The organism is Streptomyces sp. NPDC052016 (genome assembly GCF_044548445.1).
GTDB lineage: Bacteria > Actinomycetota > Actinomycetes > Streptomycetales > Streptomycetaceae > Streptomyces.
In genome coordinates, this window is record NZ_JBIUBX010000042.1 from 1 (window position 1) to 56,113 (window position 56,113).

The 56,113-nt window shown below is 68.2% G+C and carries 48 protein-coding genes and 15 pseudogenes (1 of these 63 cut by a window edge); 28 read left to right on the top strand and 35 right to left on the bottom strand.

Annotated elements, in window-relative coordinates; translation table 11 throughout:
• Together ACIHAR_RS37215 and ACIHAR_RS37220 are read right to left on the bottom strand one after the other, a co-directional pair.
• Positions 1-571 (bottom strand): annotated as a pseudogene (locus ACIHAR_RS37215) (hypothetical protein); the annotation flags it as partial.
• A gap of 1 nt (position 572) precedes the next feature.
• Positions 573-1,142, bottom strand: a complete 570-nt coding sequence (locus tag ACIHAR_RS37220; RefSeq protein WP_400023659.1) for a helix-turn-helix transcriptional regulator — start codon at positions 1,140-1,142, stop codon at positions 573-575.
• Between the two features lie 413 nt (positions 1,143-1,555).
• Between ACIHAR_RS37220 and ACIHAR_RS37225 the strand changes: the two genes are divergently transcribed.
• Together ACIHAR_RS37225 and ACIHAR_RS37230 are read left to right on the top strand one after the other, a co-directional pair.
• Complete coding sequence (locus ACIHAR_RS37225; protein WP_400023661.1) at positions 1,556-1,846, top strand: DUF5959 family protein; 291 nt, start codon at positions 1,556-1,558, stop codon at positions 1,844-1,846.
• A 5-nt stretch (positions 1,847-1,851) separates the two neighbouring features.
• Positions 1,852-1,974 carry a DUF5959 family protein gene (locus tag ACIHAR_RS37230; protein WP_400023663.1) on the top strand — a complete coding sequence of 41 codons (123 nt, stop codon included), beginning with the start codon at positions 1,852-1,854 and terminating at the stop codon, positions 1,972-1,974.
• Between the two features lie 34 nt (positions 1,975-2,008).
• Here the strand turns inward: ACIHAR_RS37230 and ACIHAR_RS37235 are convergent.
• A pseudogene (locus ACIHAR_RS37235) lies at positions 2,009-2,098 on the bottom strand (AAA family ATPase); the annotation flags it as partial.
• 548 nt (positions 2,099-2,646) lie between these two features.
• On the opposite strand from ACIHAR_RS37235, the gene ACIHAR_RS37240 reads away from it, so the two are divergent.
• A complete protein-coding gene (locus tag ACIHAR_RS37240) occupies positions 2,647-3,129 on the top strand; it encodes a carboxymuconolactone decarboxylase family protein (protein WP_400023665.1) in 483 nt (160 codons plus the stop codon).
• Between the two features lie 67 nt (positions 3,130-3,196).
• Here the strand turns inward: ACIHAR_RS37240 and ACIHAR_RS37245 are convergent.
• Positions 3,197-3,334: pseudogene (locus ACIHAR_RS37245) on the bottom strand (IS5/IS1182 family transposase); the annotation flags it as partial.
• Positions 3,335-3,516: 182 nt separating this feature from the next.
• On the opposite strand from ACIHAR_RS37245, the gene ACIHAR_RS37250 reads away from it, so the two are divergent.
• The 9 genes from ACIHAR_RS37250 (at position 3,517) to ACIHAR_RS37290 (ending at position 13,573) form a co-directional block, all read left to right on the top strand.
• Positions 3,517-3,996, top strand: coding sequence for a hypothetical protein (locus ACIHAR_RS37250; protein WP_400023667.1), 480 nt, complete (start codon positions 3,517-3,519; stop codon positions 3,994-3,996).
• Between the two features lie 622 nt (positions 3,997-4,618).
• Positions 4,619-5,734, top strand: coding sequence for a hypothetical protein (locus ACIHAR_RS37255; RefSeq protein ID WP_400023669.1), 1,116 nt, complete (start codon positions 4,619-4,621; stop codon positions 5,732-5,734).
• Positions 5,735-5,938: 204 nt separating this feature from the next.
• Positions 5,939-6,433: a hypothetical protein gene (locus tag ACIHAR_RS37260; RefSeq protein ID WP_400023670.1), complete on the top strand. Its 495-nt coding sequence runs from the start codon at positions 5,939-5,941 to the stop codon at positions 6,431-6,433.
• 1,165 nt (positions 6,434-7,598) lie between these two features.
• Positions 7,599-8,054, top strand: a complete 456-nt coding sequence (locus tag ACIHAR_RS37265) for a transposase (RefSeq protein WP_400023723.1) — start codon at positions 7,599-7,601, stop codon at positions 8,052-8,054.
• 828 nt (positions 8,055-8,882) lie between these two features.
• On the top strand, positions 8,883-9,719 hold the full coding sequence (locus tag ACIHAR_RS37270) for an alpha/beta fold hydrolase (protein WP_400023672.1): 837 nt from the start codon (positions 8,883-8,885) through the stop codon (positions 9,717-9,719).
• 44 nt (positions 9,720-9,763) lie between these two features.
• Entirely contained in the window at positions 9,764-10,054 is a 291-nt protein-coding gene (locus tag ACIHAR_RS37275; protein WP_400023674.1) for a hypothetical protein, read from the top strand.
• Positions 10,055-10,881: 827 nt separating this feature from the next.
• On the top strand, positions 10,882-11,325 hold the full coding sequence (locus tag ACIHAR_RS37280) for an SsgA family sporulation/cell division regulator (RefSeq protein ID WP_365468482.1): 444 nt from the start codon (positions 10,882-10,884) through the stop codon (positions 11,323-11,325).
• A 551-nt stretch (positions 11,326-11,876) separates the two neighbouring features.
• Complete coding sequence (locus tag ACIHAR_RS37285) at positions 11,877-12,962, top strand: LLM class flavin-dependent oxidoreductase (protein ID WP_365468479.1); 1,086 nt, start codon at positions 11,877-11,879, stop codon at positions 12,960-12,962.
• On the top strand, positions 12,959-13,573 hold the full coding sequence (locus ACIHAR_RS37290; protein WP_400023676.1) for an FMN reductase: 615 nt from the start codon (positions 12,959-12,961) through the stop codon (positions 13,571-13,573). Before ACIHAR_RS37285 ends, ACIHAR_RS37290 begins: the two co-directional genes overlap by 4 nt.
• A gap of 195 nt (positions 13,574-13,768) precedes the next feature.
• Here ACIHAR_RS37290 and ACIHAR_RS37295 read toward each other — a convergent pair.
• Positions 13,769-15,007: pseudogene (locus ACIHAR_RS37295) on the bottom strand (RNA-guided endonuclease InsQ/TnpB family protein); the annotation flags it as partial.
• A 25-nt stretch (positions 15,008-15,032) separates the two neighbouring features.
• On the opposite strand from ACIHAR_RS37295, the pseudogene tnpA reads away from it, so the two are divergent.
• Positions 15,033-15,356: pseudogene (tnpA, locus tag ACIHAR_RS37300) on the top strand (IS200/IS605 family transposase); the annotation flags it as partial.
• A gap of 204 nt (positions 15,357-15,560) precedes the next feature.
• Here tnpA and ACIHAR_RS37305 read toward each other — a convergent pair.
• The 4 genes and pseudogenes from ACIHAR_RS37305 to ACIHAR_RS37320 all read right to left on the bottom strand — a co-directional run bounded on the left by ACIHAR_RS37305 (position 15,561) and on the right by ACIHAR_RS37320 (position 18,591).
• Positions 15,561-16,758 (bottom strand): annotated as a pseudogene (locus tag ACIHAR_RS37305) (IS110 family transposase).
• A 404-nt stretch (positions 16,759-17,162) separates the two neighbouring features.
• Entirely contained in the window at positions 17,163-17,342 is a 180-nt protein-coding gene (locus ACIHAR_RS37310; RefSeq protein WP_365468471.1) for a hypothetical protein, read from the bottom strand.
• 183 nt (positions 17,343-17,525) lie between these two features.
• Positions 17,526-17,693, bottom strand: coding sequence for a hypothetical protein (locus ACIHAR_RS37315; protein ID WP_400023678.1), 168 nt, complete (start codon positions 17,691-17,693; stop codon positions 17,526-17,528).
• 319 nt (positions 17,694-18,012) lie between these two features.
• On the bottom strand, positions 18,013-18,591 hold the full coding sequence (locus tag ACIHAR_RS37320) for a DNA starvation/stationary phase protection protein (RefSeq protein WP_365468465.1): 579 nt from the start codon (positions 18,589-18,591) through the stop codon (positions 18,013-18,015).
• 268 nt (positions 18,592-18,859) lie between these two features.
• Between ACIHAR_RS37320 and ACIHAR_RS37325 the strand changes: the two genes are divergently transcribed.
• The gene (locus ACIHAR_RS37325; protein WP_365468462.1) at positions 18,860-19,051 is read left to right on the top strand and encodes an FAD-dependent oxidoreductase; all 192 of its coding nucleotides are present in this window, start codon (positions 18,860-18,862) and stop codon (positions 19,049-19,051) included.
• A gap of 444 nt (positions 19,052-19,495) precedes the next feature.
• Here ACIHAR_RS37325 and ACIHAR_RS37330 read toward each other — a convergent pair.
• Positions 19,496-20,021 (bottom strand): annotated as a pseudogene (locus ACIHAR_RS37330) (IS5 family transposase); the annotation flags it as partial.
• A 37-nt stretch (positions 20,022-20,058) separates the two neighbouring features.
• Positions 20,059-21,148, bottom strand: a pseudogene (locus ACIHAR_RS37335) (IS630 family transposase).
• A 58-nt stretch (positions 21,149-21,206) separates the two neighbouring features.
• On the opposite strand from ACIHAR_RS37335, the gene ACIHAR_RS37340 reads away from it, so the two are divergent.
• The 3 genes from ACIHAR_RS37340 (at position 21,207) to ACIHAR_RS37350 (ending at position 22,415) form a co-directional block, all read left to right on the top strand.
• Positions 21,207-21,476 carry an FAD-dependent oxidoreductase gene (locus tag ACIHAR_RS37340; RefSeq protein ID WP_365468531.1) on the top strand — a complete coding sequence of 90 codons (270 nt, stop codon included), beginning with the start codon at positions 21,207-21,209 and terminating at the stop codon, positions 21,474-21,476.
• Positions 21,477-21,750: 274 nt separating this feature from the next.
• Entirely contained in the window at positions 21,751-22,011 is a 261-nt protein-coding gene (locus ACIHAR_RS37345; RefSeq protein ID WP_365468456.1) for a hypothetical protein, read from the top strand.
• Positions 22,012-22,106: 95 nt separating this feature from the next.
• Positions 22,107-22,415 carry a low temperature requirement protein A gene (locus tag ACIHAR_RS37350; protein ID WP_400023725.1) on the top strand — a complete coding sequence of 103 codons (309 nt, stop codon included), beginning with the start codon at positions 22,107-22,109 and terminating at the stop codon, positions 22,413-22,415.
• Here ACIHAR_RS37350 and ACIHAR_RS37355 read toward each other — a convergent pair.
• Together ACIHAR_RS37355 and ACIHAR_RS37360 are read right to left on the bottom strand one after the other, a co-directional pair.
• Positions 22,388-22,705 (bottom strand): hypothetical protein, encoded by a 318-nt coding sequence (locus ACIHAR_RS37355; RefSeq protein WP_400023681.1) that lies wholly within the window; start codon positions 22,703-22,705, stop codon positions 22,388-22,390. The genes ACIHAR_RS37350 and ACIHAR_RS37355 overlap by 28 nt on opposite strands.
• 44 nt (positions 22,706-22,749) lie before the next feature.
• A complete protein-coding gene (locus tag ACIHAR_RS37360) occupies positions 22,750-23,181 on the bottom strand; it encodes a winged helix-turn-helix domain-containing protein (RefSeq protein ID WP_400023682.1) in 432 nt (143 codons plus the stop codon).
• Positions 23,182-23,393: 212 nt separating this feature from the next.
• Between ACIHAR_RS37360 and ACIHAR_RS37365 the strand changes: the two genes are divergently transcribed.
• A complete protein-coding gene (locus ACIHAR_RS37365) occupies positions 23,394-23,930 on the top strand; it encodes a transposase (protein ID WP_400023684.1) in 537 nt (178 codons plus the stop codon).
• Positions 23,931-24,326: 396 nt separating this feature from the next.
• On the opposite strand, the gene ACIHAR_RS37370 is transcribed toward ACIHAR_RS37365, so the two are convergent.
• Positions 24,327-24,593, bottom strand: coding sequence for a hypothetical protein (locus tag ACIHAR_RS37370; protein WP_400023686.1), 267 nt, complete (start codon positions 24,591-24,593; stop codon positions 24,327-24,329).
• A gap of 14 nt (positions 24,594-24,607) precedes the next feature.
• Between ACIHAR_RS37370 and ACIHAR_RS37375 the strand changes: the two are divergent.
• Positions 24,608-25,089 (top strand): annotated as a pseudogene (locus ACIHAR_RS37375) (phosphotransferase); the annotation flags it as partial.
• 212 nt (positions 25,090-25,301) lie between these two features.
• Here the strand turns inward: ACIHAR_RS37375 and ACIHAR_RS37380 are convergent.
• A complete protein-coding gene (locus tag ACIHAR_RS37380; protein ID WP_400023688.1) occupies positions 25,302-26,159 on the bottom strand; it encodes an alpha/beta fold hydrolase in 858 nt (285 codons plus the stop codon).
• Positions 26,160-26,442: 283 nt separating this feature from the next.
• Positions 26,443-27,135, bottom strand: coding sequence for a DUF4232 domain-containing protein (locus ACIHAR_RS37385; protein WP_400023690.1), 693 nt, complete (start codon positions 27,133-27,135; stop codon positions 26,443-26,445).
• Between the two features lie 709 nt (positions 27,136-27,844).
• Here ACIHAR_RS37385 and ACIHAR_RS37390 point away from each other — a divergent pair.
• Positions 27,845-28,509, top strand: a pseudogene (locus tag ACIHAR_RS37390) (DDE-type integrase/transposase/recombinase); the annotation flags it as partial.
• A gap of 86 nt (positions 28,510-28,595) precedes the next feature.
• On the opposite strand, the gene ACIHAR_RS37395 reads toward ACIHAR_RS37390, so the two are convergent.
• The 8 genes and pseudogenes from ACIHAR_RS37395 to ACIHAR_RS37430 all read right to left on the bottom strand — a co-directional run bounded on the left by ACIHAR_RS37395 (position 28,596) and on the right by ACIHAR_RS37430 (position 38,223).
• Complete coding sequence (locus ACIHAR_RS37395; RefSeq protein WP_400023692.1) at positions 28,596-28,988, bottom strand: SsgA family sporulation/cell division regulator; 393 nt, start codon at positions 28,986-28,988, stop codon at positions 28,596-28,598.
• A 588-nt stretch (positions 28,989-29,576) separates the two neighbouring features.
• Positions 29,577-29,714 (bottom strand): annotated as a pseudogene (locus tag ACIHAR_RS37400) (LuxR C-terminal-related transcriptional regulator); the annotation flags it as partial.
• Positions 29,715-29,855: 141 nt separating this feature from the next.
• The gene (locus ACIHAR_RS37405; RefSeq protein ID WP_400023694.1) at positions 29,856-30,830 is read right to left on the bottom strand and encodes a helix-turn-helix domain-containing protein; all 975 of its coding nucleotides are present in this window, start codon (positions 30,828-30,830) and stop codon (positions 29,856-29,858) included.
• A gap of 242 nt (positions 30,831-31,072) precedes the next feature.
• Positions 31,073-31,245: pseudogene (locus ACIHAR_RS37410) on the bottom strand (carbohydrate ABC transporter permease); the annotation flags it as partial.
• Positions 31,245-31,527, bottom strand: a pseudogene (locus tag ACIHAR_RS37415) (transposase); the annotation flags it as partial. The pseudogenes ACIHAR_RS37415 and ACIHAR_RS37410, both read right to left, overlap by 1 nt.
• Positions 31,528-31,641: 114 nt before the next feature.
• Entirely contained in the window at positions 31,642-32,370 is a 729-nt protein-coding gene (locus ACIHAR_RS37420) for an alpha/beta hydrolase (RefSeq protein WP_365468432.1), read from the bottom strand.
• A gap of 116 nt (positions 32,371-32,486) precedes the next feature.
• Complete coding sequence (locus tag ACIHAR_RS37425) at positions 32,487-35,243, bottom strand: AAA family ATPase (protein WP_400023696.1); 2,757 nt, start codon at positions 35,241-35,243, stop codon at positions 32,487-32,489.
• Between the two features lie 181 nt (positions 35,244-35,424).
• Positions 35,425-38,223 (bottom strand): ATP-binding protein, encoded by a 2,799-nt coding sequence (locus ACIHAR_RS37430; protein WP_400023697.1) that lies wholly within the window; start codon positions 38,221-38,223, stop codon positions 35,425-35,427.
• Positions 38,224-39,377: 1,154 nt separating this feature from the next.
• On the opposite strand from ACIHAR_RS37430, the gene ACIHAR_RS37435 reads away from it, so the two are divergent.
• From ACIHAR_RS37435 to ACIHAR_RS37445, 3 genes are read left to right on the top strand one after another with little or no spacing between them, the layout of a single operon-like run.
• Positions 39,378-40,628, top strand: a complete 1,251-nt coding sequence (locus ACIHAR_RS37435; RefSeq protein WP_400023698.1) for an extracellular solute-binding protein — start codon at positions 39,378-39,380, stop codon at positions 40,626-40,628.
• Positions 40,600-41,550 carry a carbohydrate ABC transporter permease gene (locus ACIHAR_RS37440; protein ID WP_400023699.1) on the top strand — a complete coding sequence of 317 codons (951 nt, stop codon included), beginning with the start codon at positions 40,600-40,602 and terminating at the stop codon, positions 41,548-41,550. Before ACIHAR_RS37435 ends, ACIHAR_RS37440 begins: the two co-directional genes overlap by 29 nt.
• Before the next feature lie 11 nt (positions 41,551-41,561).
• Complete coding sequence (locus ACIHAR_RS37445; protein ID WP_400023701.1) at positions 41,562-42,377, top strand: carbohydrate ABC transporter permease; 816 nt, start codon at positions 41,562-41,564, stop codon at positions 42,375-42,377.
• Between the two features lie 35 nt (positions 42,378-42,412).
• Here ACIHAR_RS37445 and ACIHAR_RS37450 read toward each other — a convergent pair whose 3' ends face one another.
• The 8 genes from ACIHAR_RS37450 to ACIHAR_RS37485 form a co-directional block, all read right to left on the bottom strand.
• A complete protein-coding gene (locus ACIHAR_RS37450) occupies positions 42,413-42,751 on the bottom strand; it encodes a GNAT family N-acetyltransferase (protein WP_365468420.1) in 339 nt (112 codons plus the stop codon).
• A 24-nt stretch (positions 42,752-42,775) separates the two neighbouring features.
• On the bottom strand, positions 42,776-43,636 hold the full coding sequence (locus ACIHAR_RS37455; RefSeq protein ID WP_400023727.1) for a pirin family protein: 861 nt from the start codon (positions 43,634-43,636) through the stop codon (positions 42,776-42,778).
• 53 nt (positions 43,637-43,689) lie between these two features.
• Positions 43,690-45,342 (bottom strand): MFS transporter, encoded by a 1,653-nt coding sequence (locus ACIHAR_RS37460; protein ID WP_400023703.1) that lies wholly within the window; start codon positions 45,340-45,342, stop codon positions 43,690-43,692.
• A gap of 166 nt (positions 45,343-45,508) precedes the next feature.
• Positions 45,509-46,246, bottom strand: a complete 738-nt coding sequence (locus ACIHAR_RS37465; protein WP_400023705.1) for a YoaK family protein — start codon at positions 46,244-46,246, stop codon at positions 45,509-45,511.
• Positions 46,227-46,751 (bottom strand): DoxX family protein, encoded by a 525-nt coding sequence (locus ACIHAR_RS37470; protein WP_365468411.1) that lies wholly within the window; start codon positions 46,749-46,751, stop codon positions 46,227-46,229. Before ACIHAR_RS37470 ends, ACIHAR_RS37465 begins: the two co-directional genes overlap by 20 nt.
• 41 nt (positions 46,752-46,792) lie before the next feature.
• The gene (locus ACIHAR_RS37475; RefSeq protein WP_400023707.1) at positions 46,793-47,455 is read right to left on the bottom strand and encodes a hydrolase; all 663 of its coding nucleotides are present in this window, start codon (positions 47,453-47,455) and stop codon (positions 46,793-46,795) included.
• 134 nt (positions 47,456-47,589) lie between these two features.
• Entirely contained in the window at positions 47,590-49,482 is a 1,893-nt protein-coding gene (locus ACIHAR_RS37480) for an amidohydrolase (RefSeq protein ID WP_400023709.1), read from the bottom strand.
• Between the two features lie 367 nt (positions 49,483-49,849).
• A protein-coding gene (locus tag ACIHAR_RS37485) for an IS5 family transposase (protein ID WP_400023729.1) occupies positions 49,850-50,667 on the bottom strand; the annotation gives its coding sequence in 2 pieces (ribosomal slippage) (positions 49,850-50,319 and positions 50,319-50,667; 819 coding nt in all).
• A gap of 81 nt (positions 50,668-50,748) precedes the next feature.
• Here ACIHAR_RS37485 and ACIHAR_RS37490 point away from each other — a divergent pair.
• A protein-coding gene (locus ACIHAR_RS37490) for an IS5 family transposase (protein WP_400023710.1) occupies positions 50,749-51,569 on the top strand; the annotation gives its coding sequence in 2 pieces (ribosomal slippage) (positions 50,749-51,091 and positions 51,091-51,569; 822 coding nt in all).
• On the opposite strand, the gene ACIHAR_RS37495 is transcribed toward ACIHAR_RS37490, so the two are convergent.
• Positions 51,559-51,924 carry a hypothetical protein gene (locus ACIHAR_RS37495; RefSeq protein ID WP_400023712.1) on the bottom strand — a complete coding sequence of 122 codons (366 nt, stop codon included), beginning with the start codon at positions 51,922-51,924 and terminating at the stop codon, positions 51,559-51,561. The two genes, ACIHAR_RS37490 and ACIHAR_RS37495, sit on opposite strands and share 11 nt — an antisense overlap.
• Before the next feature lie 172 nt (positions 51,925-52,096).
• Here ACIHAR_RS37495 and ACIHAR_RS37500 point away from each other — a divergent pair.
• Positions 52,097-52,794: pseudogene (locus ACIHAR_RS37500) on the top strand (alpha/beta hydrolase); the annotation flags it as partial.
• A gap of 237 nt (positions 52,795-53,031) precedes the next feature.
• Here ACIHAR_RS37500 and ACIHAR_RS37505 read toward each other — a convergent pair.
• Positions 53,032-53,193: a hypothetical protein gene (locus ACIHAR_RS37505; RefSeq protein ID WP_365468402.1), complete on the bottom strand. Its 162-nt coding sequence runs from the start codon at positions 53,191-53,193 to the stop codon at positions 53,032-53,034.
• Positions 53,194-53,422: 229 nt separating this feature from the next.
• On the opposite strand from ACIHAR_RS37505, the gene ACIHAR_RS37510 reads away from it, so the two are divergent.
• The 3 genes and pseudogenes from ACIHAR_RS37510 to ACIHAR_RS37520 all read left to right on the top strand — a co-directional run.
• The gene (locus ACIHAR_RS37510; RefSeq protein ID WP_400023714.1) at positions 53,423-53,998 is read left to right on the top strand and encodes a Dps family protein; all 576 of its coding nucleotides are present in this window, start codon (positions 53,423-53,425) and stop codon (positions 53,996-53,998) included.
• A gap of 354 nt (positions 53,999-54,352) precedes the next feature.
• Positions 54,353-55,069 (top strand): acetate uptake transporter family protein, encoded by a 717-nt coding sequence (locus tag ACIHAR_RS37515; RefSeq protein WP_400023716.1) that lies wholly within the window; start codon positions 54,353-54,355, stop codon positions 55,067-55,069.
• An 87-nt stretch (positions 55,070-55,156) separates the two neighbouring features.
• Positions 55,157-55,843, top strand: a pseudogene (locus tag ACIHAR_RS37520) (IS5 family transposase); the annotation flags it as partial.
• Positions 55,844-55,885: 42 nt separating this feature from the next.
• On the opposite strand, the gene ACIHAR_RS37525 reads toward ACIHAR_RS37520, so the two are convergent.
• A protein-coding gene (locus ACIHAR_RS37525) for a contact-dependent growth inhibition system immunity protein (RefSeq protein WP_400023717.1) crosses the window boundary here: on the bottom strand, positions 55,886-56,113 show its 3' portion. It continues 168 nt past the right edge of the window; the window shows 228 of its 396 coding nt (coding positions 169-396); its start codon lies beyond the right edge, outside the window — the gene reads right to left on this strand; its stop codon occupies positions 55,886-55,888.

The following is a 56,113-nucleotide window of genomic DNA, read 5'->3' on the forward strand; positions in this document are numbered from 1 at the left end:
CCGCTCGAACAGCTCCCACAACTCGTCCGGCACCATGCGCTCGACCATCACCACACGAGCAGACTACCCAGTACTCCAAATGAGACGACGTCTTACACCCACCTACACCCCGGCGGTGTAAGGAGATTGCACCCTGGCGGGTCACTGTAGATCGCCGCCGTGCACGCGGGTCTCTGCTCTCCGGTTCTCTCGGCACGACACGGGAGAAGAACTCCTGCGCGGCCTGCTCGTCGAGTTCCCCGTTCGTGGTCGCGGACCGCCGCAGCGCTTCGCCCGTCACCTGGGCGGGGATGTGGAGCTGCTTGTCCACCTCGCTCATGATCTTGCCGACGTACCACTGGGCCGAGGTCGGGAAGTGCTGGATGGACCAGCTGAGCATCTTCGCCAGGGGCACCGGCAGGATGAGGTCGAAGGCCTTGAGCTGGCTGTCCCGGCGTTCGGCGACGCGCAGCGAGGGGGCGAAGTCGTCCAGGACGGCGTGGCGGATGGTCGGTCCCAGTGCGTCGGTCTGGATGATTCGCCTGAGGCTGTCGGCGACCTCGAAAGCCAGCTGGTCGGCTACTTCTCGCACGCTAGGCTCGTTGCGCTGGCGAAGGACCCAGCGCTTTCGGATGTCCAGGCGCTTCCACAGAAAGCTGAAGAAGGTCTCGCTGAACCGGTCGCGGACCTGGGCCCCCGGGGGCGAGACAGTGCCGGGCGCCGGCCGACATGACCTCCCGCAGTCCCTCGGAGGAACGGCGCCTGGCTTCCGCCCAGTCCTCGGCCACCGGACGAGGCCACTGGGCCCGGCCGCCGACAGTGGCCTGCGGCAGCGGGACGTCGTTCTCGCCCCGGGAGATGTAGCCGCGCAGCGTGGAGGCCGTGATGCCGACCCGGGCGGCCATCTCCGGCACGCCGAGCAGCCGGTCCCCGGCGAGTTCGGGACTGGCCAGATCGACGACACACCTGTCCAGCGGCAGGGGATCGTCCCGCTTCTGGTGGTGCTGCGCCCACAGCGTCAGGTCATCGAGCCAGTCCTCCGAGCCTGCGGCGGACGCATCGAAGGTGGCGACCTTGTACGTGCGCGCGGTCCGGGCGGGCGCGGCCGTCGAACATGTCGGCGGCGTGGACGGTGGCCGTCGCGCGTGCGGTGTGGCGGGCATCGTCCTCGGTGACCGGGTCCCATATCTGTCCGGCCCGGTACCAGGCCTCGCCGTCCCACCAGTAGCCGCCGGCCCGGAACAGCAGCGGGGTTGAGCAGATCGTCACAGCGATTTCGAGACACGTTTTAAGGCGACAGTGGAAGCGGCCACCGCGTCCAGCCGAAGCGCGATGCGCCCGTCGGCAGGGCCCGATGCTGGCCGGGGAGCCACCCCGCGCGAGCCGGCACCGCCGCACAAGGCCGTGCTGGCTTCATAGGTGACGACGAAGAACGATCGTCGCGGGATTTCGGCAGCAGAGGGTGATCAACTGGCTGCGGAATGTGGTGAGAATCAGTAACACCCACCTCGGCGCTGCGCGTGTCGGCGGGCTTAGGAATGATGCTTCCGTTCGAGGCCGGTGGAGAGGGGCTGTGGTGGAAGACGAGCTGGGCGAGCTGATTCATCTGGCCGATCCGCCGGGGACCAGCGGCCACGTTGTCTCTCTGCGTGTGCTGAAGCTTCCATCCCCTGGCAGTGACATCTTGGACTGCGAGTTCGTCGTGGAGACCGAGACCGTCACGGGCAGCTTCCCCGTCTATGTCACGTCCGATGACCTCGATGACTGGGAGGAGGTCCTGGGGGTGCTCGCCGAGAATCGGTTCGTGTCGTGGTTTAACTCGGGTGGACGGTTCAGCTCAAGATCAAGCCGCTGCGCCCTGGTGTGATCGCGGTGTCGGTTCATGACGGCCCGTCGTCGCAGGTGACGCTCAACTTGCCCCTCTTCCGGGCGGCTGGCTGGATCGATGATCAGCGTGCGCGTCTTGAGAAGGTGCGGCGGGCGTTTGCGGGCTGACCGTCCTGGTGCGCTGCTGCTCAGCGCGCTTGTCGCTAGCTGCTTGCTGTTCGGCGCGGGCTCGGGTGGTGGCGAGGCGGTAGGAGTCGGTGCCGGTTTCGATGATGCTGCCGCTGAGCGACAGGCATTCTCGAAACTCACCTGCAGAGCCAGCCGTGCTCCGGATGGCACGCTGCCCTCGCCGCGCAGCGCGCCAGAGCCACGGCCCTGGACTCCGGAGGGCGGCGTGCAGATCGAGAAGAAGCCCGTCGGCGACGTGGTCGCCGGCGCGGGCGGCCAGGCGTACCTCGGGATCGACGAGGACTGACCGCCGCCGCCTTCCGGCCCCCGCCCCACCCGGCGGGGACCGCCGTCGTTCCCGGACCTGTAACAGCCACTCCCCCGCCCGCCGTTCCCCCCAGGCATGCCCGACCAGACCACGCGCTGGGCCGACGCCTCCCGCCGGAACGCGGAGGCCGCCGTTTCGCTTGCGCGTGTCGGAAACGACATATCGAGACGGCACCGGAGCGACAATCCGTTCACAGGCGCCCTGATCGCGTTCGCCGAGCCGCCCGACGCCGCCAGCGCGTCCCCTCGATCGCCGGAACAGGGTTTCGTCATAAATGACCGAGCGGCTCGGGGCGGGAACCCGGAAGCGCGGGCAGGGGAACGACGAGTACCGAAAGGACCGAGATGACTGACGATGTTCAGATCGTGAACCGCCGGCTCGACGCGAGCGGGAACGAGGCGCTGATCGGCATGGCTCGGATGGGCGCGGAAGCGTTCGGATACACAGCGGAGCTGCGGATCGACAGCGGCCTTGCCCAGCTCCTGCGTCTGCGGGTCTCGCAGCTCAACAACTGCACCTACTGCCTCAACCTGCACCACCAGGCAGCGCGCGAGGCGGGCATCCCCCGGGCCAAGATCGACACCCTGACCGCGTGGTGGGAGACCGAACTTCACTCCGAGGCCGAGCAGGCGGCACTTCGCTACGCCGAGGCGCTCACCCGCGCCGCCGACACCGACCGCGGCACGGCGTTCCAGCGCTTCCACGACGCGCTCGCTGCGCACTTCAGCCCCGAGGAGATGCTCGAGATCGTCGCCGTCGTCGTCAACATGAACGTCTGGACCCGCATCAAGCTTGCCGAGGGTGCGATGCCGGGCCCGGCGGATTGAGCGGCTTCCGCAGCTCCGTTCATCGGGGGAGGCGATGCCCTGCCCGCCGTCCCACGACTGAGCAACACAGCCAACCGGACCTGTGACGGCCGGAGCCATGGGTGGTGCCCTTGCGAGCAATCTTCGGTGTGATGCCACGAGCGCGGAGGAGGCGACGGTACTTGCCGTAGTCGTAGCCGCGGTCGGCGAACAGCCGCCACGATCGGAATGCGGTAGGCGTGACCTGGTTCAGTCCTGTGCCCCAGCGACAGCGCAACACACAAGATCATCAAGCATCAGTTGTCGCTTCGTAGGCTGGCCGCCCATGCCCTACGCTCCCTGGGGGGGTGGGACGTGGAGTTCAGGGCGAAGTTGCCGCGGTACGGGCGGCGGCCGGGGGTGCGGCGGTTGCCGTCTCAGCCGCGTCAAAAGAGACGGCAGTCCCTGCGCTCGCTCTTCTTCCTCCGTTTCCTGCTCGCGCTGCCCGAGGACCCCCTCGAGGCGTTCTCCGCGCTGTTCGAGCCGGCTCGGAAGGCTCTCCGCCTCCTGCTGCGGCTGCTGAACGGGCCGGGCATGCGCGGCGCCTGGGACAGCGACGCCGGACGGCTCGTCCTCGCCGTCCACACCGCCTACTGGACCAGGGACGCACTCCGCACGGAGGAAGCGGAGTGCCTGCTCGTGGTGGCGGACGGCAGGATCGCCGTGCGGGCAGTATGGCAGGACCCCTCGCAGGCCGTGTCGTGCCCACACGCGGGCGTACGCATCACCCCGTGGCCGCGACGACTGCGGCGCCGTGTGGACATCGCCTGCACCGACGGCTCCTGGCTGACAGTCCGCGCCTCCCACACCCGCTCTGCCGAACAGATCCGCGCCCATCTAGCACCTTGAGGTTTGGGTCCGCCGCCGCGAACGACAAAACCAGAGCCCCCGCCTCACAGACCGGCAATTAGACGGCGCCCGAACGTATCGAGTAGCTCTCCTGGCGATGTGCCCGGCGCCCGGCGGCAGGAGGTGCGGGACATCAGGTCGTCCACGGCGTGCCGGATGCCGTGCGCTCGGGACCTTCGGGCGGGCACGGCGGGCGGTGTGCAGGGCCCGCGTGTGCCGGCCGACGGCACCCAGGCCTGCCCGGCCTGCACCCCGGATACCGCGCTCGGCTTCGTCAAGGAATGAGTCAGGCGCTGCGTGCACGCCGCCCCGACGTCTTCTTGGCGACGGTCTTCTTGGCCGGCTGCTTCTTCACGGTCGGCTCGCCGCGGGACGCCTTCGTTTTCTCACCGACTCCGTGAGGGCCGCCATGAGCACGAGGACCAGCCCGGCTGCTCCGGCCCGGGGGGGCCTGCGGCACAGCCTCCGCGTGTGCAACCTCCGCGTCTGCCGGTCCACTCGATGACGGGCACCGGTCCACGAGCCCGACCCGGGCTGTGGCCCTGTGCCTCCGCTCCGACCTCGCCTTATCGTTGGCCTGGACTGTTGCCGAGGGTGACTGGTTCGGGAATGATCTTCCGCTGTGACCGTCTTCCTCGCCGTCGTGCTCGGTGTGTTCGTCGTCGTGCGCTGCAGCCTCTTCGTCACCCACCGCCGTGTCAACGCATGGGTAGGAGAGCAATTCGTGGCGTCCGCCTACGGCCTTCCGCCCCGTGAGCAGCTCGACCCGCGGCGCCCCGGCCCGCCTCCGCCGGCACACCGGAAGGAGGAGCGGCAGGCCGTCGCCGACGCTGCGTGGGAAGGAGACTGGAAGCCCGCCGAGCGCTACGTCCGGGCGGCGGGCGACGACTGGGACGAGCGCTGGGCCCGGCTGGAGCTCCTGCTACATGTCGCCCGGGAGGACGACGCCTGGCTCGACGCCTGGCGCGCGGCCGAGCCTGGCAACTGCGACGCGGCCACCCTCCACGCGAGCATCATGGTCCACCGCGCCTGGGAGATCCGGGGCATCGGATACGCCCACGAGGTCACGACCTCGAACATGAACCGCTTCCGCGCCATGCTCCCGGCCGCGATCGAGGAGGCACGGCAGGCGGCGCTGCTCGATCCCGCGAACCCGGGCCCCTGGGTCGTCATGGTCACGGCGGCGCGCGGAGCCCAGTACCGCCACGCGCAGTTCGAGCAGCTCTGGGAAGAACTTGTCGCCCGCGCGCCCCACCACTACGAGGGGCACTGGCAAGCCCTCCAGTACTGGTGCGCAAAGTGGCACGGCAGCAACCGGCGGATGATGTGGTTCGCCCGCAAAGCGGTCCGCAAGGCCCCGCCCGGCAGCCCACTCGCCGGGATCTATCTGCACGCGCTGGACGAGCTCACCGAGCGGTCCGCCACTGCCGCGCTGGCCGCCATGCCCATGGCGCGGAGCGTGATGAAGCAGATTGCCGCCTCATTCGACCAGGTCGCACCCGACGACGAGCGCCTGCCGGCCCTGCGCCATCTGCTGGCGCACTACATGCTCCGGTCGATGATGTACGCGCCCGCCCTGAAACAGTTCCGCCTGATCGGACCGTGGTGCGGCGCCCAGCCCTGGCGCAAGGACGGGAGGAACCCGGTCATCGCCTTCGAAACGGCCCGCGGCACGGCCGCGAAGCTGTCCCGGACCCGTCCCGCTCCGCCGCCGCAGGTCTACGGGATGGGCCGTTAGATGAACATTCTCAGAATCGACCCGACCGCGTCGCTCGTGCCCGTGACCCACAACCGCCGTACGTCTCGGGGATGAGTGCCTGTTTCTCGGCCCGCTTACTGGATTTGAAGGGGTCTAGTCGGACACGACCGACACGGCCCGTCCGCACGGCCGTAAGTTTCACCTTCGGCGCGTGTTGACCGCGTCGAACCACTTCAGTGGAGGGTGAACCAGATGAACGGCCCTGCCAGCCCCCTTGCCCCAAGCAGTGCGGGTGGCGCCGCCTCGACCTTCCGGCTGGGGGTGGTGCAGACCGCCGCGCCCGTGCTGGGCGGCGGTCTGGTGGGCACCGTGCTGACGTACGTGCTCGTGGCGGCCACCGGTGGGCGCATGGCGGCGGGGGAGTTGTGGACGTGGGTCTCGGCAGCCATGCTCGCGAGCGTGGTCGTGCTTGTCCTGTCCCCTCACTACCGTGTCGAGCTCAGCGACAACTTCCTCATCCTCCGCGGCGGCAGGCGCCGCGATATCGCGTGGCGGGACATCATCGGCATAGAGGTCCGGAAGACCGCTGGGGTCCGGACGGTGGTCGTGCACGTGTCGGATGGACGTCGGATACCGCTGCGCGCTCCAATGTCCCTTCTGGACCGCCGCTTCGACGACAAGGCCCAGGTCCTCGTGGACTGGTGGACCGCGCGCCGGGGCAGCCCCGACCGCGTGTAGCGACCAAGTCCGGGCGGCATACCCTCTGTGCCCCGATCGAAGCCGCCGTCAGCCCCCGCTCCCCGAACAACTGAGGCTGCGCCACCCCTCCGCCACCGGCATCGCCGGTGCGCAGCCCGGCGTGCATCTGGTGGCCCACTCATCCCGCGGGCGGCTCTCACGCCCTTACCGGGACCACAGCACCACAGGCAGCCAAGCCGCAAGCACCCCTCCCCCGGCCTGAGCACTCAGGCAAGCCGCCCGCAGCATCTGCCGCCCAGGCCGACAGCCATGCCCTCAGAGGCCCGCCACAGTCGCCTTCCCGCCCCAGCCTCACACCCCGCCCCCGTCCCGCCCCACCTGCTACCCAGGCAGGACGCAGCCTGCCCAAAACCCACCCAGGCTTCACCCCGCCAGACCGCACTGCCAGCCGACAGCCAGCGCAGCCATACAAAGCACCCGGGGAGCCCTTCGCCGAGCCCGCCCCAACTGCCCGCTCCCTGTCGCTGCAGGAAGCGGGCATTCGAACAACGAGCAGACACGCGCAGGAAGGCGCCGAGGGCTGTTTGCGGGACCCGCCCCGCACGAACCCCCTCCCAGCCCGGGCACCCATCCGCCAGGCCCAGCACTCAGCAAACGTCTCCCCACACAGGAAGCACAGACAGCAACCAGAAGAAGCCCCAGGTTTTTTCACGGACTGAACCGGCCCGACAAGGCGGAACGCCGCAGGATCGGCAAGTTCGACCCGATCGACGCCTACGCCGCAGCCCGAGCCGTTGTCTCCGGAGGGGCGACGAGCGCTCCGAAGGACGGGGCCATCGCCGGGGCTACAAACCGCGGCGCGCTCCGCGAACAAGGCCCGCACCGCCACGCTGAACCAGGTCGTGCACCTGCTGGTCACCGCACCCGACGCCATCCGCGCCAAGTACTGTGCTCTGCCCGGTGACAGCGCGTCGCCGCATGGCCAGGCTCCGACCAGCCGCCGATCCCGCGCACGCCCCGCTCTTGACGGCCCTGCGCACGCTGGCCAGGCGCGTCCAGAACCTGACCGAGGAGCACATAGCCCTGACCACGGAGCTGGACCAAATGGTCTCACCGTCCTCAACCCCGGCCTGCGCGCCGCTTACGGAGTGGGTCCGGACACCGCCGCCCGAATGCTGGCCACCGCCGGTGCGAACCCGGCCGGCTGCGCACTGAATCTTCCTTCGCCGCTCTGTGCGGCGCGGCCCCCGTCCCCGCGTCGAGCGGGAAGACGAACCGGCACCGGCTCTCCCGCGGCGGCGACCGGGCGGCCAACGCGGCCCTCTACCGCATCACGCTCGTCCGGATGGCCCGCTGTCAGCGCACACGCGAGTTCGTCGCCAGGCAGGCCGACGCCGGACACACGAAGAAGGAGATCATCCGGTTACTCAAGCGCGCCATTGCCCGTAAGGTCTTCCGGCTGTTGACCACCTTGGCCGAGGTACCCGACATCGCGGACCTCCGGCCGGCCCGGCAGGCGAAAAACATCACTCTTACCGCCGCAGCGAACCACTTCGGTGTCTGGCCCGCCGGCATCTCCAACATCGACGCGGCCTCCGCCGAGACGATGTCTTCGCCGATACCTACCGCCAGTGGCTCGCTACGGCTTGACCGACAATAGGAGCATCAAAGACCTCTTCTCGTCCGAATCCGCCAACCCCCGCCATCGTACGTACGACCGACCCAGAACCCGGACGACGGCACCCGGCCGCCGAGTCCTGAGTGTGCTCCGTCGCAGGTGGGCCCGTGTGCGGGCTGCCATGAGCCGACGCACCGGTGGTGGGCATGTTCGATCGGGCGGTGCGCAGGGAGGAGATGCCGGGTCGGGCGGTGCGGGCTTCTCGTCCCAGCGGGACTCTGGGTGGTCACCGAGCTCGCCGACCGACGAGCCGACGACGATCCCCTCAAGAGCCTGGGCATCACCGCGCCCGACGTCGAGCTCCTCACCTCGCGCTGGTCCAGCGTGACGGCCGTCGACCTCGACCGCCGGCCTACTTCGCCCTACGCCCGTGACACCGCACCCCCGATCGAAGAAGACGCCTTTGAGCAGCGAAGAGACCAACCGCACGGCATGGACGGCGTACGGACGGCATCACATCCACCGTGGCACCGAGATCCGCGATGCCGCCCGCATTTGCTGGGGCTTCTGGCCGAATGGCCCGGGCACCGAGGTCTTCGGCGATCTATCCGGCAAGCTGGTCCTCAACCTGGGTTCCGGGATGGGCAAGTACGCCGCCCACCTGGTGCGGGTTGCAAGCCCATCACGGAAGGCATCGTCACCTCCACGTCTTCCAGGAGCGACACGACGGCTCTCCTGGCCTGCCCCGTCCGTGCTCTCTGCGTCTGCAGGCAAGGAGCGGTGCACTGCCCGACAACCGGCGGCGCAGCGTCCGACCTAGCGTGACCGAGTTCCCTTTGCGTCAGTCACTCGGAATCGAGGAAGCAACTCATGCCGTACATCACCGTGGGCCAGGAGAACTCCACCACCATCGACCTCTACTACGAGGACCACGGAACTGGTCGGCCGGTCGTCCTCATCCACGGCTTCCCGCTCGACGGCCACTCCTGGGAGCGGCAGAGTGCCGTGCTGCTCGACGCTGGCTACCGCGTGATCACCTACGACCGCCGCGGTTTCGGGCAGTCCAGCCAGCCGACGACCGGCTACGACTATGACACCTTCGCGGCCGACCTGAACACCGTGATGGAGACCCTCGACCTGACCGACGCCGTCCTGGTCGGGTTCTCGATGGGCACCGGCGAGGTCGCCCGGTTCATGTCCCGCTACGGCTCCGCCCGGGTCGCCAAGGTCGCCTTCCTGGCCTCGCTGGAGCCCTGCCTGCTCAAGAGCGACGACAACCCGGACGGGGTGGCCCCGAAGGAGTTCTTCGACGGGGTCGTCGCGGCCGTCAAGGCGGACCGCTACGCGTACTACACCAACTTCTACAAGGACTTCTACAACCTCGACGAGAACCTCGGCACCAGGATCAGCGAGGAGGCCGTCCGCAACAGCTGGAACGTCGCCGCGGGCGGCGGCTTCTACGCGGCGGCTGCGGCACCGTCGACCTGGTACACCGACTTCCGTGCCGACATCCCGGCCATCGATGTTCCGGCTCTGATTCTGCACGGCACGGGTGACCGCATCCTGCCCGTCGAGGGGACGGCGCGGCCGTTCCGCAAGGCGCTCCCGTCCGCCGACTACGTGGAGATCGAGGGTGCCCCGCACGGCCTGCTGTGGACCCACGCGGAGGAGGTCAACGCGGCGCTCCTCACGTTCCTGGGGAAGTGACTGAACGGGAGCCGGGTCGTCTTCGAAGGCGAACCGGCTCCCGCATGTCTGCGGCGACTGTCTACACCGTCACCAACGCCATGTGGGCCGGCGCGCAGGGCATCGAGCTCAAGAGCGTGGCTCTGGAACTTGAAGGCGACGTCGACCTGCGCGGATTCCTCGGTTCGACGCCACAATCAGTCGGGGCGTGGACCAGGTGCGCGTCCATGTACACGCCGAAGCACCTGCGGCAGCCCGTGAAGCAGTTGGAGGGGCTCGTCGCCCTCGTCGAGAGCCGCTCACCCATCCGCGACACCCTCGCCAGCCCGGTCGGCGTCGTCACGACGCTTGCCTGATCAGAGCCGACCAGGTACGACAAGCCCATTGATCCCCGGGGCCGGATCAGTCATCAGCGGCGGACACGGCCTCGGCGGCTGCCACCCCGCCTCCGGCTGTGTCGAGTGACGGAGCGAGAGCACAAACTGCCCCATATCCCGTCCATGCGCGCCGTCGTATTCGGCGGCGGCTGCTTCAGCCAGGACTGATGCAGCGGTCGAACGGACAAGGCGAGTGGACGGGTGTGAAATCAGCCGGTGCCATCACAGCACCGAGATACTCGCCGCGCTTCCTCCCCCGAACGCACGACGCCGTAGCGTTGGCCCGCATTCGTCTGGTTGACGCCGTACACCGTGGACGAGGGGTCCAGTCAGCTCGCCAGAGCGACTCGTCCGGAAGCGGTGCCGGCACTACAGGGAGACGCCGAGGCTGATCGGGGGAGACGGAAAACGGCCACGCCGACAGGTATGGCACTGAACAGTTGGCTGCGCTACTGGACTGTTTCCTGCGCCACTGGACTATTCAGTCCTGTTCAACACGACACCCCAGGACCAGACAGCAAGAGGGGATGAAACAATGGGGAAAGTGCCTCTGTTCACCAAAGGTGAATTCCCCTTGCTGTTACATACTATCTATTGCCAGCATAAAGCCTCATGACTTCCGCTGCGGCTCACGCCTGCGGTCCGTTTCCTGATCTTCTGTCAGGTGTCAACGAGGCGAAGCGTCCCATGATGCTCTTCTTCCCGAGGCAACATCTCGTGCGCTCTTCGACAAGGCACCTGTATCGCCCGTTCTAGGCTGTTTCGCAAAGAAACCACCCCCCGAGGAACCAACGAGCGGGACACGAATGAGCGAGCCGTTTTCCCATGCCGCTGACGAGATCACGATCACCCACGAGATAGTGGTGCACGTTGCCGTCGCGGACCATCCGTCTATACCGCTGCCTGCACAGCTGCGCTACGACAGGACAGACCCCTACGCGGTGTGCCTCTCCATCGGAGGGACGACGACCGGAACGGTCGACTGGGTGTTCGCCCGCACGCTCCTGTCGGAGGGGCTGCGCAAACCGGTGGGCGTAGGAGATGTGCTGGTGATACCCCAGCATCGCTGCCATCGGCACACGGTGCGCGTCGTCGTCAGATCCACTGCGGGGTTTGCCCTGCTCGACATCGCGGCTACGGCGGTTCGCGCATTCCTGAAGCAGACTGATCTACTCGTACCAGCGGGCGCGGAGGAGCGCCATATCGACCTGGACCGTCTCATTGCTGAGCTCATGGCGGGGAGTGAGTGAGGGGAGACTGCCCGTCCGGAGAGCAGGCCGGGCATCCCGCGTACCGGGGCTGAGCCGCGACCGTGGTCTGCCCCGATCGTTGGCTCGCGGTCTGCGTGCCAGATTGCAGTCGGCCGAAGGTCTGGCTGAGTCGTACGACGGCGGTCGGCACATTGTCCAACAAACCGGGCCCTGCTCCTGCAAGGCATCACCGATACAGCCTCGGACAGTGTGGCCAGGAAAACGTCGTCGGTGGGGCGGTCCAGCCCGCCACCGGCTCATCGAGCGGCCGAATAGGAGGAGGCCGGCGCCCGAGCCCGCCAGGAGCAGGGAACGCGATCGCCCTCCTGCGGCACAGCCGTGTCAGGAAGCCGACCAAGCGTCACGCTTGCCTCCGAGCGCCCATGCACTTTTCCGACGCCGCACACTTGTCGGGCCGCAGGGCAGGGCACGTCACGTGAGCCCAGGCAGGGCCCTGACGGACAAGTCCCTCTGCACGCACAGTCATGGCGGCCGTCCCACTGACGCCTACATTTCCGAAAACCACTCATTGCTGGAACGAAGAGGCCCTCATGCAGTTCGGAATTTTCTCAGTGGGGGACGTGACCCCCGACCCGACAAACGGCCGTACCCCGTCGGAACGCGAACGCATCAAGGCGATAGTCGCCATCGCGTTGAAGGCGGAGGAGGTCGGCCTGGACGTCTTCGCGACCGGTGAGCACCACAACCCGCCGTTCGTGCCGTCGTCCCCGACCACGATGCTCGGCTACATAGCCGCCCGCACCGAGAAGCTGATCCTCTCCACCGCCACGACCCTGATTACCACCAACGACCCGGTCAAGATCGCCGAGGATTACGCGATGCTCCAGCACCTGGCCGACGGCCGGGTGGACCTGATGATGGGCCGCGGCAACACCGGCCCCGTCTATCCCTGGTTCGGGCAGGACATCCGGCAGGGCATCAACCTCGCCAAGGAGAACTACGCGCTGCTGCGCCGGCTGTGGCGCGAGGACGTCGTCGATTGGGAGGGCCAGTTCCGTACGCCCTTGCAGGGGTTCACCTCCACGCCCCGGCCGCTGGACGGCGTGCCGCCGTTCGTGTGGCATGGCTCGATCCGCTCGCCCGAGATCGCCGAGCAGGCGGCCTTCTACGGCGACGGCTTCTTCCACAACAACATTTTCTGGCCCGCTGACCACACCAGGCGGATGGTCCAGCTGTACCGGCGGCGGTACGCCTTCCACGGTCACGGCCGGCCCGAGGAGGCCATCGTGGGTCTCGGCGGGCAGGTGTTCATGCGGAAGAACTCGCAGGACGCCGTACGGGAGTTCCGCCCCTACTTCGACAACGCGCCCGTCTACGGACACGGGCCGTCGCTGGAGGAGTTCACCGAGCAGACGCCGCTGACGGTGGGCTCGCCGCAGCAAGTCATCGAGCGGACGCTGTCGTTCCGTGAGACCGTCGGCGACTACCAGCGGCAGCTGTTCCTGATGGACCACGCGGGGCTGCCCCTGAAGACCGTCCTGGAACAGCTCGACATCCTCGGCGAAGAGGTGGTGCCCGTGCTGCGTAAGGAATTCGCAGTCGGCCGCCCGGCCGACGTGCCGGACGCTCCCACCCACGAGTCGCTGCGGGCCGTGCAGGAGGTGTCGGCCGCATGAAGCTCGTCGCCGTGTCCGCGGGGCTGAGCACCCCCTCCTCCACCCGCCTGCTCGCCGACCGTCTCGCCGAGTCGGCCCGCGGTGAACTCGCCGATAAGGGCTACGTCGTGGAGACGGAGGTCATCGAGCTGCGGGAGCTGGCCGTCGCCGTCGCCAACAATCTCGTGACCGGCTTCCCCGCGCCCCAACTGGCCACCGCGATTGACGCAGTGACGAGCGCCCATGGCTTGATCGCCGTGACCCCCGTGTTCACCGCCTCCTACAGCGGGCTGTTCAAGTCCTTCTTCGACCTGATCGACCCGGACGCCCTCACCGGCAAGCCGGTCCTCGTCGCGGCCACCGGAGGCACGGCCCGCCACTCCCTGGTCCTCGAACACGCCCTGCGCCCGCTCTTCGCGTACCTGCGCGCCACGGTCGTCCCCACCGCGGTGTACGCGGCGTCCGAGGACTGGGGATCCGGCGGCGACGCGTACACCGAAGGCATGCCCTCCCGCATCCGGCGGGCGGGCGGCGAGCTGGCCGCCCTGATGGCCGCACGCCCGGCCGAGGAGACGCCGGAGGACGACATCACCGCGCTCGAACGGCAGCTTTCCGACCTGCGCTTCGACTGAGGCCGACTGGATCACAGAGCGTGAACATCCACTGGTCACCGCCTTAAGCGCGGTCTTGGCCACAACTGCGTCTCGGGAGACCGAGGAAGCGGTCTCACCGCACAATGACGACAAGTCCGGCCGCGCCGGCGTCGAGCAGCGCACTGCCCCGCCTCTCCGGGGACAGTGCGTCTGCTTCTTGACGTGCTCCCTGGCCTAAAGTCCAGGGATTCCAGCCTGGGTCGGCTGACCCTTCCGGGGGCTCCCTGCTTCACCGCGCTGTGCCGGGACTTTCGTCCTGGTCTTATCGGCGCTCCACGAGGCGTTTGGCGTCTCCGTCCGTCCGGCGGCGACGATACGGCGTCCCTCGAAGAGGACGTTGCGGGCTGCGTTGTGGTCGCGGTCGTGCACGGTGCCACATGCGCCGCACGTCCACTCCCGGACGTGCAGGGGCTTGGGACCGTCCCGGAATCCGCAGGCCGAGCAGGCCTGCGAGGACGGGAAAGCGCGGTCCACCTTGGCGAAGGTGCGGCCGTGCAGAGCCGCCTCGTACTGCAGCATCCGTATGAACGCGGACCATCCCGCGTCGTGAACGGACTTGGCGAGCCGGGTGCGGCCGAGGCCGGACACCGCGAGGTCTTCCACAAACACCGCTTGGTTGTCGCGGATGATCTGTGTGGAAGCCTTGTGGTGGAAGTCCCGGCGCCGGTCGGCGACACGTGCGTGCTGGCGTGCGACCTTGATGCGGGCCTTGGCCCGGTTCTTCGACCCTTTCTGCTTGCGGGACAGCTCCCGCTGAAGACGCTTGAGTTTCTTCTCCGCCCGGCGCAGGAAACGCGGGGCACTGATCTTGGTCCCGTCGGAGAGGACGGCGAAGGCGGACAGGCCGAGGTCGATACCGGCGTCGGTCTTGAGCTCGGGCAGGCTGTCCGGTTCGGTGTCCACGACGAAGCTGAGGAAGTACCGGCCACAGCTGTCCTTGGTGACGGTCAGGGACGTGGGCGCGGCCGGAAGCCGCCGTGACCACTTGACCTTGAGGTCACCGACCTTGGCCACGTACACCGTGCCGTCGTCCTTCAGGGAAAAGGCGTTGGTGTTGAGGCGGATCGACTGCCGTGTGTCCTTCTTCGACTTGTACCGGGGAGGGCCGGCCTTGCGGCCGGGCCGCTTGCCTTTGAGGCTGTCGAAGAAGTTCTTGTAGGCGGCATCCAGGTCCCGTAGGGACTGTTGCAGGACGACCGCTGAGACGTCGGCGAGCCAAGCTCGTTCGGCGGTGCGCTTGGCCTGGGTGATACGAAGCTGGGACAACTCCGCCGACTTCACGAACGGCAGTCCTGCCGCGTGTGCTTCCTTCCGGTCGCGCAAGCAGTCGTTCCACACCACGCGGGCACACCCGAACGCACTGGCCAGCGCACGGCGCTGGGAGGCGTCCGGATAGGCCCGGTAGTTGTAGCGGCTGCATGACCAGGAATCCTACTTACGGTTGGGGGTATTCGACGATGAGATGCTGACGCTCTGCGAAGAGTCCATGCGCAAGGTCTGCGAGGACTTCGAAGCGGAGCTGAAGGAGTTCAACGGCGAGCGCGATCACGTCCACCTCCTGGTGCACTACCCGCCCAAGGTCGCCGTCTGGAAGCTGGTCAACAACAGCCTTAAGGGTGTCTCCGCCCGCCGCATACGACAGGAGTTCACCGGCCGGATCAACCGCCCCATCATGCACGGGCACCTGTGGTCGCCCTCGTACTTCTCGGCATCGTGCGGCGGAGCACCGTTGGCGATCGTCCGCCAGTACATCGAGCAGCAAACCGTCCGCCCCGAACTGCACATCAGAGCAGTCTTGAGATGCATTCACCCCCGGCGTAAACGCCGGGGCTTTCTGCAAGAGTCCCGGTAAGACGCTCAGGCGTTCGGTGAAGGCCGGGGCGCCGCCCGCCCTCGTCAGGTGATGTGCCGCAGCAGCGTGGTGATCGCCGGTGGTGCCGCCCGGGGGGTGCCTCTATGTCCTTCGTCAAGCGAGTCGAGGGCTCCTCGGCTCGTAGAAGGTTCCGTCGCGGAGCATGGCGAACAGGACGCTGATGCGGTGGCGGGCGAGACGGAGGAGGGCCTGGGTGTGGGTTTTGCCGCGGGCCCGGCAGCGGTTGTAGTAGCCGCGGGAGGCGGGATCGTGCAGGGCCGCGAAGGCGGAGAGGAACATCGCGCGTTTGAGCTGTCGGTTGCCGCCTCTGGGGGCGTGTTCGCCGTGGATCGACGTTCCGGACTGCCGGGTTGCCGGTGCCAGGCCGGCGTAGGAGGCCAGGTAGGCGGCGGTGGGGAACGAGCTGCCGTCGCCGATGGTGGTCAGGAGGACTGCGGCGGTCCTGACGCCGATGCCGGGCATCGAGGTCAGGACCTGGGAAAGAGGGTGGGCCTCAAAGGCCTCGATCCGGGCCTCCAGGGCCCGGCGTTGTTCATGGACAGCGGCCAGAGACTTCGCCAGTGAGGGGACGATCACGTCGAGAGTGGCGGTGCCGGGAACGACCACGGTCTGCTCGTCGAGAGCGGTGAAGATGTCGTCGACGAGCCGCTCGGCCATGCGCGGGGCCCTGGGCCGGACGGCCTCGATCAGCCTGCGGCGGCCCGCCTTGCGCAGTGCTGCTGGGGATCCGTAGCGCTCGAGGAGCCAGGTCACCGCCTGGTGGTCCAGGCGCGGGCCGAGGACGCGTTCGAGGCTGGGGTGGAACTGTGTGAGCAGGCCGCGGATGCGGTTGGACGTGGTTGGCCTCGCCGGCCAGGTCCTGGTCGAAGCCGACCAGCATGGTCAGTTCGGCGGTGATCTCGTCGGCGAGTTCCAGGGAGCGCAGGGTGTGGGGCATGGTGCGGGCGGCGTACGCGATGACAGCCGCGTCGCGTGCGTCGGTCTTGGCCTCACCCGGGTAGAGGTCGGCGATCCGGCGCATCGCGAGTCCGGGCAGGTAGGCGACCTTGCAGCCGACGTCGCAGGCGACGGTCAGCGGCAGGGCACCGATGGAGGCGGGCTGCTCCACAACCACCAGGACAGTGCCGAACTTGGCCTTGAGCTTGTCGAAGACGGCCCGCAACTGGGGTTCGCCGTTCGGCAGGGCCTTGTCGAAGACCCTCTTCCCGGCCGGGGTGAGTCCGTGGCCGTGGTGGTTGCTCTTGCCGACGTCCAGGCCGAGGAAGACGCCCGTCTCGTCGATGTCGATCACCGTGCCCCCACATGCGTCGATGCTGTGCCGGCCTCGGCGGTGGGGCCGTTCGCGCGCATCCACGTTATGCAGACCTGCCGCCCGCGAGCTGCCCGGCATTTCACCCGGCCGGGCAGCGGCCGGACCTCTGATCAGCGTCTCCGACGGCACCCCTCGGACCCGGTGACACCACCCCCCAGGTCATCCGATCGACAGGGGGCAACAGTCATGCCGGACCTGGAGGCCAGCGGCCCTCTTGCAGGACCGCGAAGAACATAACGGGGCGTACCACCATGATCTTCCAGCTCGGAGCGTGCTGGCTGAACAGGTACTGGAGTAGATCGGGAAGCGGTCCGCAATGGACTTGGGCATGATGCAGACGCCCAGGTCGTTGCGGACCCGTTCGGCTGGCGGGGCGATGTCGTTCAACTGAACGTCGTGCTGCGGTCGACGCCTGCTGCCCGAAGAGCCGGGTCGATCGCATAGCGGATGGCCCAGCCGGGTGTGAAGTCCACCACGGGCAACTGGGCGATGTCGGCGAGCCGGACCTCGCCGTTCGGTGTCGCTCTGGCGAGCACCCGCCGGGGCGCTGCCAGCAGCACCATGTCCTCGCAGGACAGCAGCCGGTCGCGAGCCCACGCTGCTGCTGGCGGTCGGGTGCCACTAGGCCAGGTCCGCCGTGCCCTCTCGCAGTGCCTGCCCGATGTCGGCGATGGCCGCCTGTCTCAGTTGCACGACCACGCCGGGATGCTCCGCAGCAGGGCGGCCAAGGCGTGGTGGAGTTCCGCTCATCCTCCCTGCATCATGCCGGCCGTCACCCGCCCGCGCAGCTGCCCCCGTACGGCATCGACGGCCTCCCGGGCCAGTTCGGCGGCGCGGAGCGTTTCGCGTGCGGCGGGGACGAACACCGCGCCGGCCGGAGTGAGGGCGACGCGGTGTGTAGTGCGGTCGAACAAGGGGGTCTTAGTTCGCGTTGGAGAGCGCGGACCGTGCTGGACACGGCGGACTGGACCACGGGCAGCCGCCGTGAAACCGCCCGTGTCCGCCACCGAGACGACGACCTCCATCTGCCGCAGATCCATCATCCGCTCCCGGTCAAGCAGCGCTCCGTCCGCGTGAAGGCGACGGGCTTCGCTTGGCTGCATCGTATGCGGACGATGGGGCGTCCGCAGGGCCCGCGCCCCGGCAGGCGCTGGTGCGCGTGCGCCGGTTCACGTCCCTGCAGGTGCCCTGGTCACGTACGGTGGACCGACGGACCGCGGCTGCGGCCATTCCTCAGGCGCGGACCAGCGGTGTGTCGACCAGATGCTCGGCCAGGAACCACGCCTGCCGTTCGCCGGTCCGGATCACCTGGGAGACCAGCAGGTCGATGGTGCCGTCGTCACCGCACTCGGCGGTCCGGGCGGTTGCGTCATGGGCGTCGATGAGGATCGTCTCGTGGGCCTCCAGCAGCCGGGACAGCATGGCCGGCACCTCCTCCACCCCGTCCGGGGGCCGCGGGATCGACGTGATCTCGGCGACGTGCCGCGGGTCTCCCACCGCGACGCCGCCCAGCGACTGGACGCGTTCGGCGAGGGTGTCGATGATGTCGAGCTGTTCGCCCGCGTGTTTGTCCAGGACCAGGTGCAGCTGGTAAAAGGTCGCGCCGCGCATCAGCCAGTGATGCTTCTTGTAGATGCCGTAGAGGATCTGCGTGTCCGCGAGGACCTTGTTCAGACGCTGGCAGGAGTACATCCGCGCCTCGTAGGACAGAGCGATGGGGAACTGTTTGACGGTCCCGAACTCCTGGATCACCTCGCCCTTCTGGTGCAGCCGGGGCTGGCTGCTGTGTAGGGCTGGCGAGTTGGTGGTCATGGTCCCCTCCTGCGGAGCCGTGCTGTGCTGTGCGTACCCCGGTGACGCTAGGTGCCCGGTCGGAGGGTGTCTTGACCGGCAGTGCATGCGATGGTGCCCGCCAGCGCACTGTGCCGGTCCCTGTCTCGGTATTCGCTCTCGGTCAAGCATCCGTACGTCGGCGGGCTCGGGTCGCCTGCCGGCCGCCCTAGCGTCGGCGGAGAGTCCATGCCCGGAGAGCCGGCGGAACGAGGAGAGGCATGAGCGCCTACGAGCAGGCGGGTGTGTGGTGGTCGTCGGGCTTGGGCCGGGCGGCGAGTACGTCGCCGGCACGCTGGCCGAAGCGGGGCTGGACGTGGTGGGGGTCGAGGCGGAACTCGTCGGCGGGCAGTGTCCGTACTGGGCCTGTGTGCCCAGCAAGATGATGATCCGGGCCGGGAAACTGCTCCCGAAGCGGGCGGTTTTCCGCCCTCGCCGGTGAGGCGGTCGTGACTCCGGACTGGGGCAGGGTCGCCGGACGGATCCGTGACAAGGCCACCGACGACTGGAACGACCAGGTGGCCGCGGACCGCTTCGCGGCGAAGGGCGGTCGGCTGGCCCGGGGGACGGGGCGCCTCGCCGGTCCGCGCCGCGTGACGGTCGGTGGCCGTACGTTCGAGGCCCGGCATGGTGTCGTGCCGGCCACTGGTACCCGGCCCCGGCCCCCCGGTGCCAGGTCTGGAAGGAACGCCGTACTGGACCAAACGCCATGGCCGCCAAGGAGCTACCGGCGTCGATGGTGGTGCTAGGGGGTGTCTCCTTGAAAGGCTATGGGCGCCATTCCTGCTGGTAGGCCGGGTGTTCGGCGTATAACTTGCCAAGGACTCGCAGCGCGTAGGCCAGGCCAGCCGAGCGGGAGTCCGAGGGGCCCATGCTGGGTCGGTCTTCGCAGAACACGGATGCCTGCCATGACGGTCTCGAAGGCCGGGGCGTCGCTGGCTGGCCTGCGGTGACGCGAAGGGTCAGGGGACGTGCCCGGCTGTCGCTGGCGAGGTGCACTTTCGTGCTCAGGCCGCCGCGGGAGCGTCCGAGGGCGTGGTCTTCGGTTTCGGCCCGGCCTGGCGCCCCTTTTTTCCTGGCACCGGCAGCGTGCTGGTGAGCCCGGCAGACCGTGGAGTCCACCGATACGGCCCAGCCGATGCCGGCATCAGCGTCGGCTGCTGCCAGAACTGCGGCGAGGATGCGTTCCAGGTGCCGTCCATAGCCCACCTGATCAGGCGTTTGTGAACGGTCTGGAACGAGCCGAGCTCGTCTGGCAGGTCCCGCCAGGGCGAGCAGGTGCGGTACTTCCACGCGATGGCTTCCAGGGTTCGGCGGTGATCGGCCCATCGCCGACCGCGGACCGGATCGGCCGGCATCAGCAGCTCGATCCGGTCCCACATCGCATCAGTGATCACTAATCGGACAGACACATCCGATCAACTGACCAACCGATCGAAGAGACACGCTCTAGTCTTCTGAGTCAGGAATCCTATTCAGATAACTGGCGAGGCGTTCGAAGATCTCGTCTGCGGTCTTCGTCCAGACGTAGGGCTTGGGGCCGGTGTTCCATGCGGCGATCCAGGTGCGGATGTCCTTCTCCAGCGCCTGGACGCTCTTGCGGACCCCGCGTCGTATCTGCTTGTTCGTCAGCTCCGCGAACCAGCGCTCCACCAGGTTGAGCCAGGACGATCCGGTGGGGGTGAAGTGCAGATGGAAGCGGGGGTGAGCGACCAGCCACGTCTTGATCGCCGGAGTCTTGTGGGTGGCGTAGTTGTCCAGCACCAGGTGCACGTCCAGGTCCGCCGGGATCTCCTGGTCGAGTTTGATCAGGAACTTCTTGAACTCCTCGGCCCGGTGCCGGCGGTGCAGGGAGCCGATCACCTTGCCGGTGGCCCTCGAGTGCGGCGAACAGCGTGGTGGTGCCCGACCGTACGTAGTCGTGGGTGAGGCGCTGCGGGACGCCGGGCATCATCGGCAGCACCGGCTGCGAGCGGTCCAGCGCCTGGATCTGCGACTTTTCATCGACGCAGAACACCAGAGCGCGTTCGGGCGGGTCCAGGTACAGGCCGACGACGTCGTGGACCTTGTCGACGAAGTACGGGTCCGTGGACAGCTTGAACGTCTCGGTGCGGTGCGGCTGCAGGCCGAAGGCCCGCCAGATCCGCGACACGGTCGACTGCGACAAGCCCATCTCCTGGGCCATGGCCCGCGTCGACCAGTGCGTGGCATTCTTCGGCGTCGACTCCAGCGTCCGCTTCAGCACCGCGGCGACCTGCTCGTCGGTGACCGTCCTCGGCCCGCCGGACCGCGGCATGTCGCCCAGGCCGGCGATCCGGTGCTCGACGAACCGCTTCCGCCAGCGACCCACCGCATGCGGTGTCGAACCGAGCTGGGCAGCCACGTCCTTGTTCGACGCGCCAGTCGCGCAGGCCAGGATGATCCGGCACCGCAAAGCCCACGCCTGCGGAGTGGAACGGCGCCGCACCCATCCCTCCAGCGCAGCCCGCTCCGCATCCGACAGGATCAACTCGGCCTTCGGCCGCCCAGTACGTGCCACCCCACAACCCTACACATCAGAATAGAACTCCTGACTCAGAAGACTAGGGTGGGGCCCCATCGGTGTCGAACTCGCCCAGGTCTTCGCCCGCTTCCGGTGTGCGGTCACCGTGGTCGGGGGGCAGGACCGACTGCTGTCGCAGGAGGAACCCGAAGCAGGAGAGCTGGCTGCGCAGGTGATGCGCGCGGACGGTGTCACCGCTCTCACGGGCGCCCGGACGCGGTGGGTCAGCTACGACGGCTCCGAGTTCACCGTTCGCCTCGAGGGCAGTGAACAACTGCTGAGCGCTGAACGGCTCCTGGTGGCGACCGGACGCGAGACCACCTGACTCCGCCGGCGGTCGACTCGGTGGGGCTCGATCCGGCAGCGGGAGCCATTCCCACGGAGGCGCGGATGCGGGCCGGGGACGGGCTGTGGGCGGTCGGCGACATCACCGGCCGGGGGCGCCTTCACCCATGTGTGGATGTACCAGGCTGAGATCGCCATCCGGGACATCCTAGGGCAGCCCGGACCCACCTCCGACTATCGGGCGCTGCCCCGGGTCACGTTCACCGATCCGGAGATCGGGGCCGTGGGGAGCTACAGGCGCGAGAGCCGGGGCTGTGCGTGCGCGCCAGTGTGCCTCCACCACGCGCGGCTGGATCCACGGGCCGGGCAACGAGGGGTTCATCAAGCTCGTCCAGGACGCCGACCGGGGCGTGCTGATCGGTGCGACCTCGGCGGGGCCGGCGGGCGGCGAGGTGCTGTACGGGCTGAACGTGGCCATCCATGCCGAGGTACCCGTCGACCGGCTCCAGCACATGATCTACACCTATCCCACCTTTTACCGGACGATCGAGGCGGCTTTGGGAGCCCTCCGCTGAACCGCGCCCTGACCGTGCCCGCGGGCCCGGGCGCCAGGGGTGGCGCACCATGATGGGCCGAAGACCCCGGCGAACCGCACTGATCCGGCACCTCGCTGGAACTCTTCTTCGACCTGTGCTTCGTCGTCGCGGTGGCGCAGGCGTCCATGAGTGTGCATGGGGCGCTGACGGTGGGTGACTACGCCAGCGCTGCGCTGTGCTTTGCCCGGGTCTTCTTCACCATCTGGTGGGCGCGGATGAACTTCGCCTGGTTCGCCTCCGCCTACGACTGCGACGACGTCATGTCCGGCCCGGGCGGTGCTGGTGCAGATCACGGGGTCGCTCACCCGCGCCGCTGGCGTGCGCCGCGCGTTCGAGGACGGGAATCTGCACGTCATCACGCTGGGGTACGTCGGCGCGCATAGCTGGGCAGCTGGACGATGGTGAGCCAGTCATGCTCTGCCGCGTACTCACCTAATCGACTGCAACGGTGGACATTCAAGTTGTCCCGGATCACCACGACGGGACCGCCGAGCTGAAGATGAGCCCGCACGAGAAGATCACGGTAGTCCTGCCAGGTGAAGCCACGGTGGGCACCTCGGTGATGGCCCTGGATGCGAGGACGGTAGATCAGACGGATGCGTTCGCCCGCCTTGAAACACACCAGCGCGGCCATCGAGATGCGGCCCCGGGAAGCGCCATTGAACCGAACCACGGGCGTGCTCCCTCTGGGTGCCCCGGTGCGTGCGCGGTGCGACGTCATCGAGACGGCGCTTCGTCCTCGAAGACCAGCCATGCCCCGAGCGCCGCCGCGGTGGCTTTGCCCGGGGCCAGGTCTCCTTCACCCAGCTGGCCACCGCCGCCTCGTCCCGTTCGACTGCCCGTCGGGCAGGCTTCTGACGACCAGCCGTGCCGCCGCAGCAATTCCCACACTCCGCGGATCGACAACGACGCCCCCAGGTAGTCTGCGATCAGCATGCGTACCCGCGAGAGCGTCCACCGCTCATCCGCCCAGCCCTGAGCCATCGCGCCTTTCAGCAACAATGGCTCGAGCACGGCGAAGTCATCGTCGCTGACCTTCAGCCGCTTGGCCGGGCCCGAAGCGCGCAGGGCCTGTCGCCCTCCCTCGCGCCAGGACCGGCGCCACCGTTCCACCGACCGGACGCTGACTCGAAGTTCCTTCGCGATCACCGTGTTCTTCTCACCCTACACAAAGCCATCGGCGGCCAGCATGCGCACCCGCTCCCGCGCAACCTGCCCCTGCGGAGTGAGACCACCACCCTGCGCATATCACATGACCACGGCGTACCGCAGGGATCTAGCAATGTCAGCCCCGACAACTGAACGGAAAGGTCAGTTGGCAGGTTCGTTTGGATTAGTCGGTCGTTGGTCCGGGTGTCCCGTTGACTGACGCGCACTGGGCGCGGATTGAACCTTTGCTCCCGGACCGCACGCCGAAACTGGGGTGCACCTGGCGGGACCATCGCGAGGTGATCGACGCGATCCCCTACAAGTTCCAGACCGACTCGCAATGGGTCCACCCGCCGGAGAAGTACGGCAACTGGCGGGGTGTCTACCGTCGGCTGCGGAGGCCGTCGACGGCACCTGGGAGCGGGTCCGTAGGCCGCAGAGGCGCGGGGACGGCCCGTAACGGCGGGTGGGGGTCGGATGCGATAGTCCCGATGCGGAAGCGGCGGTCGCTTGACCTCCGGGTGAGGGCCTTACCGCATTGCGTTGAAAGCGTCGCTTCGGTACACGCTGCCCGTCGCCGACTGCGTCTGTATCCCCCTGGTCCTGCACATGGAATCAGGACGGAGGGCGCCGTGCGTGATCCAGCTCGGCGCCCTCCGCTGTCCGTCGTCGGTCTTTGCGCTATGACCAGGGCAGGACCAAGGCGCCAGGCGAGGAGGGGGCCGAGGGCGACGATTCCGCCGGTGTAGCCGATGGCTTGGCGGTAGAAGCGGCGGGTGTCCACCCCACGGGCGTTGCTGAGGACGAGTGCTCCGTTGGTCGAGAAGGGAGAGGTGTCGACGATCGTCGTGGAGACGGCGAGCGCGGCGATCAGTCCGGCGGCGCTGAGGTGGCTGGAGAGCAGCAGCGGTACGGCGATGGGGATGATCGCTGTGAGAATCGCGGTGGAGGAGGCGAAGGCGGAGGTGATGGCCACGGTGAAGCACAGCAGCAGGGCGACGACGAGCGGGGCGCCCAGGTTGGCGGCATGTTGGGAGATCTCCTCGATGATGCTGCCTTCTCCAGCATCGCGATGCACGTCATCATGCCCGCGACCAGAAGCAGGGTGGACCAGCTGACGCCGTCCACGGCCTTCTCCTGCCGCTTCATGTCCACCAAGGCAGCAGGGCGCCGGCAGCCAGCGCAAGGAAGCCGATCTCCAGGTGGAAGCCGAGCGCGCCGACGACGAGGGCCATCAGAGAAGCGAGGGTGAGCCACTGCCGCCAATCTGGCCTGCCGGAGATGGCGAGGTCCTCGTCGTCGGCTGCCTCCGCGGCGCCCTCGACCAGCGGGGCGGGACGCTTGGCGAGCAGGGCGTAGGTGAGGATCGAGAGCACCAGGTTGATCACAAAGCTGGCGCTGAACAGCGCCACGGCGGAGACCTACCATCCGCGAGGTGGTGGGCGGCTGGGGCAACCAAATGTGGCGCCTCGGGGACGAGTTGGCCGTGTGCATGCAGCACATGGACCCCACTTGCTGCAGCTCAAGGAACGGCGGTGGCTCCCCGTGCTGGCCCCGCGCCTTCCGCTCCCGGTGCCGACCCCGGTGCGGTTCGGTGAACCGCCCGAGCGCTTCCCCAAGTACTGGACCGTGATGACTTGGGTTCCCGGCGAACCGCTGGACCACGGCTCGATCAGCCGCGGCGACCACGCGGCCGACACGCTGGCGGGCTTCCTCCGGGCACTCCATGTGGAGGCGCCCGCCGAGGCGCCGATCGCTAGGGACCGCGGTGGCCATCCCAGGAACTGCACGGAAGGCTTCGAGAACTTCTTCCAGGCCGTTGCCCCCGACGACATCGCTGCCGACGTCCGGGCCGTACCGTACTCGGGGAACACCACGGCGGCGCCCGCGCCGTCGTGGGTGTGGGTGAGGGTGTTGCCGAACACCCAGCCAGCGCCGTGGATGTAGAAAATCTCCCCGTGGAAATCGTGGGCCGTGACTCGCGCGGCTACGACGGCGCGAGGGAAGATCATCGCTCGCAGAACCGTCGGCGGCCCAGCCAGGCTTGGCGCGGTGCGGCGGCGCGCCTCAGCGGCGACCCTGCCCGGCTGTGGGAGTCGATGGCCGCGGCCTGGGATGGTTCAGCGGACGTCGCAGGCCGCGCGGAGGATGAAATCGGTCACCGCTGCCGGGTGCGAGACCGCCACCGCGTGTGAGGCCCTGTCGATGGTGACGGTGCGGGCATGGGCACGCTCGGCCATCCACTGCTCGGCCTTGGGCGGGATGTTGTAGTCCTTGCCGGCGATCAGGGAGTAGGAGGGGATGTCCTTCCAGGCCGCCTTCGTGGCCTCTTCCTCCAGGGCGAGGGTGGAGACTGGCCGCTGGGCGGCCGCCATGACCGCGGCGGTGGAGGCGGGCACGTCGGCGGCGAACTGCTGGCGGAACTTGTTCTGCTGGATGGTCAGCTCGGTGCCGGTGCCGCCGTCGGGCAAGGGGTATGAGGCGGTGTCGAGAGTTTCACCCAGCGTGCTGCCGGGGAACTTGGCAGCCAGCTCGCCGGCGCTTTCGCCGACGTTGGGGATGAATGCGGCGATGTAGACGAGCGCCTTGACGTGCGGGTCCCCGACAGCGGCCTGGCTGATCACGGAGCCACCGTAGGAGTGGCCCACCAGGATCATCGGGCCCTTCACGGTGTCCAGGACACTGCGCAGGTAGGCGGTGTCGCTGCTCAGACCGCGCAGCGGGTTGGCTGTGGCGACGACCGGATAACCGTCGCGCTGCAGGCGCTGGACGACGCCGGACCAGCTGGAGGCGTCAGCGAAGGCGCCATGGACCAGCACAATGGTCGGCTTGGTCTTGCCCGACCCGGCCTTGTGTGAGGTGGCGCTGCTGCTCACCGTGCCGACGGCCAACAGGCAGCCGGCCGTCACCGATGCGAAGGCTACGGTAGTTGCGGTACGGACAGTGTGAGGTGAGCGGGTGCGAGAGAAGCGGAACATGACGGTCTCCTGCAACGTGGTTGTGTACAAAAGGGACTTGCGGGTGGTGAAGACAATTGGTGGACGTTGTGCCGGCCTGAAAGGGGTGGGCTCGTGCTGCCTGCGCGTAAGAGCGCCCAGACGGTGTTGATGCGGTGCGCACAGTGGCTACGGCCGAGCCGATGGCGGTTCGGGCGGTTCGGGTTTGACTCGTAGCGATCAGCATCACGAAATCGTGGATGATGGTCGGCAGCGGACGGCGGCGACCGGAACTTCGGCCTGGCGCAGCCTTGCGGGAGCCGGCTTAGGCGCCGGTGCCCGCCTGGAAGACCGTCAGGTTCGCGGCGGAGGAGACAGGCACCGCGCCGCCCGTCCAGTCCACTGTCAGGGCCTCCTTCTCGTCCGGCGGAGTGATCATGATCCCCGTGGGCGTGGCCTTGCTGGCCCCGCTGACCTGCGGGTTGGCGAAGCTCAGTCCGGCCCAGGCACTCTTGCCCGGCATCAACGTGATCTTCATGGGACTTCCGGAGGTGCGCTTGGGGTCCAGCCCCAACTGCTTGCCGGAGGCGTCCACGAAGGCGGCGCCCGGGTAACCGTCAATGGTGCAGGTGCGCCCGGAGAAGTTGGTCAAGACGATGGGGAAGTTCTCCTGCCCGGCGCCCGGGTCGTTCTCACCGACGTGCCCGCGCAGGTCGGACGCCTTGCAGCGAGTGCTCGCGGCGCCGCTCCCGGAAGCTGATGTGTCGACGGAGCCATTCGACGAACCGGTGCCGGCGGAGGTGCCACCCGTGGTCGTGGTGCCAGTCGTGGCGTCAGCGGGACTGGAGTTGTCACCGGAGGCCGACTGAGCCGTCCCGGGTGCCGTCTGCGGGGCGCTGGCGGTGCCCTGGCCGCCGTTGCAGGCTGTGAGCAGGCCCAGGGCAGCCGCCGCGCAAAGCGCCGGCACCAGCCGTCGTGCTCTCAAGGAGATGGCCGTGCTGTCGGAGTCCGGTCTCATGTCTGTTCTGCTCCCTTGAGATGTGGCGCCCGAAACAGGCGTGTGTGAATGGCGCAGCGAACATCGCCCGTCGGTGAAGTAGATGGCCCGGAGGCCGTAGAAGGCGGACCACATGTTGAGGCGCTCGTCGCTGGGGCGCCTGCAGCGGTGCGGTGATGTTCACCTTCTCCCCAGCTTTCGGATCACTGTAGGGTCAGCCGACGGGCCTTCTTTGCCTACGGGCGCATTACCGGTGGTCCCGCAGCGCAATGCGTGGCTGCAGACAGCCGGTGCCCGAGGAACTGCTCGTGGAACACCGTGTGTACTGCGTTCAGGGGCCACAGGCGGTGCTTTCGGTCAACCGCCTTCCGCCCGCCGCCCAAGGCCGAGGCCGCGCGGGCGAACGTGCTCGGGGACCCGGACACGCCAGGCCGTGAACAGCCTTCCGCGCAATCGCAACACCACTCTCCGGTGAAGCCATGCCGAACATCGCCAGGGCCATGAAGTACATCGCGCGGAAGCCGTAGACGGCGGACCACATGTTGGGGCGCTCGTCCTTCGGTGTCTGCAGCAGTCCGAGGACACGCACATTTCGGAAAGGCTTTGCCGATGACGGCGCCAAGGCGCGGTATCTCGGCATGGAACCTGTTTTCGCCCTTGTCCGTGTCGGGCGCCACGAGCAGGTTGTAGCCGTTGTTGTCGGTTTTCCAGTCGCCTGAGAAGGCCTCCAGTTTCGCGGGCTGGCGTGCACCTCGTCCGGCTACGCACCGGCCTGCCCGCTCTGGCCGCCATCGACCGGGCCACCGGCGAACCCGTCCGCCACTACGAACAAGCCCACCCCGGCGACTGATCCACATCGACGTCAAGAAGCTCGGTCGCATCCCCGACAGCGGCGGCCACAAAGTCCTCGGACGAGCAGCCGGCCGGGCCCACCAGGACCGCCGCAACGGCACCGGATACGCCTACCTGCACGCCGCGCTGGACGACCACTCCCGTCTGGCCTACACCGAACACCTACCCAACGAGAGAGCAGTCACCTGCGGCACCTTCCTACGACGAGCGGTCGCCTGGTTCGCCGCACGCGGGGTGAGCGTCGAGCGGGTGCTGACCGACAATGCCTGGCCTACATCAAGAACACCTGGCGCGACACCTGCCACCAGCTGGGCATCAGTCCGCGCTGAACCCGGTCCTGGCGGCCCCAGACCATCGGCAAGGTCGAACGCTTCCACCGCACCTGCTCGACGAGTGGGCCCACCAGCAGCCCCACACCTAGAGACCGAACGCAAAGCGGAGTTCCCCGACTGGCTGGACTGGTACAAATACCACCGACCCCACACCGGCATCGGCGGCCAACCCCCAGCAAGCCGCGGCACCAACCTTCCCGGACAGCCTGGACGCGACCGTCTGGAACGACGCCGAAGCTGGTCGCTCGCTGGGCGACAAGCCGAGAGTTCCAGGCGTTCCGACCCGTCGAGTGCGTCTCAGTCCCTGCCCGTGAGCGCGGCGAGGGCACGGTCCATGTCGATGTGAAGGCTCTCCGTCCCCGGCGGCGCGAGCGCGACCGACCCCCGCAGGAACGCGGCGACCGCAGACGCCGCGATGTCGACCATTGCCGCGCCGACGGACGACCTCAGGACGATGCGCAGGGAGTCCGGGCGGCAACGGTGCCGGGGAATCACCAGCACGTCCCCGGTCCCGGCGGGTCGGCGCAGGCCCTCCGTGAGCAGTGTGCCGGCGAACACCCAGTCCACGGTTCTGTCCGCGGGTGCGCCAATGAACAGCCGGACGGCGTAGGGATCGGTCATGTCGTAGTGCAACTCCGCGAGCAGCGGGGCCGGCAGCTCGTAAGGGACGCTGACATGCGCTGTCACCATGTACATGACCGAGGGAAGAGGTCGGGTTACTTCATCCCTCATTCCAATGACCGCAGGAGTGGATTTTCTGCGAATTACACTGAATTCACGCAATGGGCGCATGTTGCCGTGGAATGAACGGGTTGTGATCCCAGACGGGATTGGGCATCGGTCAATTGTCGACGAGCTCCGTGAACCTGGTTTCAGACCTGAGTGCTGGAGCCTGCTGCACGTGTCCGCCAGCCGGGATAGAAAGAAGAGATGAGTAATCATCGGAACGCAAAGACCGCGCCCAGGTTGCCGGACCAGGTCAGCCCAGCCACCAGCGCGGTAAACACGAGCGCGAGCGGCATCCCCAGCGTACGGCGGCCGGTAGATAGGCGATGATTGCGGAGGCCCTGGCGGCGGAGTTGATCGCGATTGGTCAGTGGAAAGTCGACGATTCACGTTCTTCTCACCATCCGAAAGACAGATGTCCGACGACTTCACCGCGGGTGGCCAAAGCACCGCGGGACCACGCTGAATGAGTTCAGGTGCCCGTGCCGCACTGCTCATCGTGAGGGGCACGGGTCGTCGGAGTCGCGGAGTTGGTTTGTGGCTGCTGACGCCCGGCTTCGGATACACGTTGTAGAGGTGGGGGCTGACCGTGCGAGGGGACAGCTTCCGCTGCTCGGTGATTTCCTGGTTGCGTAGTCCGCGTTCCGCCGGCCGTACGATCTCGCGGTGCTCGGCAGTCAGTTCCGTCAGTGGCTCGGTTTTGGCGGGTTCGGGTAGTCACACCGCTTGCTCGCAGCTCCGCGCGGGCTCCCGATGAACTTCGCGACCTCGTTGGCGCGCTCGCCGATCGCCTCGCGTCTTGTGCCCCCCACGCCTGACAACGGGGAACCATCACTCAGGCGGGCGCCGTTCGCCGGACAGGCCGTGCAGCTGCCACTCTCGAGGCGCTATGCCATAAGCGGCACGGAAAACACGGCTGAAGTGGCTGGGGCTCACGAAACCCCAGCGTCGGGCGACGGTCGCCACGCCGAGTCCTTGGGCCGGGGATCGAAGAAGATCCCGACGGCACCGCTCCAGGCGCTGCATCCGGATCCATTCCCCGACGGTGGTCCCCTCCATCTGGAACAACTTGTGCAGGTAGCGCACCGAAATGAAGTGGGCGGCGGCGATTGCGGTGGGTGACAGGTCTGGGTCGGAGAGGTTTCGCAGGATGTGGTCCTTCACTCGCACCATCATGGCCGCGCCAGTATCGGGAGCCTGGGGCTTGCAGCGGCCGTTCCGCTCGTTGATGAACAGTGCCAGCAGGTCGAGCCCGGTGGCGACGGCTTGACGGCCGACGAAGTCGTCGAAGCCCGCTGCTTCGCGCGCCATGGACGCGAAATAGGTTGCCACCAGTGCGGCACTTCCGCCATGCCCCGTGAACGCTCTTGCAGTCAGCTCCTGCAGGTCCTCATCTCTCACGCGGAGCTCCTTTCGAGGGAACTGAAAGGAGGTGAAGCAGAACTCGCCCTGCACTTTCTTTCTGAACACGCGAGACGAATCAGAAATGGAGAAATCTCCCGGCTGTATCAGGCACTGTCTCCCGTCCTGCTCCTTGACGGCGCTGCCTCTGCGCTGAAGGGTGAGGATGAGGAATTCCTTCCCGTCCCGGGCTATCAGGCGCTTGCTGCGCGTCACCTCTTGAGACCCGGCCTGAACGTTCGACACCTGCGTGGCACCCCATTGGTAGGTGACGATTCTTCCCGGCGACGGATCTTCCTCCAGGTTTTTGACGTCGAGCGGTATGAATGTCTGGGACACCGCTTCATGCCAGCGCTCTATTCGGTCGGCTGCGGACAGCGCCGCGGTGGAAAGGACGATAGACATGTGGCCCCCTTGGCATCCTGATCGACAGGTGGTTCGGATCCGGCCACCGGACGGCCCGATCACCGAACCCTGGTGTGCCTTCCAGAACACCGTGCCAGCCGGCTTGGGCCGGCACATCGCGTGAATCCACTAGATCAGGAGTGCCGGACTGAGACGCCCCTCACTGAGGGCTTCGCTGGTGGCGCCGGCGGCGACGTAGCACTGAGCGATGACGAGCAGCAGGGCGGCGGGGACGGAGGCCAGATCTCCCTGGGAATGCTCTGCATGGACGACCGCAGGATGATGATCGCGAAGGGGACCCCGGCGGTGGAGTCGGCGAGGATCAGGCCGAGGTGGGAGTTCGGAGCCCCAAGTCGTTGCAGGCGCCGTAGAGCGTGTTGGCCACGACGATGCCCGACACCATTTGGGTGAACAGGATCTCATCGACCGCCCAGGCATCCGGGCCGATCAGCGGCACCATCCGCTCCGCGATCCGCCGCCGCACCGACCGGATCCCAAGTCGACTGATTCACGAACTGCCGCAGGTTCTGCTCTGCCGTCCGGCGGCCGTTCCGCCATCGGCTGGATCGACTTTCGCCGCCCGTCCGGCATCAGCCCCCCGCAGGTAGCGGCCCCCCTTTCGCCCGCTGATCCTTGCACGGCACCGACGCGAACACGTCAGCCACGAAAGCGCCAACCTCGCCTGAGCGCGGTTCACTCAGGTGCGTCCACATCCTCTCTATGCCTGCCCCCTGAACAGCACCACCAGACAGACCTGACGGAGTCCTGATAGGGCTCTGCGCGAAGACGTTCGATCACCGCGTTCCCCTGTTCAGAAGGGTTGTCGAAGCTCGTCGCCGTCGCCGCGACCGGTGCCCTGTTCGGCGGCTTCCCGGATCATCGCCACCACGGCGTCGGGCTGCGACAGCGCAACGGCGTGTGAGCCGTCCAGCAAGTATTCGGTGGCCGCCATGCGTTGTGCCATGAAGCGCTGAGCGGTGGGGCTGAGCATCCGATCGGCGGTCGCGATGGCGTACCAGGACGGTTTGGAGGCCCATGCCGGCGGGCCGGATCTGCTCGTCAGCGCGCTGTGGGCGATCGGGCGTTGTGCCACGGACATCACACTCTTCACGTGGGGCGGCAGATCGGCGGCGTACACCTGGGGAAACCGTTCCTCGCTGATGTAGAGCTCGCTGTCCGGGCCGCCGGGAAGATGCGCCGGAAAGTCGGCGGTGAAAGTCGCGTCGGCCACCGGCATGGGCGGAAACCGGCTCGTGATGTCCAGAATGCACTCGCCGGCGTCGAGGCCGAACGCTGCGACGTAGCACAACGCCACGACGTTGTCGGCGTCGGTGGCGGCGTGCGTGATGACCGCGCCGCCGTAGCCGTGGCCTACCAGCACGACAGGGACATCGATGTCACGCACCACCTTTTTGATGTAGGCAGCGTCATGGGTCAGGCCGCGCAGCGGGTTCGCCGGGGCGCGCACGGTGGAACCAGCAGCGTGAAGGAGGCTGATGACGCCCGCCCAGGATGAGGCATCGGTGAACGCCCCGTGCACAAGCACGATGGTGGGCGGTGGGGGGATAGATGGCATCGCGGTGCCCTCCGATTGAGTTCGCTGTCCCAGCCAAGTGGGTCCAAGCACGGAGAGGCATCGCGTGAACGTACCAATCATCAACAGGTCCGCTCAGTGTCGGGCAAGGCCATGACCAGGTTGGCGAGCTGGACCCGGGAGTTCACCGCCAGCTTGCGGAAGGCGGAGGTCAGGTGTGTGTTGACGGTGTGCGGGGAGACGAAGAGCAAGTCGGCGGCCGACCGGTTGGTATGGCCCTCGGCGATCAAACGCGCGACCTTCTTCTCCGAGGCCGTGAGGGCGCCCCATCCCTGGACGGGGCGCTGCCTGGCCACTGCCCTGCCGCTGCCGACCCCTGCACCGTCCAGGTCACGCTGCAGGCGGGCCGCTACGGCGTGAGCGCCTGACTCGGCGAACATGCCGCGGGCCTGCGTCAGGGCGGCCACTGCCTGAGGTCTCCGACCCGCTGCCAGAAGTGCCTGTCCGAAATCCGCGTAGGCGGCGGCCCGGACCAGGGGGCGCGGGCTTGCCTTGAGCAGTGCTACGGATTCCTCCAGCAGGGCGAGATCATTTTTCACGAGCCCGAGGGCCTGCGCCGCGATGCCCGTGGCGGTCGGCACGGCAGGGTTGCGTTCGGCGTGGGTCTGAGCCTGTGCGGCCAGGTCCTCGGCGAGCTCGTGGTCCGCGCCGCGCAGGGCCATGCGTATCGCGGACTCGACCCAGTCGCGCAACAGCCGCCAGCGCATGAAGAAACCTTTCTTCTGAACCTGTCGGATCTTGTCGACGGCAAGCCCGATGTCCCCGTCGACCTCGGCGTGGATGGCTTCTAGGAAGCGCACCGCGGCCGTGTTGCCCGGGTTCGGTTTGACCGCCAGTCTTTCCTGCGCTGCGACCAGGTGCTCCCGCGCCGCTTTTCGGTCGCCGCGCAGCAGGGCGATCCGGGATCGGATCACGCGAGCGTTCACCTGCTGGACGGGTACCTGTACGTCGTCTTCCAGGCGCTCCATGGTCGCGAAGTTGGCCTCGGCGTCGTCGAGCCGGCCGAGCCCCAGATCGTGCTGGCCCTGTGCCCACAGCATCATCGCCTGACGCATCGTCCCGGCGTTGTCTCCCGCTTGCAGGAGCAGCCGTCTGCTGGACGCGAAGTCGTCCATGTGCAGGTGCGCGACGATCTCTTCGGGAAGGAAAGCTGAATCGATGGTGCTGAGCGCGGCGAAGCGCTCCAGCGCGACGGCGTTCTCACCCGCGTTCTGCGCGATCTCGCCGAGCCCGGACAAGGCCAGGACGTGTGCCTCCCGGTCACCGATCGCGGTGGCGGCCCGCAGTGCGGTCTCGCCGGCCTCACGTGCCGCGACAAGATCATGTCCCCGGGACAGAGCCAGCGCGCGCAGGGCGGCCAACCTCGCCGCGGCCTCCGGGGCGGCGCCACCGACGGCGAGGGCCGATTCGGTCCGGCGGCGCAGTTCCTCGGCGAGATCCATGTTCCACAGCGTCTCGCCGAGGGCGGCCTGCAGCCGGCTGAACACATCCAGCGGTGGTCGGCAGGCCAGCAGCCGGTCGCCGGTCGACAGCGCTTGTCGACTTCTGCCGGCCCGGGTCAAGCAGAGGATTGCCTGCTCACCCACCTCGAATTTCAGCGGCCGGGAGTGCGGCACCAGTTCCAGGGCCCGCGTCATCAGGTCGGCGGCGAGGCCCGGTGTGATCGGCAGCACGTCCTCAGCGACTCGCCGCAGCAGCGCCACGCACTCCTCGTCTCCGGGCAGAGCCCCCCTGAGGATGTGCGGCACCGCGTCGATCGGCCGACGGCCCGCAGCCACAAGGTGGTCTGCAGCCTGACGGTGCAGAGCCTTCCGGGCGGACGGCGGGATGTCGACGTAGACAGCCTGGCGCAGCAAATCATGCCGGAAGACCAGATCGTCACCGTCGTCCTCCAAGAGTCCGGCGCGCGTCGCCTCCTCCAGCGCCGAGATCAACGTGGCGGGCGGCTGGGCGCACAACGCGGCGGCGTCGTAGAAGCCGAACCGGCGCCCCAGCACGGCTCCCATCTGAAGGAAGCGCAGGGTGCTGGGCTGCAGAGATCTGAGTCGGCTGCGCACACCCACCACGAGCGTGGAGGGCACGAGATCACCCGAGGCCTCGGCGGTGCCCAGTCCCGCGAGCATCTCGACCGCGAGAAACGGGTTCCCGCCGGCCCCGTCGAGCAGGTCCCGTACCCGCTCGTCAACGGCTGTCCCCAGGGTGTCGTCGGCCAGTTGGCGGATGGCCGCGCTGGACAGCGGCCCCAAGGGCACAGTGACCGCCGGAAGCGCGTCGGCTGTGGCTGCAAAGATCTCTTCCGTCGGCCCGGCGGGGTCCGGTCGCCCGGCCAGCATCCACAGCACCGGCGAGGTCCGCAGACGCGCCGGAAGTTGCTTCAGGGCAAACCGGCTGAGCGGGTCGGCCCACTGCACGTCGTCAAGACCGATCAGCACCGGCGCACTGCCGGCTCTGGCTTCGATCGCCTCCGCGAGGCGCTCCACCAGCCAGATCCGCTGATCCTGATTCCGCGCGAGATCGGCGAAGGCGTCACCGGACAGCAGAGGCTGGTCGCCGTGCAGGACGCAGGCCGCCAACGAGGAGAGGGGCGCGATGTGATGCAGCTCATCGGCCTTGCCGAGGCCGACGGAGAATCCCGCTGCCCTGGCCAGGGTGACGGCCTCGGCGAGCAGCGTGGTCTTGCCGATGCCCGGTTCCCCCTGGATCAGGGCCAACCCGCCACTTCCGGTGCGGGCCACCGAGGCGATCAGTGCGTGAAGTTCTTCGAGTTCGGCCTCTCGGCCGCGCAGGCCGCTACGGGTCAGCAATTCGCCCGACCCCACCACTTATGCCCCTTTCCAGCCCGCACCGCCTGCCGGAGCCGGGCTCAGCCCATGCCGACGAGTGACCGCACCCGCCGGCAGCAGATCCCCTCCCCTAAGCGGCGATTCTGCCAATAAACCGTGGACGCGCGCATCACACGAGTCCGGCCGATCGCGAGGGAGGACGTGGGATACGAACCAGTCACTGTGGGTGTTCGCGGGCGACTGCCAGGCGGGCGAGTTCGACCCGGGAGGTGATGCCGAGCTTGGTGAACGCGTGCCGCAGGTGTGAGCTCACGGTGTGGGGTGAGATCGCGAGGCGTTCTGCGGCCTGCTTGTTCGTCATGCCTTTGGCTACCAGCCGGATCACCGCGACCTCCGAGGCGGTCAGTTCCGGCCACGCCGTGACGGACCCCTTGGACGTCGTACGGCGCCGTGGTGACCCCAAGGCCCGCAGGCGACGGTGGACGCGTGCGGCGTCCCGCTCGGCCCCGGCCTGGGTGTAGAGGTCGAGTGCCTGGTGGAGGTGGGGCACGGCGTCGACGACGCGCCGTGCGGCCAGCTTGCGCCCGGTGTCCTCGAGCGCTGAGGCCCGGGGAATCAGCCGGGGTATGCGCTCGTACAACTCGACGGAGCGAAGGAGGAGAAGGAGGTCGTTGTCGAGCAGTCCCCGGGCGTGCGCGGCTGCCGCTGCCAGGATCGGGAACTGCGGGTTCAGGGCTGCCCGGCGCTCCGCCACGGCGACCGCGGCCGCGGCACGTTCCAGCGCGCCGGCCCGCAAGGCCATGCGGACGAAGACGGGTGCGTCGGCCGGGTCGTCCGGGCTGGCCAGGGAGGGGCCCTCCAGGCCGAACGTCCCGAAGGATTCGTCGAGCAGCATCATGGCCCGGTCAGGATCGTCTTCGGCATCCGCCACCAGCGCCAACAGCCAGGAGCCGACGTTGCGCACGAGGATCGCCGAGTCGCTCAGCATCCGCGTCACGTCGGCCGCGTACGCTCTGGCCGCCTCCAGGTCGTTCGTGTGCAGGGCGACGCGTACCAGCGTGTACAGGAGGGTGGTGTCGGCGAAGTTGCCCAAGCCCAGTTCGTCGGCCATCGCGGACGCGGCTTCGGCCTCGGCTCGCGCATCCTCCAGCCGCCCCGCGTCCAGCAGTGCCCGGGACCTGTTCATGATCCACAATCCCATGGCCGCTGCCTGGCCCTGCCGCTGGGTTTCGCGCACTCCGGCCTCGGACTCGGCGAGCGCCTCGACCGAACGGCCCGCCGCGTTCAGCAGGAACGCCTTCCACAGAGCCTCCGGCACCCACAGCGAATGGGCGAACCCGACGTCGGCCGCCAGGGCCGAAGCCCGGTCCGCACACTCGAACGCGGCACTCCAGTCCATCCGGTAGAATCGCACGATCGAGTCGACGGCGACCGCGGTGGCCTCGGCGGCCTTGTCCTGAGCCTGCGCCGCAGCCTCCAGAGCATCGGACACGGCGTGGGCGGTCGCCTCCAAGTCCCCCACCATCGCCAGTTCGAGGGACCGCAGCGCAAGCAACTGTGCCCGCAGCGAGGTCGGGATACCGGGAAGAGCGGCTCCGGCCTCGGCCTGCCGAGCCGCCTCCGTGAAGTCGTGCTGGCCAGACACCCGCGCCAGGCCGAGCCGCACCCGCGCTTCGGCCTCCGGCTCCATGCTGCCGGGCAGCGCCGCGGCGGCGAGCCCACGGGCCTCCTCCGACTGTCCGGCCTGCCAGAGCAACAGCACCAACTCTGCGATGATCGCCGGCCGCTCGAGGGCTTGCTCGGCGGTGAGTTCCAGCGCCTGGCGGCTGAGTTCCACCGCTGACGACGGCGCGGACGTCGCGAGTTCCGCCGCGGCGGCTCTCAGCAGCTCCACGGCCCTGCGGTCACCCGGCCCCGCACTGTCCAGGAAAAGAGCGGCTGCCTCAGTCACCGGTGCCCCGCGCGCCAGCAGGATGTCGGCGGCATGGCACCGCAGAGCCCGGCGTACGGACACGGGCAGGCTGCCCTCGACGGCCTCGCGGATCAGGTCGTGGCGGAACAGCAACCGGTCGTTCCGTTCGACGAGCAGATGAGAGTCGAGGGCCTCCTCCACCGGTGCGATGAGCGTCGCCGTCGGCTTGTCAAGCAGCTCGGCCAGAAAGTCGACGGTGACCGCGCGGCCGACGGCGGACGCGGTCTGCACGATCTCCCGGGTCGGTTCGGAGAGCTGGTCGAGACGCTGTCGTACGGAGATCTGGAAACGGTCGGGAAGGCGTCCACCCGCCAGACGCGCCACGCCGTGCTCGACGATCACCGAGTGCTCGTCGCGCATGCCGCGGAGCAGCTCCACCAGGAGCAGGGGCACGCCCTCAGCCCGGCGGGCAGCGCTCAGCGTCGCCGGATCCGGAGGCGCTCCCAGCACGTCCTCAGTGATCTGGGCGACCGCGGTGTCGGCCAGCGGTCCGAGCGGGAGCCGATGGGCACCGGCCTGATCCAGCCGGTCCAGCGTCGTGCGCACACCGAGTGTCCTCGTGCCACAGCGGACGGCCACCAGCCACAGGATCGCGTGGGAGGACAGGCGGGCCGAGAGCGTGCGCAGGGCGAGAAGTGTCACGTCGTCCAGCCACTGGACGTCGTCCAGGACGATGACCAGCGGTGTGCTGAGCGCCGCCTGCTCCAGCCGGTCCTGCAACTCCTGCAACAGCCAGAACCGCTGCTCGGGCGCCACCGCGAGGTCACGCAGCTTGTCCCTGTCGAACAACGGCTCGGGGCCCGTCAGCAGACCGTCCAGCAGCGGGCCTAGCGGAACGAACTGGCCGTCGGGATCCGCGCCTCCGCGGAACACCCTCAGCCCACGGCGCACCGCGACGACCTGCGCCTCCCACAGGAGACGGCTTTTGCCGCTGCCGGGCGCACCTTCCACGCACAGGACGCCGCCGCGGCCCTGAGCCAGCGCGTCGAACCGCGCGCCGATGAAGTCCAGCTCCTCTTCCCGGCCCCGTACGGGTGGCTGCACGCCACCGGCTCCACCAGTAGGGAACGGCTGCTGAAAACGGTCCAAGCGGGGCCCCGTATGAGTGCGTGGCTGGGAGACGACGGAACGTGGAACCAGGTGAGTGGTGCCACAGCGTGCCATGTCCCTTCACCCGGGAAACAGCACCGTCCGCCAGACGAGATGCCTCTTACCTGCATCTTAAGCCTGGTCGCCAGGGTCGCTTCCCGGACGCCGGCCGGCACTACAGGCTCGCGGTACCCGGCTTCGCCGCCGCTCGCTGTCGGCGCTCTGTGGCCCAGTAGAGGAGAGCCGACAGCGAGGGCGGCGCCGAGGACGGTCAGCGCGATCCAGCCTCCGGCCGACGAAGAACATGGCGATGAAGGCGCCGGTGAGGCGGGCGCGGGCGGCGGGGTCGAGCTGGTAGGACTGCAGATCTCGTGCCGCCTGTGTTGGGCCCGCCCGCGGCCGAAGCGCAGGTGTAAACCGGATCACCCACACGGGCCGCGGAACGGCCGTCGCGGACCCGGGTGGAGTCGTCGCGTCGGCTCCACGCCTCGACGGCGTCCGATCCCCCACCCGCGGCAAGAGGACTGACCGTGATCGCGTCTCCCCGCCGAGGCAGCGGCCACCCTGGCTCATGCCCATGCGTCGTTCGCCGAGTCAGGCGCCCACACGGCGGCGGCACGCGTGCAGCGTGAGGCAACGCCCGATCGGCTCGACCGTCCTCACCGGAGGATGGGGGCCGCCGGCATGGGCCTCCAAGCCCGTTCTGGTACGCCATCGCGGCCGCTGACCAGAGGCTCAACCTCACCGCTCAGCGCTTCATGGCACAGCGCATGGCGGCCGGATGCGTGTTGGACGCACGCTGTTGCGGTGTTGCAGCCCGGTGTTGTGGCAGCGATGATCCGGGAAGCCGCAGAAACGGGGCAGGGGGCGTGGCGAACGGGCTTCGGCCTACCCCTTGAGCGGCTGAACGACCCGGGCCCCTCGCCTGGGCAAACGCTGGACTTGCCGTCACGGCATACGCCGCCGTAGACCGTTTCGTTACCGTCTAGGACACATGGGCCTCGTCCCGTGCGCTTAGTCTGACCGAGTTGTCACGGGACCCGGATTCGTCCATCAGCTCCCGAGACGTACATACAGGTCACGCAAGTCGCTCGGGAACAGGCACCACCATGATCTCTCCAGTCAGACCGCCGGCGCGGCGGATCGCCGCCCTCTTCGGAACCGTCGCTCTGGCACTGGCTGCCGGCGGATGCGGTGACGGAACCGACAACGGATCCGCCACAGACAAGGTCACGTCCATCACGGCACTCGACTACTACACCGACGAAGCCGAACACGCCCAGTGGAGCGAGCGGCTCAGCGCTTGCGGCGAGACCGCCGGCGTAAAGGTCAAGCACTCAAGCGTTCCCGGGCCGTCGCTCGTCCCCAAGGTCCTGCAACAGGCGTCGTCGCGGACCCTTCCAGACCTGTTGATGCTGGACAACCCCGACCTGCAGCAGATCGCGCAGACCGGCGCGCTGACCCCGCTGGACCAGTACGGCATCGACTCCAGCGGTTTCGCCAAAGGCATCCTTTCGGCGGGCACGTACGAGGGGAAGGTGTACGGACTGGCGCCCACGGTCAGCACGATCGCCCTCGTCTACAACAAGGACATGCTCTCCGAGGCCGGTGTCGCGGTACCGAGAACCTGGGACGAGCTCAAGGCAGCTGCAGCCAAGCTGACCCGCCCGGGGCGCTACGGCATGGCGGTCGACGCGAACGCCACTTTCGAGGGCAGCTGGCAGTTCCTGCCCTTCCTGTGGTCCAACGGCGGGGACGAGAAACGTCTGGACACCCCGCAGGCGGCGCAGGCACTCCAGCTGTGGGTCGACCTCGTGAAGAGCGGATCGATGTCAAAGTCGGTGCTGAACTGGAATCAGGCCGACCTCCATGACCAGTTCGTCGCCGGCAAGGCAGCCATGATGGTCAACGGCCCCTGGAGGATCCCGGCCATGAACGAGCTTAAGAACCTGCGCTGGGGGGTGGCCCCCATCCCTGTTCCCCGTGCGGGGCAGACCCCTGTCACTCCGCTCGGCGGCGAGGTGTGGACCGTCCCGCAGAACGCTTCCAAGGCGAAGCAGGAGAAGGCGGCGCAGGTGGTCGCCTGCCTGAACGACCCCGCGAACATGCTCGCACAGGCCAAGCAGAGGTTCACCGTGCCGTCCCGCGCTGCGGTGGCCGCCCAGTATGCCCAGCAGGTCCCGTCGATGGCGGCTTTCGTCAAAAGCGTCGAAGAGGCCCGGTCCCGTACCAGCGAGCTCGGCGTCAAGTGGCCGAAGGCAGCGACCGGGATCTACACGGCGATCCAGTTGGCGCTGACGGGTGAGCAGACACCGCAAGAGGCGCTGAAGCATGCCCAGCAGATCGCGACCAGTTCCTGAGGATGACGTGGACGGCACAGGCCGCAGTGCGGCCCGGGCACGCCTTCGGGAGTCGCTCGCGCAGTGGATGTTCATCGTGCCCGCCGGGGCATATCTGCTGCTGTTCTTCGGCTACCCGATCGTCAAGAACGTCGTGATGGGCTTCCAGCAGTACACGGCCACGACCTTCTACACCGGTGCCGCGCCGTTCGTGGGACTGCAGAACTACGCGAAGATCCTGACGTCGGATCTGTTCTCCAAGGCCTTTGTGACGACGATCCTGTTCACAGCTGGTTCGATCATCGGGCAGTTCGTGTTCGGCCTGGCCTTGGCCCTCTTCTTCCAGCGCCGATTTCCGCTCGGCGGCGTTCTGCGGTCGCTCCTGCTGCTGCCGTGGCTGCTGCCGCTGGTCGTCTCCGCCACGACGTGGAAGTGGATGCTCGACACCGACACGGGAGTCGTCAATGACGCACTGGGCAGACTCCACCTCCTGTCGTCCGGCGTCCCTTGGCTCACCGGCACCTCCGAGGCGCTGGTGTCGGTGATCCTTGTCAACATCTGGGTGGGCATCCCCTTCAACACCGCGATCCTGTACGGCGGTCTGCAGGACATCCCGACCCATCTGTACGAGGCGGCGAAGCTGGACGGCGCCGGTCCGGTGACGTCGTTCCGCTATGTCACCTGGCCACTGTTGCGCCCTGTGGCCAGCGTCGTGCTGGTGCTGGGCGTGGTCTACACGCTCAAGGTGCTGGACATCATCCTCGTGGTGACGGGGGGAGGACCGGCCAACGCCACGGAGACCCTCGCCACCCAGTCCTACGAACTGTCCTTCCAGCAGTTCGATTTCGGGCGCGGCGCCGCGATGAGCAACGTACTCATCGTCATGTCGCTCGTTTTCGCCCTCGTCTATCTGCGCGCCCACCGGCGCGCCCAGCACGCCTGAGAGGGGAGTTTGTGAAGCGTGCACCGAGCCGTGGCTGGCCGTCCACGATCGTCGGGATCTTCCTGCTCGCGGTGATGCTGTTTCCCGTCTACTGGATGGTGAACGCCTCCCTGCAGCCGGCGGGGAACACACTGCGGGGAGGCTGGTTCCCCTTCCACCCGGACTTCAGCGGTTATGCCACCGCGCTGCGCGATCAAGGCACCAACCTCGTCACCAGCCTGGTGGTGGCGCTCGGCAGCGTGGCGCTCAGCCTCGGCCTGGCCACCCCGGCGGCCTACGCGCTGGCTCACTTCCCCATGCGAGGAACCAACCTTGTGCTCTTCGGCATCCTGATCACGCAGATGGTGCCGGGCATCGTCGTGGCGAACGCGCTCTACAGCGCCTACAACGACCTGGGACTGCTGAACTCCTACCTCGGACTGATCCTCGCCGACTCCAGCGCAGGGGTTCCCTTCGCGATCCTCATCCTGCGTTCGTTCATGCAAAGCATCCCCAAGGAGATCATCGAGGCCGCGCGAGTGGACGGCGCGGGCAGTTGGCGTGCGTTCCGCTCCGTGGTGCTCCCGATCAGCGCCAACTCGTTGATCACTGCCGCCGTCTTCACCTTTCTCTTCACCTGGAGCGACTTTCTCTTCGCTCTCACGCTGACCACCACGGAGACGGTACGGCCGATCACCCTGGGCATCTACCAATACATCGGTGCACACACGAACCGGTGGAACGCCGTCATGGCTACCGCGGTTCTGGCGTCCGCCCCGGCGGCCGTGCTGCTTGCCGTCGCTCAGCGCTATGTCACCGCCGGAACCACCAGCGGAGCCATCAAATGAGGCGGGGAGATGGTCACGCCGATGGACCTCGGCCGTCACCCCAACTCCGTCTCCAGCCATCGCAGGACCTCCGGGGTGACCGGGTCGGTGATGTCGTTGAACTCTTCATGCCGGGTCAGGTGTTTGGCCACGTAGGGACAGACCGGCACGATGCGCTTGCCTGACGCGCGTACGTCGGTGAGCGCCTCCTGGACCAGCCGCGCGGCCAGGCCCTGGCCGGCGAAGGCGTCGTCGACTTCCGTGTGGAAGAAGACCCGCTGCTCACCACGGTCGCGGTAGGCGGTCAGACCGACGCGTTTTCCGTCGATGCGGATTTCGTATCGGTGTCGGTTGTCCACCCGCTCGACGGTGGGAGTGGCGGAAGGCTGGGGCATCGGGATCCTTTCGGTTGGTGTGGGTCAGCGGCGCGGTGGGTTTCCGCGCGGTGCGATGACGGCGTTCGGCAGGGCCGGGGCGGGGAGGCGGTCACCGTCGTAGCCCTCGACCGCGCCGAATCGGTCGGAGGCGTTCTGCCAGTCCTCCCGGGCCCGCACGAGGTCTCCGTGGTTGCGGCCGATGAAGTTCCACCACATGACGATCCGTTCCTCGAACGGTGTTCCACCGAGGAGGACGGTCCGGGCTGTGCCGTCCGACTCGTTGGTCAACGTCAAGGTGTCGTTTCCCGTGTCGGCGTACCCCAGTTCCGCAGGCCGCAGAAGCGTGTCGGCCATGCGGACAGGTCCGGTGTCGACGAGAAGGCCGTGCTCGAAGCCAGGCTCGACGGTGAGCGTGACGGCCGCCCTGGGCTCCAGGACGACTTCGGCACCGAGCAGGGGCGTGAAGGTCGCCACGGGGGAGACGTCCCCGGCGAGGGAGCCCAGGAATACCCGGACCTCGGCCCCGGCGATCCGCACCGGTTCGGGCACGTGGTGCTGGAAGTCGCGCTCCGCGTACCTGTGCTGTTCGGGCAACGCCACCCACAACTGCACGCCGTGCAGGATCGTGGTGCGCGCCGTCGAGACTTCCGAGTGGCTGATGCCGTACCCACCCGTCATGAGGTTCAGCTCGCCCGGTCGTACCAGCTCGTGGCTGCCGAGACTGTCCCGGTGCTCGATCTCGCCGCTGAACAGCCAGCTCACCGTCTGCAGTCCGGTGTGCGGATGCGGCGCGACGTCCATGCCGCCCGTGACGGCGACGTCGTCGGGGCCGTAGTGGTCGGCGAAGCACCACGCGCCGATCAGGGTCCGGGCGCGCTGCGGCAGCGTACGCCGCACCTTCATCGCCCGCGGGCCGCCGAGGGGGACGTCCCGTGGGGCCAGTACCTCAATGCCGCTCACTGGCCTCCACCTCCTTTGCTTTGGGGAACAACGGGTCCCGAGGATGTGTCGAAGGCATGGGTGACCGCTGGCCGGCTGCCGGGCACCAGGAGACGACGTGCCTGCTCCTCGTGGTGGCGGTCGGTGAGGGTGAGCCTGTCGCTGTGCTGAGCGAGATGTTCGGACCAGGAGGCGACGAGGTAGTTCTCGATGAAGTGCCCGGGATCCTGTCCGTCCTGGTAGAGACCCCAGGTGAGCGCTCCGGTACGCCGCCGGGAACGGGCGACGTGCTCCATGCAGTCACTGAAGGCGGCTGCGTTTCCCGGGGCGACGCGGTAGGAGACGGTGACCAGCACCGGTCCGTCGGCCGGCCCCGGCTCGAACACCAGAGGCGGGACCGGCCAGTGCTCGGACGGCGAGGGGTCGACGCCGTCTGCCCCGTGCAGCGGCCAGCGACGCAGGCTTACGGCACTGACCAGCAGCAACGCGCTGCCGGCCAGGAGCGGGATGGCGAGTCCCAGCCGGTCGGCGAGGCCGCCCCACAGGGGTGCCGCCAGCGCCTGGCCGCCTTGGAAGACGAGGAGATAGACGGCGAGACCGCGGGCCCTGACCCAGCCTGGCAGGCGCGTCTGCATGGCCGCGTTGAGGGTGGCCAGGACCCCGATCCACGCCAGACCGGCGAACAGCAGCGAGACCGTCACCAGCCACGGGATGTGCACCGTGGCCAGTACCGCCAGAACACCCGCGAAGATCAGGGCACCGCCGCCCAGCGTGCCATTGGCGCCCAGCACCTGGTTGCTGCGGGGCAGCACGAAGGCGCCCGCCACCGCTCCGACACCGACTGCGCCGAGCAGCAGGCCGTAGCCGCCCGATCCCAGGTGCAGGGAGCGGCTCGCCACGAGCGGCAGCAGCGCCCACATCGCGGCGCCACCGGGGATGAACAGGACCATGCGCAGCAGTACGCGGCGGATGTCCGGTGCGTACCACACGTACCGGCGGCCCGCATCGAGGGCGGTCAGCAACTTCTCGCCGCTGGGGCCGGTGACATCCGTTGGGGGACGGCGCCAGAGCAACAGGACAGCGGCGATGCCGAGGTAGGACACGGCGTTGAAGGCGAACACCCACCCGGCGCCCGCCGCCGCCACGACCACTCCGCCGACGGCCGGACCGACGGCTCGGGCCAGATTGATGTTCACGCCACCCAGCGCCGCGGCCTGACCGAGCTGGCGGCGTTCCACCAGCTCCGGCTGGATCGCTTGCCAGGCCGGACCCATCAAGGTGGTGCCGCATCCCAGCAGGAAGGTCAGGACGAGCAGCAGTACAGGGGTGAGCGCGTCCGCGAAGGCCAGCACTGTCAGCGCGCTGGAGACCGCGAACATCGCGAACTGCGCGGCCAGCAGCACACCGCGACGGTCGTAACGGTCGGCGACCACGCCCGACGGCAGGGCCAGGAGCACGACCGGCAGGCTGGAGGCCGTCTGGATGAGTGTCACCAGTGCCGCATCGTGCCCGATCAGCAGCCACTGGGCACCCACCATCTGCATCCAGCTGCCGATGTTGGAGACCAGCTGGGCGATCCACAGCGCCCGGAAGACACGCGCCGCGAGCGGCGCCCATGCGGAATCCGGCTTCGGGGACTGTGTCGACGGGGAGGGCGATACGGTGCTCATGCTGGTCCAGGCGGGGTGGGTGATGACGCGCCGGCTTCGGCGAATGTCGCGGACATCGGGCGCCTGCTGTCGTGTTGAAACTAGGGCGGTCGGCGGGCCGGTGTTGCCGGTCAGCGCACAGGGTGTGTTCTCTCGGCGCAGTGCCGCCAGTGGGCCGGTGTGTCGTTCACGGACGGGACCTGATCCAGGCGGCGTCGGGGGTCGAGACTCGGTGGGCTGCCACGGTGGTGAGCGCCAGCAGCGCCAGCGCCAGTACCAGGGGTAGCGCGAGATGGCCGTGCAGGACGAGCTGGGCTCCGACGAGGGCGCCGAGGAACATGGCGAGCACGGACAGGATCCGGCGGCCGGGGCGTGGGGCCTCGCCGCCGGCCGGAGTGGAGTCCGCGGCCAGGCCCGTCAGCGTCAGCGTCAGGACGGTCGTGGTGAGGTCCGGGACACCGAGGCGCCGGGCGACCGCGTTCTGCAGGCCCATGGCGATGCCCAGGAACACGATCAGGGTGTACTGGACGCCGGTGGTGACCCGGCCGTCCGACAGGGCGGCGGCCACGACGGTGACCGCGATCAGGACGGTTTGCACAGCCGCGGCTGAACGCAGCAGGTGCCCCCGGTGTGTGGCGAACGCAGTGGCGAGCCTGCCTCCCGCCAGCGCGCCGAGGAGGAAGGCGGCCATCGCGACGACGGAGGCGAGTGCCGACAGGCTCTCGTCGCCGGCCAGGGCGAACCCGAGGAAGACCACGTTGCCGGTCATGTTGGCGACGAAGACGTGCCCGAGCGCCAGGTAGCTGACGGCGTCGACGAGCCCGGTGACCACCGTCAGGACCAGCATCAGCGGAGGCAGCGGGCCGTGACGTTCCTCTCCGCGCGGTACCAGGGTGCGGAACGCGTCAGTCAGCAGCCTTCGCATCCCGAGTCCCTTCCCCCGCGGTGGCCGGCCGGTGCAGCACCACCCGGGTGAGCAGGCCGCTGGCCGGGCCCATGATGATCGCGGCGACGCAGACCCACACCGGCCAGGGGGTGACGGCCAGTGCGTGGTCCACGGACCACCGCCCGGGCCCAGTGAGAGCCAGTGCGGCGGAGACGACGACCAGCACGAGGGGGTATTCGTAGCCGTCGTTCTGCACCCAGAGCCCCTTGGGCCACTTGACGGTGCCGGCGACCGTCATCACGCCCATCGCGGCCATCGCGGCCAGGGGCGTGAGCAGTCCGGCAGCCAGGAACAGGCCGGAACCGATCTGACTGGCCCCCGCGACGACGGCGGTCAGCCGGCCGCCGCGGAATCCGTCGCGGCGGAACTCCTCGGTCCCGCCCGCCAGCCCGTTGCCTCCGAGCCGGAAGCTCACCTTCTGCACACCGTGCCCGGCGATGAGAAACCCCACCACCAGCCGGAGGACCAACAGTCCAGCGTCCATCGTTCCTACCTGTTCCTGACGTTTACGTGCCGGTGCGTGGGTCAGCCGGCGGCGTGGGCGCCGATGACGGCCTGCGCGTAGACCATGCCGAGGCCGTAGGTGCCGCCGTGCTCCTTGACCACGTCGCCCACGGCGGCGTAGGTCTCCGTGCGGGCCCAGTCGCGCTGCAGCTCCAGCAGCACCTGCACCCAGGTGACCGGGACGGCGCCGGCCTGGATCATGCGCTGGACGGCGTGCTCGTGGGCCTGCGGGCTGACACCGCCGGACGCGTCGGTGACGACGTAGACCTCGTAGCCCTGAGCGATGGCGGACAGCACGGGCAGCACGACGCAGACCTCGGTCCACAGACCCGCGATGACGAGCTTCTTGCGGCCGGTCGCCTTGACCGCCTCGACGAAGTTCACGTCCTCCCAGGCGTTCATCGTGCTGCGGTCGATGATCTTCTGCTCGGGGAAGACCTCGGCCAGCTGCGGCATGATCGGACCGGAGAAGGTCTCGGCGGCCACGGTGCTCAGCACGACCGGCACGTCGAACACCTTCGCGGACTTCGCCAGGCCCACGGTGGAGTTCATGATGGCGGTGCGGTCGCCGCTGCCGGTGCCGAAGAACATCTGCGGCTGGTGGTCGATGAACAGCACCGCGCAGTTGTCCGGGGTGAGCAGGTCGGGGCTGGGGGCCGCGGTGACCTCGGCGATGTTGACCATGATGGTGAGCCTTTCTCGGTAAGGATGGCGCGGACTGCTGTCCGTGCCGTGGTGGGAAGAACCGTCCGTTGGGACGGAGCTGGTGGGTGGTGTCCCGGAAGGGGCGACGCAAGGGCCGGGCCCCTTCCGGGAGTTCACAAGTCGAAGCAGGGATCGAAGGGGGTGCTCGCGGCGTCCGGGACCAGGCCGCGCGCGATGCGCCACTGGCGGTGCTGCTCCGACTCGGCGATGGCCTGGCCGAGCGACTCCGCCTGGCCGGCGCCGGAGAGGGCCGCCCGGTGGGACGCCTGGTAGCCGCCGAAGTGCGCCACGGGGCTCCAGGCCGGGCTGACGGGGGGAAGTTCCTCGTCGAGCCCCTCGTACTCGGCGGCGCTGTAGACGATCCGGCCGCCGGTCACCGTCAGCAGCGACTCGATATGGGCGATGTCCGGCTCGGGCACGCTGAAGAAGTCGTCGGACAGCACCGCCAGGTCCGCGTAACAGCCGGGCCGGAGCACGCCCTTGACGTCGTCCTCGCCGGTCAGTGCGGCGCCGGCGCGGGTGAACATCGCGAGCGCCGTCTGCCGGTCGACGCGGTTCGCCGGCGGGCGCAGCGCCAGATCGCCGACCGAGCGACCGCTGACGAGCCAGTGCAGGGCGACCCAGGGGTTGTAGGAGGAGACCCGGGTGGCGTCGGTGCCGGCGCCCACGGTCAGGCCGCGGTCCAGCATGGCGCGGATCGGCGGCGCGTCCGCGGCGGCGCCGGGGCCGTAGCGCCGCAGGAACGCCTCGCCCTGGAAGGACAGGCGGTTCTGCACGGACATCGCCCCGCCGAGGGCGGCGATACGGTCGAGGCTTTCCGCGGAGACGGTCTCGGCATGGTCGAACAGCCACCGGTTCCCGGCCGGGAACAGCCCGTCCGCGGCGAGCTTCTCGAACACCGCGAGGTCACGGCGGATGGTCTCGTCGTAGGTGGCGTGCAGCCGGAAACCCCATCCATTCTCCATGAGAAGGCGCACCGCCTTCTCGAACTCCACCTCGTAGTTGGAGGTGAGTTCCGGACGCGGCTCGGCGAAGTTCTCGAAATCGGCGGCCGACCAGGTGAGGTTCTCACCCGCGCCGTTCAGACGCAGCCATTCGTCTCCGTCCTCGGGGCGGGCCATTTCGATCCAGCGGGCGAGATCGTCGATCTCCTGGCCCGGAGTCTGCGGAAAGAGGTGGTAGGCGATGCGCAGCGACAGCTGTCCGGCCTTGGCCAGTTCGATGACGGTGGCGTAATTGTCGGGGAAGTTCTGGAATCCGCCGGCGGCGTCGATCGCCGAGGTCAGCCCGAACCTGTTCAACTCGCGCAGGAAATGCCGGGTGGAGGTCTTCTTGTCCTCCTCGCTCTGCAGCACCGGCGCCTTGGCCAGCGTCGAATAGAGGATGAGGGCGCTGGGAGCGGCCAGCAGCATGCCGGTCGGCTCCCCGTCCCGGCCCCGCACGATCTGCCCGCCCTTGGGATCGGGAGTGTCCTTGCTGAAGCCGGCGGCCTTCAGTGCCGCCCGGTTCAGCACGGCGGACTGGTACAGGTGCAGGACGAACACCGGCGTGTCCGGGGCGGCGGCGTTCAACTCAGCCACGGTGGGCAGCCGACGCTCGGCGAACTGCTCCGCCGACCAGCCCCCCACCACGCGCACCCACTGGCCCTTCGGGGTGCGAGCGGCCTGCTCACGCAGCATCGCCAGGCCCTGGCGCAGGCTGCGCACACCGTCCCAGCGCAGTTCCAGTACGTAGTTCAGGCCCCCGCGGATCACGTGCAGATGGGCGTCGTTGAGGCCCGGGATCACCCGCCGCCCGAGCGCATCGACCACCTTCGTGCCCGGGCCGACGTGTCCGGCCACGTCCCTGTCGTCACCGACGACCGTGATGACGCCGTCGCGGACGGCGAGGGCTTGCGCATGCGGGCGGCCCGGGTCCCCGGTGTGGATCTTCGCATTGCGGACGACGAGTTCTGCGGCATTGTCGACGGCATGCGGAACGAGCCCGCCGACAGGCATTGTTGACATCTCCTGAAACTCCCTCTGGGAAAACGACTAGCGATCCAAGTCACGGGTCGGCAGCTGGCGGACTTTGGCGATTCAGCCACGCTCGGATGCCCAATTACTCGAATCGAGTGAATCTCCACCGACATCGTCGTGCCTGAGAACGAGGGCAGACCTTGTTCGTAAGGGGCCGCGGTTGCTACGCCATCACGATAGACACAACAGACGCGCCCCCGTATCCCGCCAGCGCACAGGACTTTGCCTCACTGTGCACTGGCACGCCCAGCGCTCAATCGTCATGGCAGACCCCCGCACGCAGCCGTGCACCGTGAGGACAGCAGCGGTGGGCCCGTGGGCAATGGCCGCGCGCTCGGCGGCCTTAGACGGTGTCCTATGTGGTGAGGCGGATGAGTCGCTTGTAGCAGCAGATGGCTGCGGCGAGGCCGAGAAAGGCCAGGTAGTTGCGGGAGTGGCGTTCGTAGCGGGGGCTGAGTCGGCGGTAGCCGGACAGCCACGAGATCGCCCGTTCGATCACCCACCTGCGGCGGCCCAGCCGTGCGCTGGACTCGATGCCTTTGCGGGCGATGCGCACGCCGATGCGCTTGCCGCGTAACCATTTCCGCAGGTGAGGGACGTCGTAGGCCTTGTCGGCATGCAGGCGTTGGGGCTTGAAGTGGCGGCCGTTGTGGGGGTCGTGTCTCGTTTGGTGACCCTCGACCATGGGCTTCAGCCCTTCGCTGTCGTGGACGTTCGCGGCGGAGACACCGACGACCAGGGGCAGTCCGTTCGCGTCCGACAGGATGTGCATCTTGGAACCCGGCTTGCCCCGGTCCACGGGGCTCGGACCTGTGTGTTCGCCCCTTTTTTAGCCCGCACGTGGGCGGTGTCGAGGACGACGCGGGTGACGTCGATGAGGCCGGCGTCGTCGAGCCGGTGCAGGACGGCCTCGTGCAGACGGCCCCAGACGCCGGCTCGGGACCAGATCAGGAATCGGCGATGGGCGGTGGACTTCGATATCCCGAAGCAGGGTGGCAAGGACCGCCAGGCGCAGCCGCTGACCAGCACATAGATGATGGCCGCGAACAGCGTCTCATCAGGCGTGTCCTGTGTCCCGCCACCCTGCGGCCGCACCTTTGACGGAGGGATCAACGGCTTCGCGATCTCCCACAGCCCGTCCGGAACAATCCAACTCCATGTACCCCGCCCCATGCCCATACCAACGACGCCTCACCACATAGGACACCGTCTTAGACGCCGTTTCTGATGGCGTGACCGTTCGTTGAGCAGTGCATGACGGATCTGATCGAGCGGTTGGTGCCGGACGAGTTGTGGCTGTTGTTCCGGCGGGTGGTCCCGCCGATGGAGGTCATACGTCCGCAGGGCGGCGGGCGGCGGCGGACCGGTGACCGTGAATGCCTGGCGGCGATCGTTTTCGTCGCCACCTCAGGCTGCACCTGGCGGCAGCTGCCACCCGTGTTCGGGCCGGCCTGGCCCACGGTCTACCGACGCTTCGCCCAGTGGAGCCGGGCCCGGGTCTGGGCCAGGCTCCACCGCGTCCTTCTCGATGAACTCGGTGCCAGAGGCGAGCTGGACTGGTCGCGGTGCGCGATCGACTCCGTCAGCCTCCGGGCGGCAAAAGGGGGCCACTGACCGGACCGAATCCGACCGACCGTGGCAAGCCGGGATCGAAAATCCACCTCATCACCGACCGGAACGGTCTGCCGTTATCACTGGGCGTCTCCGGAGCCAACATGCACGACAGCCTCGTCCTGCAGCCGCTCGTGCGCGGGATTCCGCCCATCCGCTCCCGCCGCGGACCCCGCCGTCGACGTCCGGCCAAGCTCCATGCCGACAAGGGATACGACTACGACCACCTGCGGAAATGGCTTCGCGAGCGTCACATCCGCCATCGGATCGCCCGCAAGGGCATCGAGTCGTCCACCCGGCTTGGCCGACACCGCTGGGTCGTCGAACGGACGGTGTCCTGGCTGGCCGGATGCCGCCGCCTGCACCGCCGCTACGAACGCAAGGCCGAACACTTCCTCGCCTTCGTCGGCATCGCCGCAGCCCTCATCGCCTACCGCCGACTGGTCTCCCCGCTCAAGGCCTGAGTCCGTTCTGCTGCACATCGAAACAGACCAGCCCCATCGAGTTCGCCAGGTCTGCCGCGTAGGCCGATGCTTCCTCGGCCATGCTCCAGCTCATCCCGAAGTAGATGACCGGGCCACTTGCATTGCCGATCAGAGGACCGCTCGACCAGGGCGAGGACGCTGCCTCATCCTCCGTGATGTCGCACCACCGCTCAAGAAGCGCGGCAACGTAGGCAGCGATGCGTTCGGACGGAGGCTCCTCAACCTCACCGTCGTCACTGTCGAGATAGCGCACGTACAGGCCCCTCCAGACCCGCCCGGCGGCCCTGTCATCCGCCGGCCGCTCACCTTCCCAGACAGCCAAGTCGTAGCTCATAGCTGGAGGCTCTCACGCCACACTGACAAACATCTGACTCGGTCAGCAGCGTCACGCAAGCCAAAGGAAACGGCGTCTTAGCGTCGCGGGGAGTGACTTCGGACGCCCTCCGTGGGATCCGGGCCGTCATGCCGGAAGGAACGGCACCCCACGAACATTGCGGGAGATCCGCATGTCCGACGCCGTCGCGGGCCAGCAGGTCCTGGAGCCGGCCACAGCCGCCTTCACAAAGGCCACCGCCAATCCGCCCTGCCTCTTCGACCTGGCCCCGGCCGAAGGACGCAGGGCCGTCGACACGGCGCAGGCCGGCGAGATCGCCACGCCGGCGGTCGACGAGGAGTGGATCGCCGTCTCGGGCGGGCCGACGGGCAGCGTCCACGCGCAAATCGTCAAGCCCGCCGGCGCCGAGGGCACCCTCTCGGTGATCATCTACATCCACGGGGCGGGCTGGGTCTTCGGCAACGCCTACACCCACGACCGCCTCGTCCGCGAACTCGCCGCCGACGCGAAGGCCGCCTCGTCTTCCCCGAGTACGACCTCTCGCCCGAGGCCCGCTACCCGGTCGCCGTCGAGCAGAAATTCACGGTCACCCAGTGGGTCGTGGAGCAGGGCGAGGCGAGGGGGCTGGACGCCACCCGCATCGCGGTCGCCGGTGACTCGGTCGGCGGCAACATGACCGCCGCCGCTGACACTGAGGCCAAGCAGCGCGGCGGCATCCCGCTGGTGCAGCAGGTGCTGTTCTACCCAGTCACCGACGCGGCCTTCGACTCGCCGTCCTAGCACCAGTTCGCCACTGGATACTTCCTGCGCCGCGACGGCATGCGGTGGTTCTGGGACCAGTACACGACCGACGAGTCCGAGCGCGCCCAAACTGGAACGTACGTCCGCCGACCGTCACCTGGCGCGGCCCGGTGAGCCGTCCTGTTCCGCGTACGAGCCGGCCGCCCTTCGCCGCGAGGCGGTCAGCGGCCACCTGGTCGTTCCAGCCGTCGGTGGCCTCGCCCCGGATGCGACCGGCAACGCGGCCCCAGTCGGGAGTCACCTTCACTTCACCGGCAAGGAAGGGCCCACGGCCCGCCTCGGCCAGCAGATTTCCGGCACGGATCATCATCTTGCTGGGCACGCAGCCCAGAGCGGGCACTCGCCCCCGACGAGCTCCGCCTCGATCCCCACCACATCCAGCTCGGCTTCTGCCAGCGCACCCGCGATGTACTCGCCTCCGGGGCCCAGGCCGAGGACGACCACGTCGGCCTGCTCGCTCACACTCATGCCTCTCCTTGGTGCCCGTCGGCCACGCCATCTGCGAGAGGCTAGAGGCGGCGAGGCACCGCGCCGTGTCCGCCGGCGCACCGAGACTTGCTCGAGAACGAACACGGGCACAGCGCGGTCGACCAGTGCGCTACCGGGCACCGTCGCATGCGCTCCCGGGCAACGAGGCCGCCTTGCGCGCACCTAGTGTCACCTGCGCAGACACGCAGCAGACCGCAGGAGGCGGATCATGACCACCAGCTCGCAGCACATGAGCAGCCAGCCACGGCTGCACCAGAAGGGGCAGATCATCCAGGAGTTCGGGACCGTCAAGCAGTTCCCGCTCGGCTTGTCCTACGAAGCCCGTATGTACTCCTGCCAGCGGCTCAACAAAGTACTGGCCGACACCCAGATTCTCTACGGCCTCTACAAGAAGCACCACTGGCTGATGCGCGGCGCGACCTTCTACCAACTGCACCTGGTGCTGGACAAGCACGCGGCAGAACAACTCGAACTCATCGACGCCCTCGCCGAACGCATCCAGACCCTGGGCGGTGTCGCGGTCGGAGACTCCCGGCACGTCGCCGAGATCACCTCGATTCCCCGGCCCCCGGACGGCGTGGAGGAGGTGCCGGCCATGCTTTCCCGGCTGCTGGAGGCCCACGAGACCATCCTCATCGAGGCCCATGACGCGGCGGCCCGCATCGGGGAGTTGGGCGACGACGGCACCAACGACCTGCTGGTCTCACAGGTGATCCGCACCGGCGAACTCCAGGCATGGTTCCTGGCCGAGCATTTGGTCGACACCCCCCTCGTTCACACCTGAACCGCCGATGCTCACGGCGTGGCTCGGCGCGAGCATCACCGCGTCGTCCCGTGACCCGACGCGGGTCCGCAGCCCGACAAGGCGCGGGCTCTTCGGCGGAACTGGCACACCAACCCCTGCGACCAGGCCCCGCACCGGATTGCGGTGCAGGAGCGAACCACGTCTCGCGAGGTGCGCGTGCCACGCAGGTGCCGTGCACTGACGATCAGCACTTTCCACTTCATACGGAGCGGGATCGACTACGCGCTGCGGCCTGCCCTCGATGGGACAGACCTGGGCGATGCCCCGAGCCTCGCAGGCCGACTGTTCGCAACCCCTGCTCTCCAGCGAGCACCACTTTGAGGAGAATTCACCATGAGGAGCAGTCCCGAATCACCTGCAGAACAGGCTGAACCAACAGGCAGGCATTTCGAACCGGACCTGCGGCCGATGACCCGCATCAACCTCCACCCCATCGCCTCCCCGATGCCGGTCGGTTTCTTCGCGGTGGCGATCGCCTCCGTCATTGTCGGAAGCCTTCAGCTGGGCTTCTTGGGCGACCATGCTCATCGGGCCGTGGCCCTGACGATCTTTCCGGCCTTCATCCTGCAACTGATAGTGAGCATCCTGGCGTTCGGGGCGAGGGACGTGCTCGCGGCGACGCTCATGGCATGCTTCTCCGGAACCTGGCTGGCGAGCTCCCTGGTGCTGGCCCTCGATCCCCCGTCGGGCGCAGAGGCGCTCGGCATGCTCAATCTCGTGTTCGCCGTTTTCGCTCTGATGATGGCGGCCGTCGCGACCCGCAAGCGTGCGATGTGGGCCGTTCTCTGTGTGGCTGTACCGCGCTTCACCGTGGCCTCGCTCTTCAACTTCACCGGTGCCGCCTGGCTTGGTTACATTTCCGGGGCCTTCGGACTGCTCCTCGCGGGTGTGGCCATGTATGCCGCGTTCGCTCTCATGCTGGAGGACATGAGGGGCGAGGAGGTTCTGCCCGTGGGACGTCGGGGCCCGGCGCACGACGCCGTGGAAGGAGACCTGACAGTGCAGTTGCGCAACCTCGAACGCCAGGCGGGTGTGCGACGGACGCTGTGAGTCGTTGACCGGTCGAGCAGACACATAGAACAGGCGGGTGCAAAGAACTGAACTCCACCGCGTTCGAGGCGGTTACGGCCAAGCCGTGCCTGGCGGCAGCTGCCGAAGGACTTCGCCCCGTGGCCGACGGTGTACTGGTACTTCATCTGGTGGCACGACGATGGCACCGTCGAGCGCATCCACGACGCTCTGCGTGGCAGGGTCCGTGAAGCTGACGACCGCGACGTGGAGCCGAGCGCGGGCCTGATCGACTCGCAGTCCGTCCGCACTGCCGATACGGTCCCCGCGGCCACCAGAGGCTTCGACCCGGGCAAGAAGGTGAAGGGCCGCAAGAGGTTCATCGTCACCGACACCCTGCGCCTGCTTTTGGCCGTCCACGTCGTCGCGGCGAGCATCCAGGACCGCGACGGCGCGAAGCGCCCTTTGCTGTGGACCAGGCTCGACCACCCCGGCGTCAAGAAGGTCTGGGCCGACCGGGGCTTCGCTGGCCGCCTGGTCGAGTGGGCCGCACAAATCCTCGGCCGTGACCTGGAGATCGTCCGCAAGGACCCTGACCAGCGCGGCTTCCAAGTCCAGGCCAAGCGGTGGGCGGTAGAGCGTACGTTTTCGTGGCTCACCGCCCACCGGCGCCTGGGCCGGGACTACGAGACCAGTCCGGCCCACTCCGAGACGATGATTCGATGGGCCATGATCGGCGTCATGGTCCGTCGGCTCACCCGGGGTCGTGCTGCGACGCGTCCCGGCCCACGGCCGGCCGTGCGAAACTCCTCGTAGACAGCCTGCCGGCCCCTCGCCGCGGTAGCTGCCGCCGGCGAGCTACAGAGCCAAAAACCCCCCAACGTCGGGTTTTAGGGCAGGCGGCACATCGGCCAACTCCGAGACGATCAGACGGACATCCCGCTCGAGTTCGGGGGACTCTCTCCAGACCTCCGCGCTCCTGGTGAGCACGGCGGCCAGCAGATCGCCCTCATACATGTCGCCTTCCGCCAGTGGGTCGATCCGGAGGACCTCCACCGCCAGGGGCAGGAGATAGGCAAGGCCCAC

Coding starts and splice junctions, on each gene's coding strand:
- ACIHAR_RS37220 (WP_400023659.1), bottom strand. CDS start 1,142: ATGCCCGCCACACCGCACGCGCGACGGCCACCGTCCACGCCGCCGACA.
- ACIHAR_RS37240 (WP_400023665.1), top strand. CDS start 2,647: ATGACTGACGATGTTCAGATCGTGAACCGCCGGCTCGACGCGAGCGGG.
- ACIHAR_RS37270 (WP_400023672.1), top strand. CDS start 8,883: ATGCCGTACATCACCGTGGGCCAGGAGAACTCCACCACCATCGACCTC.
- ACIHAR_RS37275 (WP_400023674.1), top strand. CDS start 9,764: ATGTCTGCGGCGACTGTCTACACCGTCACCAACGCCATGTGGGCCGGC.
- ACIHAR_RS37280 (WP_365468482.1), top strand. CDS start 10,882: ATGAGCGAGCCGTTTTCCCATGCCGCTGACGAGATCACGATCACCCAC.
- ACIHAR_RS37285 (WP_365468479.1), top strand. CDS start 11,877: ATGCAGTTCGGAATTTTCTCAGTGGGGGACGTGACCCCCGACCCGACA.
- ACIHAR_RS37290 (WP_400023676.1), top strand. CDS start 12,959: ATGAAGCTCGTCGCCGTGTCCGCGGGGCTGAGCACCCCCTCCTCCACC.
- ACIHAR_RS37310 (WP_365468471.1), bottom strand. CDS start 17,342: ATGGTGCTGCTGGCAGCGCCCCGGCGGGTGCTCGCCAGAGCGACACCG.
- ACIHAR_RS37320 (WP_365468465.1), bottom strand. CDS start 18,591: ATGACCACCAACTCGCCAGCCCTACACAGCAGCCAGCCCCGGCTGCAC.
- ACIHAR_RS37380 (WP_400023688.1), bottom strand. CDS start 26,159: ATGTTCCGCTTCTCTCGCACCCGCTCACCTCACACTGTCCGTACCGCA.
- ACIHAR_RS37385 (WP_400023690.1), bottom strand. CDS start 27,135: ATGAGACCGGACTCCGACAGCACGGCCATCTCCTTGAGAGCACGACGG.
- ACIHAR_RS37395 (WP_400023692.1), bottom strand. CDS start 28,988: ATGGTGACAGCGCATGTCAGCGTCCCTTACGAGCTGCCGGCCCCGCTG.
- ACIHAR_RS37405 (WP_400023694.1), bottom strand. CDS start 30,830: ATGTCTATCGTCCTTTCCACCGCGGCGCTGTCCGCAGCCGACCGAATA.
- ACIHAR_RS37435 (WP_400023698.1), top strand. CDS start 39,378: ATGATCTCTCCAGTCAGACCGCCGGCGCGGCGGATCGCCGCCCTCTTC.
- ACIHAR_RS37440 (WP_400023699.1), top strand. CDS start 40,600: ATGCCCAGCAGATCGCGACCAGTTCCTGAGGATGACGTGGACGGCACA.
- ACIHAR_RS37450 (WP_365468420.1), bottom strand. CDS start 42,751: ATGCCCCAGCCTTCCGCCACTCCCACCGTCGAGCGGGTGGACAACCGA.
- ACIHAR_RS37455 (WP_400023727.1), bottom strand. CDS start 43,636: ATGAAGGTGCGGCGTACGCTGCCGCAGCGCGCCCGGACCCTGATCGGC.
- ACIHAR_RS37460 (WP_400023703.1), bottom strand. CDS start 45,342: ATGAGCACCGTATCGCCCTCCCCGTCGACACAGTCCCCGAAGCCGGAT.
- ACIHAR_RS37465 (WP_400023705.1), bottom strand. CDS start 46,246: ATGCGAAGGCTGCTGACTGACGCGTTCCGCACCCTGGTACCGCGCGGA.
- ACIHAR_RS37470 (WP_365468411.1), bottom strand. CDS start 46,751: ATGGACGCTGGACTGTTGGTCCTCCGGCTGGTGGTGGGGTTTCTCATC.
- ACIHAR_RS37475 (WP_400023707.1), bottom strand. CDS start 47,455: ATGGTCAACATCGCCGAGGTCACCGCGGCCCCCAGCCCCGACCTGCTC.
- ACIHAR_RS37480 (WP_400023709.1), bottom strand. CDS start 49,482: ATGTCAACAATGCCTGTCGGCGGGCTCGTTCCGCATGCCGTCGACAAT.
- ACIHAR_RS37495 (WP_400023712.1), bottom strand. CDS start 51,924: ATGAGCTACGACTTGGCTGTCTGGGAAGGTGAGCGGCCGGCGGATGAC.
- ACIHAR_RS37505 (WP_365468402.1), bottom strand. CDS start 53,193: ATGAGTGTGAGCGAGCAGGCCGACGTGGTCGTCCTCGGCCTGGGCCCC.
- ACIHAR_RS37510 (WP_400023714.1), top strand. CDS start 53,423: ATGACCACCAGCTCGCAGCACATGAGCAGCCAGCCACGGCTGCACCAG.
- ACIHAR_RS37515 (WP_400023716.1), top strand. CDS start 54,353: ATGAGGAGCAGTCCCGAATCACCTGCAGAACAGGCTGAACCAACAGGC.